Raw genomic sequence first — 56,037 nt, forward strand, 5'->3', positions numbered from 1 at the left:
GACGCTGGCCACGTTGGGCGTGGTCAGCAGTTCACTGGTCAAAAACTGCTGAAAGCTGCTCAGATCGGGTGCGACGCATTTCAGGATAAAGTCGACCTCGCCATTCAGCATGTGGCATTCCCGGACCAGCGGCCATTCGCGGCAGCGGTCCTCGAACGCGCGCAGTTCGGTTTCGGCCTGACTGTCCAGCCCGACCATGGCAAATACCTGCACTTCAAAGCCCAACTCACGCGAATTGACCTCGGCGTGGTAGCCGGTGATGTAGCCGGAGTCCTCAAGCGTGCGCACCCGGCGCAAGCAAGGCGGAGCTGAGATACCCACTCGTTTAGCCAGTTCAACATTGGTCATGCGACCGTCTGCCTGCAATTCCGCCAGAATCTTGCGATCGATTTCATCCAGCCGAGTCGTGACCATAAAATGCTCCTGATTTTTGCGGTTCTTATATCAGCCCCCTAGGCGCGCGCAATAATGTTTCGCACATGCGCAATTTTCTTTGTTTTCAAATCGCTCAATTCCTTCCGATGCAGTGCCGGGGGTCACAATCAGGATGGGGGTTTAAGCCGGGCCGGTCGGTCGCTATATCGGGGCGACGGGCCAAAGGCCCACTTCAGGCAATTCGAGCGGGGATAGCATGGCCGACACACGACACACCAAGGTTCTGATCATCGGGTCAGGGCCCGCGGGATACACCGCGGGCGTTTACGCAAGCCGCGCCATGCTGGAGCCCATTCTGGTGCAGGGTATTGAGCCCGGTGGCCAGCTGACGACAACGACCGAGGTCGAGAACTGGCCCGGTGACACCGAGGTACAGGGCCCGGACCTGATGGTGCGGATGCAGGATCATGCCAAAGCCATGGGTTGTGAAGTGATCGGCGACATCATCAGCGATCTGGACCTCAGTCAGCGGCCCTTTACGGCCAAAGGCGACAGCGGCACCACCTATACTGCGGATGCGGTCATTCTGGCGACCGGCGCGCGCGCGAAATGGCTGGGCCTGCCGTCGGAAGAGAAATTCAAAGGCTTTGGCGTTTCTGCCTGTGCCACCTGCGACGGGTTCTTCTATCGCGGCCAGGAAATCGTGGTCATCGGTGGCGGCAATACCGCTGTGGAAGAGGCCCTGTTCCTGACCAATTTCGCCAGCAAGGTGACTCTGATCCACCGCCGGGATGAGTTGCGGGCAGAAAAGATCCTGCAGGATCGGTTGATGAAGAACGAAAAGATCGAACCCCTGTGGTTCCACCAGTTGGAAGAAGTGATCGGCACCGACGCGCCTTTGGGCGTGGAGGGCGTTCGGGTCAAGCATGTCAAATCCGGCGAGATCACTGAAATCCCGTGCAAGGGCGTCTTTGTCGCCATCGGCCATGCCCCCGCGAACGAGCTGGTCAAGGACACGCTGGAAACGCATATGGGCGGCTATGTCATCACCAAGCCGGGAACAACCGAAACTTCGGTTCCGGGCGTATTTGCGGCTGGTGATCTGACGGACCACGTTTATCGTCAGGCTGTCACAAGCGCCGGAATGGGCTGCATGGCGGCGCTGGATGCCGAGCGGTTCCTCGCAGAAAACGAATAGAGCGAACCCGGAAACTCAACGATAGCGCCCCGAGGTTTCAGGGGGCGCTGTCTTAAATAAACTGCAATGCGATTATGAAGGACATTCAGCAGCAACTGCCATTCCCTTGACCCTCAGGCGGCGGCGTATCAGGATTATCCTGAGCACAGCGAAAGATGGGTGAGCATTTGAACAACGCTCTTTGGCGCGGCGGGTGGTCAACCCGACTGAGGATCGGCAGTGGTCTTGTCCTGTTTGTTTTCGCATTTTTTCATTTCATTAACATAGGCTTGGGCCTGTTTCACACCGATTACCTGCACGGGATGCAGGACGGTCGCAAAGAGGTGACGCGCCACAATGCGATGAGCGTGCTTCTCTATACGGCGCTGTTCGTACATGCCGGTCTGGCCCTCGTGTCTATCGCGCAACGCCGAACCCTGCGTATGCCTTTCAGCACAGGTCTTCAGGTGGTGTTGGGGCTACTGATCCCCTTGCAACTGATCTCGCATATTGTTCATACGCGGGTCGCGCATGAGGTTTATGACGTCAATGACGAGATGGGATACATCATTATCCTGATGTGGCCGAGCATTGCAGTCTGGATGCAAAGCGCACTGCTGCTGATTGTCTGGGTGCATGGCTGCATCGGTCTGCACATGTGGCTGCGGCTGACCAAATGGTGGTCGAATGCCGTACCTTATCTGATCGGCATGGCTGTCTTTGTGCCTCTGTTCGCACTGGCTGGCCTGTTGACCGAAGGCCGCCGCATCTGGGCCGATTTTGCCGACGAGTTTTTGCGCGAACAGTACATCGACCATTACAACTGGCCCTCTCCCGAAGCCTTTCAGACACTGTTCAGCGTCAAGGACAACGCCCTGACGGCCTTTTGGTTGGCACTGGGCGCAACGGGTCTGGTGTTCATCGGGCGCAAATTTTGGCGACGCAGGCATTCCGTGCGCGTCACCTATGCCAGAGGGCCCGATGTGGTCGCGGAAAAGGGCATGACTTTACTTGAGATCTCGCAAGCAAACGGCGTGCCTCATGCGGCTTTGTGCGGTGGCAAAGGGCGCTGCACCACATGCCGCGTCATTGTCGAGAACGGAGGCGATGCCCTGCCCCCGCCCAACGACGTAGAGGCACGCAGTCTGGCTGCTGTCGGCGCGTCTCCTCAGACGCGGCTGGCCTGCCAGATACGTCCGTCCGAGCCGACCACCGTATTTCGCGTTTTCCGACCGGATGGCGGGCGATTTCGCGGGCACGCTAGCCAGGGACAGGAGCGCCAACTGGCTGTTCTGTTTCTGGACATGCGCGGCTTTACCGCACGAACCACGGGACAACTGCCCTATGACATCGTTTTTCTGCTGAACCGGTTCTTTGATGCGGTGGTGCCTGCCATTACCGATGAAGGTGGCATCGTGGACAAATATATGGGTGATGGGCTGCTGGCGGTGTTTGAAAAACCTGATGCTGCGGCATCAGCCCGTGCCGGACTGAACGCAGCGGTGGATATCAGCCATGCGTTGGACATGTTCAACGAACAGCTCGAAGCTGAAGGCAGCCCCGGCATTCGCATCGGCATGGGCCTGCACTTGGGGGATCTGGTCGTGGGTGAAATCGGCGCGCAGGGCCATGCCGCAAAGACGATCATTGGTGACGCGGTCAATGTGGCCAGCCGACTGGAGAGCGAAACCAAGGCGCTGGGGGTGGAACTTTTGGTTTCGGAAGAATTATTGCGCGCAGCGGGTGTAGATGTACCGCACGCTGAGATCCGGCCATTCGAATTGCGCGGAGTTTCCCAGCCGATTCCCGCGCTTCCGATAGCCCGGGCCTCACAGATTGGGTTTCAGCACCAAAGAAAGGAACAGTCATACTCTGCATGACCAAATTCGTTCCATTTCGAGGAACCGGATCATCTGTGGAGTCGCCGCGATAGAAATTTCTTCCAATTCTGAAAAAATCAGCGCATATCCTCCTTTGTTTCATTGACGCCAGTGGACTTCGTCCATCAGTCGGTGCAAATGCCCTGACAACGCCCAATATCCACTGGCAATTCAACACTGCGATAAGAGTATTCAAATGACGATGTTAAGCAATCTGGCCCCAATTCCTGAACTTTTCGTGTCGTATGACTCGGCGCAAAAGCTCAAGGTCGAAGCGACGGATCTGACCAGCTGGGACCTGAGCCCGCGCCAAATCTGCGACCTTGAACTTCTGATGAATGGCGGTTTCAACCCGCTGAAAGGGTTCCTGAGCGAAGCCGACTACGACAACGTGGTCGAGATTATGCGTTTGGCCGATGGAACGCTGTGGCCGATGCCGATCACACTGGATGTCAGCGAGGATTTTGCCCAAGGCATCGAGCTGGGTCAGGACATAGCCCTGCGCGATCAGGAAGGTGTGATCCTGGGCACCATGACTGTCACTGATCGTTGGACACCTGACAAGGCGCGCGAAGCCGAGAAGGTGTTCGGCGCCGATGACGATGCGCACCCCGCCGTAAACTACCTGCACAACGTTGCAGGTAAGGTCTATCTGGGTGGCCCGGTCGTTGGAATCCAACAGCCCATTCACTATGACTTCCGCGGCCGCCGCGATACGCCAAACGAGCTGCGCGCTTATTTCCGCAAGCTGGGCTGGCGTCGGATCGTTGCGTTCCAAACCCGCAACCCCTTGCACCGCGCGCATCAGGAACTGACCTTCCGCGCCGCAAAGGAAGCGCAGGCCAACCTGCTGATCCACCCGGTTGTCGGCATGACCAAGCCGGGCGACGTTGATCACTTCACCCGTGTGCGTTGTTATGAGGCGGTGCTGGACAAATATCCGGCCTCGACCACGTCGATGTCGCTGCTGAACCTGGCGATGCGTATGGCTGGCCCGCGCGAGGCGGTCTGGCACGGACTGATCCGCGCCAATCACGGTTGCACGCACTTTATCGTTGGTCGTGACCATGCAGGCCCCGGCAAGAACTCGGCTGGTGAAGACTTCTATGGCCCCTATGATGCGCAGGAATTGTTCCGCCAGTATCAGGATGAAATCGGCGTCGAGATGGTTGATTTCAAGCACATGGTCTATGTGCAGGAACGCGCGCAGTACGAGCCGAATGACGAGATTCTCGACAAGGATGATGTCACGATCCTGAACATTTCGGGCACCGAACTGCGCCGTCGTCTGGCCGAAGGTCTGGAAATCCCCGAATGGTTCAGCTTCCCTGAGGTTGTGACCGAACTGCGCAAGACCAAGCCACCGCGCAGCCAGCAGGGCTTCACCGTGTTCTTCACTGGTTTCTCGGGTTCGGGCAAGTCGACCATCGCCAACGCGTTGATGGTCAAGCTGATGGAGATGGGCGGCCGCCCCGTGACGTTGTTGGATGGCGATATCGTGCGCAAGAACCTCTCGTCGGAACTGGGCTTCTCGAAAGAGCACCGCGATCTGAACATCCGTCGGATCGGCTATGTGGCCTCGGAAATCACCAAAAACGGCGGCATTGCAATCTGTGCGCCCATCGCGCCCTACGCCACCACCCGCCGGGCGGTTCGCGAAGAGATCGAACAGTTCGGTGCCTTCTGCGAGATCCACGTCGCGACCACCATCGAGGAATGCGAACGCCGCGACCGCAAGGGCCTGTACAAGCTGGCACGCGAGGGCAAGATCAAGGAGTTCACCGGCATCTCGGATCCATATGACGTGCCGCAAAACCCGGAGCTGCGCGTCGAGACCGAGAATGTCGAGGTCGACAACTGCGCCCACCAGGTTCTGCTGAAACTGGAAAGCATGGGCCTGATCGCTGCAAGCTGACGTCAGCGAACCAAGACTTTTCGGCCTCCGGTTTCCGGGGGCCGTTTTTGTTTGTCCTGATTGACAAGCGCTGCCTGAATTGGTGCTGTGCGACAAGAAACAGGGTGAAATTTTGCCGTGACACACAGATTGCCCACCATTGCCAGTTTCTGGTTCGGATCCGATCTGAGCTGGCTGGAGCAGCTGTGTATTCAGTCTTTTCTGGATCAGGGGCACGCGTTCGATCTGTATCTTTCTCACGAGGTTCAGGGCATCCCCGCGGGTGTTCACACACGCCCGGCAAGCGCAATTTTCTGGCCCCCACCCTATCCTCTACAACCGGGCGACCGGCAGGGTGTGGCTGTGTTCTCTGATATTTTCCGACTGCATCTGATGCGTCAGAGCGATACCATTTGGGTCGATCTTGATGCCTATTGCGTACGGGCTTTTCGCTCTTTTTCGGACTGGGTGTTTGCGCACTCCAAAACCAATGATTTCCCGACAGGTGTTCTGCGCCTGCCTCAGAACTCACAGACGCTTGCGCTGATGTTGGATTTCGTGATGTCGGCTAACCCAACCCAGCCTTGGCGCGGTCGGCAAGTGAGGCGCCACAATCGCGAGCGGATTGCAAAGGGCGAAAGCTGGGGCATCGAATCTCTGCCCTGGGGCAGTTCGGGGCCCAAAGCCTTTGGACACTTCCTGCGCCAAACTGGTGAAGACAGTCACGCGATGGCGGCCAAATCCCTCTATCCGTTGGCACCAGCCGAGCTTTGGAAACTGCATGATCCGAACGTGGTGCCGGACGAGATCGAAGGAGAGGCTACGCATTCGGTCCATGTCTATGGCCACCAGAAAAAATTGCTGGCTATCCAACTGGCTGGTTTACCGGTTCCGGGATCTTATCTGGACACGCTTTGTACCCGACACGGGATTGACCCTCGAGCCGCTCCGATCAAACCACTGGATTGGATGCGGCCCGCTCCACGGGTCTAGGGGCAGGATACTATTTCGATTCCCGGCCTACGATCGCCTTGCCCGGCCCCTCAACGCACATCCTCTGGCAGATCGACTTGCCCGCGCATCAGGATATGTCCCTCACCAGCGACCCTGATTCCGGTCATGGTGTCCGCCGGGCCAACGCGGGTAACAGTGGCTTGTCCGGGGCGGCCCATGTCGTGCCCCTGTTCCGCGATGAATCCGTCTTTGGTCATCAGGCCATATTTCCAGAGATACGCTGCCATGGCCCCGGTGGCGGACCCGGTGAACGGGTCTTCGGGCGGGCTGGGTGGGGCCAGAAGCAGGCGCGAGAACGTATCACCTGCGTCGGTGGCCCCTTGTAACGTCACGAGAAACGGTTCGGCCATATCCGAACCTGAAAAGCCCGCAGCCTCCGCCACTTTTCTCAAAGGACCTTCAACCAGTTGAGCCGCGCGCAAAGCGGCATGGTCGCGCAGGACGGTGATGCAGAACGGTAATCCGGTCGATACAAGCTGCGGCTGTGAGATAATGGCGTCAGGCGGCAGATTTACGGCTGCGGCCACCAGATCGGCAGGCACATGCGGGCCGAATTGCGGGGCAACCTGGGTCATTTCAATCTGCGCGCCTTTCAGTCGAATCGACACTATCCCCGCACCGGTTTCCAGCGTCAGGCTCTCGCCCTCAATCATCCCGCGAGACCGCATGGCAGCCACGGTGGCAATTGTTGGATGCCCGGCAAAGGGAATTTCCCGGCTGGCCAGAAAATACCGCACGCGGATATCAGCAATGTCGGATGGTCCGGTAAAGGTGCATTCGACCAGGGAGGTTTCGCGCACATAGGCCATGCAGACCTGTTCGGACAGAAGCGCGCCGTTATGAACCACGGCGCATCCGTTTCCGCCAAAGGCGCGGTCGCTAAAGGCGTCTACCCAATCGAATTCGAACCAGCTCATGCGATAAAATCCTGACTGAACATTCCGGCAGATTTCGCCGATGCTCATGTGTCGCGCGTGTCACTGGGAATGTCACGCCCCAAAAGGCGTTGGTGGGCCGTTCAGTGAACGGCCACCGGGGACAGGTCATGCTGACGCGCCAGCACAAAGGCCAGCTTGCGGTCGGCCACAAGCGCCAGTTGCTGCCCATCGGAATCATGTACAGCATAAAGCTGATCCAGATCCCCTGCCTGATCGCGCAGATCACGCGGCAGATCGGCGACCTCGACTGTTTTTACATAAACAATACGGTCGCCTTCGGTGTTGATTTCAATCGGTGTATTCATTGCTCTTACCCCTTCCGTATGTTGATGGTCTGCACCACGGTTTCCGGCACGGCGCGGGTCAGATCCACATGAAGCAGACCGTTTTCCATGATCGCCTCGCCCACTTCGACACCGTCAGCCAGCACAAACATGCGCTGAAATTGACGCGCCGCAATGCCGCGATGCAGGAATATGCGCCCCTCGCTGTCGTCGCGTTGACGGCCCCGGATCACCAGTTGGCGATCCTCGATGGTGATCGACATGTCCTCTTCGGCGAACCCCGCCACCGCAAGGGTGATGCGGTAGGAAAAGTCCGAAGTCTGTTCGATGTTATAGGGCGGATACCCTTCGTTGCCAGCCTTTGCAGACCGTTCCAGAAGGCGTTCCAACTGCTCGAACCCCAAAAGATGCGGGTATGAGCCCAAGGTAAGTTTCGACACGTATTTTCGTCCTTTATTGTCAAAGCGACGTGGTGTGCGGCCCCGTTCTGGCAACCGCCTGTAATAGAATATGGGAAGAAACCAGGATGTCCACAAGGTCTGGCGCGATAACGTCTTACACACTATCCTGTTGGGTAAGCACCACAACAAACCCGAGTCACCAATGAACGCGCCCACCGATCTTTCGATGAAAACAGATGAAGTTCTGCGGGTCGAGCTGGAGGTTTTCCGCCGCCAGCACCGCGATCTGGATGAAGCGATTGAAGCGCTGCATGACCGGGGCACTGCTGATCAGCTGACGTTACGGCGGCTGAAAAAAGAGAAACTGCGCCTGAAAGACATCATCCGCATCATCGAAGACCGCCTGACCCCCGATATCATCGCCTGAACACCCTGCAGCGCATTGCCAGAGAACCGGATTTGGCTATAGTGCGCGCTCTTTCTGAGCGCAGGGACAAAAGCGGATGAGCGATGTGAAAGTGGGGATCATCATGGGCAGCCAGTCGGACTGGCCCACGATGAAGGAAGCGGCAGATATTCTGGATGAATTGGGCGTCGCTTATGAAAAACGTATCGTGTCGGCCCACCGCACGCCAGATCGGCTGTGGGACTATGGCAAGACCGCAGTATCGCGCGGTTTGCAAGTGATTGTCGCGGGCGCTGGCGGTGCCGCGCATCTGCCGGGCATGATGGCATCGAAAACGCGGGTACCGGTTATTGGTGTGCCGGTGCAGACGCGCGCCCTGTTGGGCGTGGACTCGCTTTATTCCATTGTGCAGATGCCCAAAGGTTTTCCTGTGGCAACCATGGCGATCGGGTCTGCTGGGGGTGCCAATGCCGGCCTGATGGCGGCGGGTATTCTGGCACTGCAGGATACGGCATTGGCCAATCGGTTGGATGCATGGCGCGAGGCTCTGTCAGCTTCGATCCCCGAGGAGCCTGTCAATGACTGAAGCACTGCAAACCGGCGCGGTAATCGGGATCTTGGGGGGCGGTCAGCTGGGTCGGATGCTGTCTGTGGCGGCCTCCAGACTGGGCTTTGTCAGCCATATATATGAGCCGGGCGCAAACCCACCCGCTGGGCAGGTTGCAGATCGGGTTACAACGGCGTCTTATGACGATGTCAACGCCTTGAAAGACTTTGCCGATGCAGTGGATGTCATCACCTATGAGTTCGAAAACATCCCGACAGAAGCTCTGGACATTCTGGAAGCCCACCGCCCGATCCGCCCCGGGCGCGAGGCACTGCGGGTCAGTCAGGATCGTTTGACAGAGAAGAATTTTCTGCAAAACCTGGGTCTGAAAACGGCCGCTTTCGCCGATGTAACCGATCAGGACAGCTTGAACGCAGCGATTGGACAAATCGGGACGCCTGCCATCCTCAAGACCCGCCGCTTTGGCTATGACGGTAAGGGCCAAGCCCGGCTGCGTAACACTGAAGGTGCAGGGGCTGCTCTGGCCGACATGGCCGGTGCGCCTGCAATTCTGGAAGGGTTCGTGGATTTCTCGCACGAGGTGTCGATCATCGCAGCACGCGGGTTGGATGGTCAGGTGGCCTGTTTCGATCCGGGCGAGAATGTGCACCGGGACGGTATCCTGCACACCACCACCATCCCCGCCCGCCTGTCCCCTGCCCAGCGCACCGACGCAATCCTTCTGGCGGCCAACATCCTGAACGCATTGGAGTATGTCGGTGTCATGGGGGTTGAACTGTTCGTGACACCCGGCGGTCTGATCGTGAACGAGATCGCACCGCGTGTGCATAATTCGGGCCACTGGACACAGAATGGCTGTGCCGTGGATCAATTCGAACAGCACATCCGTGCGGTTGCGGGCTGGCCCCTGGGGGATGGACAACGTCATTCGGATGTAGTGATGGAAAACCTGATCGGCAACGACATGGACCGCGTGCCCGAACTGGCCCGCGAGCGAGACGTGGCGCTGCATCTTTACGGCAAGGCCGAGATCAAAGCCGGGCGCAAGATGGGGCATTTCAACCGTATCAAACGCTGAGGGTATCGCGCAAATGCGCGACGCCTTCGGCGAGAGTATTTGGGAAAAGATGAAGACTTTTTGTGCCTAGCCCACAAACCGTGCGGCGATGTCACCTGACATATAGCTGACGCGCCCACCGGCCAGGGTTGCCGCGACCCGATGGGTTTCCGCATCCAGTATGACCAGATCTGCGCGTTTGCCCACGGCCAGCGTGCCCCGGTCTTGCAAGTCCAGCACCCGTGCGGGGCCGGATGAGATCAGCGCCCATGCACTGGCCAGATCCAGCAAGCCGGTTTTGGTCAGCATCAGCGCCGCACGGCGCGGGCTGGGATAATGGTAATCCGAGGCCAGCGCATCGCAGAGTCCCATGGCAATCAGCTCGACTGCACTTGCGTTGCCTTTATGCGATCCACCCCGCACCACATTGGGGGAACCAAGGATGATGTGATCCCCGGCGGAACGCGCGGTCTCAGCAGCCTCAAGCGTTTCCGGGAACTCGGAAATGCAGATGCCCCGGTCGCGCCACCATGCCCGTGTCTCGGCGGTAGCGTCATCATGGCTGCCCAGACGCACACCCATTTCGATGAGTTCAGCGCTAAGTGCTTCGATTGCAACCGGCACCTCGCTCCTGCGGGCGTGCATGTTGAGCAACATCTCAAAATGCGCATCCGGATTGCGTCCGGCCTTCAACGCCTGCCCGGTCAGGCGCGGCGGTTTCTTGCCCTGTGCCAAACGATCATGTGGCAGGTGATCATTGAAAACCACGTACGGCACCTGCCAATCGGCGATACGGCGGGCCAGACCGTCGTAGTCCTCGAGCATATTGGTCTCGAACCGCAATTGCGGGATCAGATCGGTGACCGTGCTTTCCTTAACGGCAGCAATGGCCTGAAACACCTGCGCGGCAAATTCCGGACCCCGCACACCGCCTTCCCAGCTGTAGAATTGGGCGAGCACCGCGGTGGTAATGCCGTTTGCAGCAAGCTCGGTTTCGACCGACAGAATACCTTCATTCATCTGCTTCATCGCACCCCGGCGCGGTGCGATATGGCGTTCGAACCCATCCCCATGCAGATCGATGATGCCGGGCAGGACAAGATATCCGGTCAGATCAACCCTACGCCCCGCAGACTCTGCCTGTATTGCGCCGTCGGCAATGGTCAGATCAGCGCAGGACAAGCCCTCGCCCGACAACAGTACATCTGCGCCGGTCATAGTCAGCTCTAATGAGGTCATCTTGTGGGCTCCGAGTCCGGCTCCGAGCAATCCTGCCCTATACAAATCTCGTCTATTATTTCCATCACACCGTCCAGCCAAGTGATCTGCGGATCGAACTGGCCAAATTCAATGAAATGCAGCACCTGAGCCATTACGCGCGGGTTGTTCATCATGAAGGTATGGGTCACGGGCAAGACAAGATGATCGGCCATGCCCTCAACCTTGGTGCTTTCGACCGAAACCTTGCCATCATCAGGCCCGTCGATCAGCGAGGAAAACACGAGGTTCAGGGATTCGTCCCCTGCAATGACCCCCAGTTCGAAATCCACCGGAGGTAGCCGTCGGGGGATACCTTCTGGGCCTGTACTCAGTTGCAGGCCTGCTGGACCGTTCAGATATCCGAACACCTCCCACGCGCTGAGTTCGTCGACCAGCTGACTGCCTTGATTAGGTGGGCCCAGCATGACGGCGCGGCCCATGTTGGAAGGGTGATGATCCTTTAACCAATACCGCAGCAGGATGCCGCCCATGGAATGCGCCACAACATTAACTTTATCTTCTCCGCACGCGGCAAAGGCGTCCGGAAGGGTCTGTTCAGCCAATTCCGGAATGCCAATTTCGGTCGAGGGGTATCCGTGGCGCACAACGGTGTAGCCATGTGCCTCGAACAACTCCTCCATCACCGCAAACGAAGCCTCGGTCCGGGCAAGCCCATGCAGCAGCACCACGCATTTCGCGCTGGCGGCAAACGGGAAAAGGCACAAAAGCAAGGCGGTCAGAAGTCTCATAACCGCCAGATAAAGCCTATGAGCCGCTGATGAAAGACCTAGCTCTGTTGACGTCGCAGCACGGCCAGCGCGATACCGCCCAGAACCAGCGACGCTCCGATGATCAGCCGGACACTCGCGCTTTCGCCCAGCAGCGCGACACCCCCCAGGATCGCGATGACAGGCACGCTGAGTTGAACCACAGCCGCAACTGTTGGCGCAAGGTTCGGCAGCACGCGGTACCACAGGGCATATCCCAACCCTGAAGTGATGCCCCCCGACACAGCCGCCAGCAGATATCCAAACCCGGTCATGTGCCACTCTGCTCCAGTGGCCAGTAGGGCCAAAGCTGTAACAGGCAAAGCAATGATGAAATTCGCAGCCGTGCCCTGCAGGGCGTCAGGCTCGGATCGTCCGGCCAAAGAATAAACGGCCCAACCGATACCGGCAGCGACCATCAAAGCGGTACCCACCGGGTCAACCCGCACCGTGCCCGAGGGCCACAGCACATAGGCCAGCCCTCCCAATGCGATAGTCGCCCCTGCCAGTTGCTGTCGGGTGGGCAGAGTGCCTGACACAGCGGTAATACCGAACATTGTGATCTGCACAACGGCAAACAGCACCAGCGCCCCCAACCCCGCATCCAGTGTCATGTAGGCGATGGAAAACCCAATCATATAAACAGAGAGCGACCCCGCCCCAATGACCCGCCGACGGTTGCGCAAGGGTACATGCCTGCGGCGCGCCAGCACCAACGCAGTCAAGACCAGCGCGCCTGCGAGTACCCGCACAATCGCAAACCCGGCCGGATCACTGGCACCACTGTCGATTGCCATCCTGTTAAGGATGGAATTCGCCGCAAATGCGCACATGGTCAGGGCGGTCAGAAAAAACAGTCGCATGGAACCCGCATATCCGGTTGCCAGCGATATGGACACTCACAATCCATGTACATGCTTACCGCTCTTCATCTTTTCCAAAATACTCCCGCCGGAGGCATAGCCGCAAAGCGGCTATCAACAACGAAACGGGGCCACCCGAAGGCGACCCCGTCCTTTAGCACTATGACTTCCCCTGTCGGCAGCCTGGCATTACCGCCAAGCGCCTGTCGGGCCGTCAGAATTTGCCGAAGCAAATTCGACGTACTTACATCATGCCGCCCATGCCGCCCATGTCGGGCATGCCACCGCCAGGTGCCGCGCCTTCTTTGGCGGGCTTGTCGGCAACCATTGCTTCGGTGGTGACCAGCAGGCCAGCAACCGATGCCGCGTCTTCCAGAGCGGTACGGACAACTTTGGCCGGGTCAATCACGCCGAACGAGAACATGTCGCCGTATTCTTCGGTCTGTGCGTTGAAGCCAAAGGCTGCTTCCGAAGATTCGCGAACCTTGCCAGCAACAACCGCGCCGTCGACGCCTGCGTTCTCAGCAATCTGGCGCAGCGGCGCTTCGATTGCCTTGCGAACAATATTGATGCCTGCGTCCTGATCAGCGTTTGCGCCTTTCAGAGAGTCCAGAGCTTTGCCGGCCTGAACCAGCGAAACACCACCGCCCACAACAACGCCTTCCTGAACAGCAGCACGCGTTGCGTTCAGAGCATCGTCAACACGGTCCTTACGCTCTTTCACTTCAACTTCGGTCATGCCGCCGACGCGGATAACAGCAACACCGCCTGCCAGTTTGGCAACGCGCTCTTGCAGCTTCTCACGGTCGTAGTCCGACGAGGTTTCTTCGATCTGAGTGCGGATCTGAGCAACACGTGCTTCGATCTCGGCTTTTTCGCCAGCACCGTCGACGATGGTGGTTTCGTCTTTGGTGATTTCGATTTTCTTGGCGGTGCCCAGCATGTCCATGGTGACGGACTCGAGCTTCATGCCCAGATCTTCGCTGATGACCTGACCGCCGGTCAGGATTGCGATGTCCTGCAGCATGGCTTTGCGGCGATCGCCGAAGCCAGGTGCTTTGACAGCAGCAATTTTCAGGCCGCCGCGCAGTTTGTTGACAACCAGAGTTGCCAGCGCTTCGCCTTCAACATCTTCTGCAATGATCAGTAGCGGCTTTTGCGACTGGATCACCTGCTCGAGCAGCGGAACCATCGGCTGCAGCGAGGACAGTTTCTTTTCGTGCAGCAGGATCATGCAGTCATCAAGCTCTGCAATCATCTTGTCTGCGTTGGTGACGAAGTAAGGCGACAGGTAGCCACGGTCGAACTGCATACCTTCGACAACATCGGTCTCGGTTTCCAGACCTTTGTTTTCTTCGACGGTGATAACGCCTTCGTTGCCAACCTTCTGCATCGCATCAGCGATCTGCTGGCCGATTTCGGCTTCGCCGTTGGCCGAGATGGTGCCAACCTGAGCAACTTCTGCCGAGTCTTTCACTTCACGCGAGGCGTTTTTGATGCCTTCAACAACCTTGGCGGTTGCCAGGTCGATGCCGCGCTTCAGGTCCATCGGGTTCAGGCCCGCTGCAACCTGCTTCAGACCTTCTTTGACGATCGCCTGAGCCAGAACAGTTGCGGTGGTGGTGCCGTCGCCGGCTTCGTCATTGGTGCGGCTGGCGACTTCTTTCACCATCTGCGCGCCCATGTTTTCGAACTTGTCTTCCAGTTCGATTTCCTTGGCAACCGAAACACCGTCTTTGGTGATGCGCGGCGCGCCAAAGGATTTGTCCAGAACCACGTTGCGGCCTTTGGGGCCCAGGGTCACTTTGACAGCATCGGCCAGGATGTTCACACCTGCCAGCATGCGGTTACGGGCATCGGTGTCAAACTTGACGTCCTTAGCAGCCATGTCGTTTCTCCTTGAGAGATTTGTTTGAGATAAAGCGTATAGAAATCAGAGAAAGCGCGGGGCTTACTCGATGATCCCCATGATGTCGCTTTCTTTCATCATCAGCAGCTCTTCGCCTTCGACGTTGACCTCGGTGCCCGACCATTTGCCGAACAGGATCTTGTCGCCAGCTTTTACAGCCATTGCGATCAGCTCGCCGCTGTCCTTGCGCGCGCCTTCACCGGTCGATACGACCTCACCTTCGCTGGGCTTTTCTTTTGCGCTATCGGGAATGATCAGACCACCAGCGGTTTTTTCGTCGCTTTCGGTACGGCGAACCAGCACGCGGTCATGAAGCGGTTTCAATGCCATCTTTGCAGCTCCTTGGGCTCAAAGTTAGTTTATCCTCCCCTCGCCTTCCGACGAGGCGTTAGCACTCGGAGTGTGTGAGTGATAACGACGCATAGCTAGGGCGTCTAAATCTCCGAGTCAACAAGTTGTCAGGGATTTTTTTCGCAAGTCAGATCAGTCAGCCTGTTCCCAGCTGTAGGCCCAGTGCTTTAAGCCTTCGGCCCCGGTCGACGTAAGTCCGTAGATGCCTTTTTCAACCTTCTCAAACCACCCATAGTGGTTTTCGCGCATAAGCCGGGTGGCGACAGGGACACCAACCGAGTTGGCAACCTCGGCCCCCTTTGTTGGACCATTCTCCGCCAGAAACGCCGCGCATTTCAGCGCGTCCTGTCGATAGGCTGTTACAATCCCATGCCGTGTGGCACCCCCCGCGTTCGGGTCCCCTTCCAGCCGGTCGAATTCGCGCAGCAGACGCGCAACCTTGGCTTTGTTTTTGCGCGGCGCATAGGGGCCTGGGTCACATTGCACTTCGACCGTACCGTCAGCGCGCACGGTGATCAGGCCCAGACCCAACCGTCGACACAGTGCCAGATTGTCCTTCAGTGCCCGTCGGGCGGTTCGGCCCGTGGGCTTGCCGACTGCGATATAGACCTGATCGGTCAGTTTCAGTCGTGTGATGGCCTGGTGGAACAGCGACAGCGTAAACTTCAACTTCAGCTCGACAATCACGGGTTCCTCACCCGCGCGCACCGCAACAATATCAGCTGCCCCGACTTCGCCCTTGACCGTATACCCCTGTCGCTCCAGCAGCGCTTTGATCGGGGGGTAGAGGTCCTGTTCACGGGTCATGGCGTTATGCTACGCAAACTGTGGTGGAATGCCAGCCCATACCTCAGCCGGTGCAATCGAACTTGAAACAACCCGCCCGCCGGTACACTGTCCCCGCAACTCTGGTTTCAAAGGGAATTCACCGATGCGTCTGCTGCCATTCATCATAAGCCTTTTGTTGCCCGCAGTAGCACAGGCTGACTGTGAGGGACGCGACCTGAGAGGGGATCTGTCGCCCGAAGTCCAAGCCGAAGTGCAGGACGCTCTGACAGATACTCTATATCCCGAGGGCAATCATTGGATTGCGACCAAGGACACGACTGTGTTGCATCTGGTCGGCACAATGCACCTGAATTACCCGCAGATGGACGGCATCGTCGAACGCTTGACGCCAACACTTACACGGGCCGATGCGTTCTACTTTGAAATTCGCCAGGATGAAATGAAAGCCTGGGAACGGGAACTGGCAGCGGACCCGAGCCCGGTCCTGATCACCTCGGGCCCCACACTTATCGACCTGATTCCCGAAAAAGAATGGGCCACCCTTTCCGCGGCATTGGCTGATCGCGGCATTCCAAGCTGGATGGGGGCCAAGATGCGCCCTTGGTTTTTGAGCATGACGCTGGCTTTGCCGGCCTGCATCATACAGGACCCCGACAAAACCAATGGGTTGGACGCACGTCTGGCGCAGCTGGCCGAAGAACACAGCATCCCGCAATATTCATTGGAAAGTGTCGAGGACCTGATGACCATGTTCGACGCCTATTCGATAGAAGAACAGGCGCAATCACTCGCGCGGATGGCCGGGACCTTCCAGAATGTCGAAGATCAGATGGAAACCATGGCGAACTCGTATTTCGAGGAAAAACACGCCGAGGTCTTTGTGCTTGGACGTATTCTGGGGCAAGAGCTTTCCGGTTTGAGCGATGCCGAGTTTGAAGCCGAGTGGGCGGCGTTTGAACAGCAGTTGCTGGTTGAACGAAATGCCAACTGGATGGAACATATATTGCGGATCAAGGATCAGACAGCCGTCATTGCGGTGGGGGCTGGCCACTTTAGCGGTGACCATGGCCTGCTGAACCTGTTAGAGCAGGAAGGATTCATGCTGAAACGGGCTGCATTCTGAATTGGCGGGCATATAGCAGACTAAGCGTCGCAGACCGGTGGCCGCGACGTGACAACCGCGTTTACCCACACTATAACGCGCGCAAATTTCCAATCCGCAGGACGCTGACATGACAACGCTAGTATTTGGCCACAAATCCCCTGACACCGACTCCACAGGCTCGCCGATCCTGTGGTCGTGGTATTTGAACGAGATCAAGGATGAGCAGACCGAGCCCGTGCTGCTGGGCGAGCCCAACACCGAAGCAGCCTTTATGCTGGATAACTGGGACCTGCCCAAACCGCGCATCATCGAAGATCTGGCCGCAGATACCCCAGTGATCATCGTCGACACCAACAACCCTGCTGAATTGCCCGCCAGCATCAACGATGCGGATATTCGCGCTATCATCGACCACCACAAACTGGTCGGCGGTCTGGAGACCAAAGGTCCGATCGACATCACCGTGCGCCCGCTGGCCTGCACCGCAACCATCATGGTCGACTTGATGGGTGAAGATGCGGCCAAAATGCCCGACGCCATCAAAGGCGCGGCTCTGACCTGCATTCTGTCGGACACGCTGGAATTCCGCTCGCCTACAACAACTGCTCATGACCGTGCGGTGGCAGAACGGCTGGCGGCTGAGCTTGAGCTGGATATCTCGGCCTATGCAGCCGACATGTTCGCGGCGAAATCTGACGTGTCGTCCTTTTCGGACGCCGAGCTGATCCGCATGGATAGCAAGGAATACCAAGTCGACGGCACCAAATTCCGCGTCTCGGTTCTGGAAACGACCGCGCCTGACGTCGTGCTGGACCGCAAGGCCAGCCTGGCAGCATCGATGGTGGACGTGGCGTCAGAGGACGGTGTCGATCAAGTTCTGCTGTTCGTGGTCGATATCCTGAACGAAGAAGCCACGCTGCTGGTTCCCAACGATCTGGTCAAAACCGTCGCCGAGAAAAGCTTTGACGCAACCGTTGATGGTGATGCCGTCGTCCTGCCAGGCGTCATGAGCCGCAAAAAGCAGATCATTCCGAACCTGAAAGTCTGATCGATTGATCATCCATTACGAAAGGCGTCCGTTTTGGGCGCCTTTTTTCTTTCGCCCAAGGCATTTGCCAGAACGGCATCGATTGTTAGGTTGGTATTGGACGCAAAGCTTAAACCGGGTCAGACAAGCAAAATGGTCGTTCGTAGTCTCAGTATAACCAAGGGTATTCTTCGCTTCGAAGGACCAGACAAGTTTGCTTACTGGCGTCGGTTTGCGATGTTGCTGACTTTGTCGGTCGTGATCGCCACCATGGGTATGCTGCGCAACTCCGGAGCCGTCGTGATCGCAGCTATGCTGGTGGCGCCACTTATGACCCCAATTCTTGGCGTGGCGGCAGCCATGGTTATGGGCTGGCTGCAACGTGCAGCGGTTCTGGCCCTTACGGTTTGTCTGGCCGCCGTGGCCTGTGTGCTGATGGCGTGGTTTATGGTTTATGTCGCTGATGTTCCTCGCGGCATTGTAATCCCGGATCAGGTGCTTGCACGCACCGATCCCGGCACCGAAGACCTGATCGTTGCGCTCGCCGCCGGTGTGGCCGGGGCCTATGTTCAGATCAACAAATCCGAACTCAGCCTTTTGCCCGGAGCCGCAATTGGTGTTTCCCTGGTTCCACCGCTCTCTGCTTCGGGCGTTCTGTTATATTTTGGCGAACCCGCCGAAGCCTATGAGGCGGGGTTACTGTTTGCCACCAACCTTGGCGCGATCATCCTTTCCGCCTGTACGGTTTACTTGGTCTATGCCGCGCGGTCGGTCGTTTTCAGCAAGGGCAAACGCAAGCTCAACTTTACGGCCAGCGTTTTTGTTGCGCTTGCGTTCCTGGTGGTTGTCGTTCTGCAACTCGGAAAGTCCACTTATAATCGCTATCTGGAAACACGGACCGAGGCCCAGCTGGTCGAAGCCATTCGAGAGTGGGCTGACCCGGTTTCGGTCGAAATCATTCGTATCGACGTCAATGCGCGGCGAAAAAAGGTGGATGTTTGGTTGATTGTCGATCTTCCCGCAGAAGCTGCATACAAAGTCTCGTCAGTTGCCTCGCAGATCCCAGAACAACTGCGGGAAACACCGTTGGTGAATGTGCTGCAGGATGAGCTTGGGCCCGGTTACCTTGCTATTGTGCGGTATCAAAGCAGGATTGCTGCGCAAGTTATCCTGGGAACGGACAACGTCCAACAGGCCCCGGATGTGACAGACGTTACTGAAGAAGAGTAGCAGATTCATCAATTCCTTTGTGCAAAAAGGAATGCGGGATGGTGTTCAGGCCCAAGCTTTGCCATAGCTGTCGCGACCGCGATATCAGACCCAGAGGCCCCCATGACCCAGATCGTTTCCTCGCTTGCCGAGATCTCAGACCGCTATAAGGCGTTGTTTGTCGACCTTTGGGGCTGTGTTCACAACGGCATCACGGCCTACCCCGAAGCTGTTGCGGCTTTGCAGACCTATCGCGCGAAGGGAGGGGTTGTTGTGCTGGTCACAAACTCTCCGAAACCCCGCGCAGGCGTGGCAGAGCAATTGGGGCAGTTCAACGTCCCTGCGGACGCCTATGACACCATCGCCACAAGCGGGGATTCCGCGCGGTCCGCGATGTTCCGGGGCGCTGTCGGACACAAGGTTTATTTCATGGGTGAATGGGAACGCGATGCGGGCTTCTTCGAACCGCTCAAGCTGTTGCATCACCCCATCCACATTGAGCGTGTACCGCTGAAAGAAGCCGAAGGCATTGTCTGCTGTGGTCCGTTCGACACGATGGCCGACCCTGATGTGAACCGGCCCGATTTCCTGTACGCCAAGCAGATGGGCATGAAACTGCTCTGTGCCAATCCTGATATCGTGGTTGACCGGGGCGAAGTGCGGGAATGGTGCGCTGGTGCTTTGGCCAGACTATATACCGAAATGGGCGGCGAGAGCTTGTATTTCGGAAAACCGCATCCGCCGATCTATGACCTGGCCCGCCGGAGGCTGCAGGAATTGGGTAACGATATTCCTGATGGCGACATTCTTGTGATCGGAGACGGCCCCCATACGGACATTCTGGGCGGCATGGGAGAGGGTATTGATTCTCTGTTCATCTCAGGCGGACTGGCCGCGGCCGAGACAAAAACGTCGCATCATCCGCACCATGAATCCCTAACTACTTATATTGAAAAGGAAAAGATTAATCCGACCTATACAATCGGTCGTTTACGTTAGTCAGAAAAGACTTGATTTTCTGCAGTTGCGAAGTAATAAAGTTGCCAACCTCGGCCATATGATGGTTTTTTCTTTCACGGCCGATTTCGAGTGAGGGCAACATGTTGGATAATCTTCCACGCGGAACGATCTGTATCGAAGACATCGAAATGGGCATGTCCCGCCACCTGCGCAAAGTGGTGACGGATGAGGACATCGAGATGTTCGCTCAGGTTTCCACCGACCGGAACCCGGTGCATCTGGATGACGACTATGCCCGCGATACGATCTTTGAGGGCCGTATTGCACACGGGATGCTGACGGCGGGCCTGATCTCGGCCGTAATTGGCGAGCAACTGCCCGGCCATGGCACGGTTTATATGGGTCAGTCCCTGAAGTTCCTGGCCCCTGTGCGTCCGGGAGACATGGTTTATGCCGAGGTGAAAGTGGTCGACATCGACTTTTCCAGGCGCCGCGTCAAGCTAGACTGCCACTGCTCGGTTGAAGGTAAGAAGGTTCTGATCGGCGAAGCGATGGTGCTTGCCCCGTCGCGCAAGTTCGACTGACCAACGTTTTTCAAAGTTTCACCAAGTCATGGGACTGCAGGGCGCAGTTGATCTGCGTCATTTGAAAAAGATCGGAAACCGATAGACTCAAACGCATTCATTGAGAGTCTGCGTTGGAGTTGATCCATGGCCGCGACAAGCAAAGCAGAACTGCAGAGTATCACCCAAAAAGAATATTCCAAACTGAAAGCACTGATTTCCGCCGTTTCGGTAAAAGATGCCCTGCGCAAAGATGACGAAGACACTTCGATCAAAGATGTGATCGGGCACCGTGCGCATTGGATTGACCTCTTTCTGGGTTGGTATGCTGACGGTCTGGCCGGAAAACAGGTCCACTTCCCGGCCGAAGGTTACAAATGGAACGAGCTTCGGCGCTACAATGCAGAACTCCGTCAGAAACAGGCGCGTTTGTCCTGGGGCGAGGCGGTGACGGCTTTGGACCAAGCGGAGGAGAAGTTGAACGCTTTAATTCAATCCTGTTCCGATACTGAGCTTTACGGCGATCCAATGAAAGGCGCGCACAACAACTGGACAGTAGGTCGATGGGCCGAGGCTGCCGGGCCCAGCCATTTCCGATCCGCGGCAAAGTACGTTCGATCAAGGTTGAAATCGATCTAGGACCCCATTGTGTATGCCTGATGAGAGAGAGACGTGCATCAACCCACACAGGAATTTGTTCAGCACGTGGATGAGGTGCTTGAACATAGGTTGTATGAACAGTACCCACTTCGCATGCAGATCATCCGAGACTTTCAGTTTGTAGAGCCAACAGACCGCGGTGCCAGCGTGGCGATCGGGAATTTTGATGGCGTCCATATGGGGCACCAATCGGTCATAGAACTGGCCCGTAAATCGGCCCCCGACGCGCCGCTGGGTGTTATGACTTTCGAGCCGCATCCGCGTGAATTTTTTGCGCCTACCTCTCCTCCCTTCCGGTTGATGAGGGGAAATGCGCGGGCGCACCGGCTGAAAAAACTGGGCGTACAGAAACTGTATGAATTGCCGTTCAACGCGGCACTGGCAGGGCTTTCCCCGGAAGAGTTTGCGCGCAATGTGATCTGTGACGGGCTGGGCCTTTCTCATGTCGTGGTCGGGTCCGATTTCTGCTTTGGCAAAGGCCGCAGCGGTACCGCCGATGATCTGGTGCGGTTCGGGCAAGCGATGGGATTCGGCGTGACAATTGCCCCCTTGATGGAACGGTCCAAGAATGTCGTTTCGTCAACCGCCATCCGAACCGCGCTGAGCGAGGGCCGCCCAAGGGACGCAGCCGCGATGCTGGGCCATTGGCACAGGATCGAGGGCGAAGTAATTGGTGGTGAGCAGCGCGGGCGGGAGCTGGGCTTTCCCACCGCAAACATGTCCATCGAAGGGCTGCACCAGCCCAAATTCGGAGTCTACGCTGTATTGGTCGACGTGCTGGATGGCCCGCATCAGGGCAGCTATCACGGTGCGGCCTCGGTCGGGGTGCGCCCGATGTTTCACGGCGAAGTGCCCAATATCGAAACCTTCCTTTTCGACTTTTCGGGCGATCTTTATGGAGCAACCCTTTCGGTGGGATTGATCGATTTTCTGCGCCCTGAAATGACATTTGACGGGCTGGATGGTTTGATCGTGCAGATGAATGCCGATTGCGAAGAAGCCCAAGGCATTTTGGCCGCCCTATGAGCGCTGATCCGATTGAACGCGCGGGCTTGCCTGCCCGGTTTTGGGAACGCAAACCGCTGCGTAAGATGAACCAGCGCGAGTGGGAGGCCCTGTGCGACGGCTGCGGTAAATGCTGCCTGAACAAGCTGGAGGATGAGGACTCGGGCGAAGTCGCCCTGACCTGCGTTGCCTGCCGTCTGCTGGACGATGAAAGCTGCCGCTGCACTCAATACGACATCCGGCACCAATTCGTGCCTGAATGCATCGTCATGACGGCCGACAATATCGACGAACACGCCTATTGGTTGCCGCAAACCTGCGCGTATCGTCTGCTGTGGGAAGGCAAGCCGCTTTACGACTGGCATCCATTGATATCGGGTTCGCCAGACAGCGTGCACGCGTCAGGTGTCTCGGTTCAGGGGCGCACGGTGTCCGAGTTCGAAACCCCCATGGAAGAGTGGGAAGACTATATCATCGAGGAGCCAAGCTGATGTATTTCGCGTCTGACAATTCCGGACCGGTTCACCCTCAGGTCATGACCAAACTGGCCGAGGCCAATCAGGGCTATCAGATGGCCTATGGCGCCGACACAATGATGAATGAGGTGCGCGATCGCATCCGCAGCATCTTTGAGGCCCCCGGCGCTGCCGTTTATCTGGTAGCGACAGGGACAGCGGCAAATTCGCTGGCTCTGGCGACCCTGTCCAATCCCTGGGAAACGATCTTCTGCTCTCCGGTCGCTCATATCCATGAAGACGAGTGCAACGCGCCCGAGTTTTACACTGGCGCCAAGCTGACCCTTGTCCCCGGCGGCGACAAGATGACCCCCGATGCGTTGCGCGGGTCGATCCTGGGCGAAGAAACACGCGGGGTGCACGGGCCGCAGCGCGGGCCTGTGTCGATCACACAGGTGACCGAGCGCGGATCGATCTATTCGCTGGAAGAACTGCAGGCGCTGTGTGGGATCGCAAAGGAATATGGCTTGCCCGTCCATATGGATGGTGCACGGTTCACCAACGCTTTGGTCGCGTTGAAGTGTTCCCCGGCGGACATGACGTGGAAAGCGGGCGTTGATGCGGTCAGCTTTGGCGGCACCAAGAACGGTTTGATGGGTGTTGAAGCGGTGGTGTTCTTCGACGAAAGCAAAGCTTGGGAATTCGAATTGCGGCGCAAACGCGGGGCGCATCTGTTTTCCAAACATCGCTATCTGTCCGCTCAGATGGCGGCTTATCTTGAGGATGACCTGTGGCTGCAATCGGCGCGTCAGGCCAATGCAAACTGTGCCCGGCTGGCCGATGGTTTGCGTGCTAAAGGTGCTGAGTTTCTGCACGAGCCGCAGGCCAACATGATCTTTGCCTCTTTCCCGCGCGCGAAACACAAACAGCTGCATGAGGCGGGTGCGATCTATCACCTCTGGGGGGATGAGCTGGGAGGCGAGAATAACGACGAAAGCCTCGCCTGCCGATTGGTCTGCGACTGGTCCATCGGGTCGGTTGAGATCGATCAGTTTCTCAATCTGCTTTAACCGAAGATAAGGCGTTAGATAGCCAGAACTCCTGCAGCAGCGCGCTGATCTCATTTGGGTGTGAGATGGGCAGCATATGCCCCGCCCCTCTTACCACCTCATGACGCGCGCCTGGCAGCCGTTGCTGCAAGCTTTCGCATATCGCTTGCATCACGGGATGCGTTTCCGACCCGCTCAGCAACAGGACCGGCATCGACAAACGATCGAGCTTTCCAGGCGAAAGCAACCCCGCCTGATCGTCATAGAGCGCAGAGTGCACTGCTGGAACGGCACCTATCCCGCGCACCATGTTAGCCTTTGTCCGTTCGGGCAAATCAGGCCATTTGGGGCTGATCTGAGTGCTCCACATCCTGTTGAACAGTCGCGCGGCCAGAACCTTGTCACCTGCTTTGAAGGCCGCGCCTATGGGCTTGAAGTCTTCCTCGTGCTGCTCGAACAGATGTGGCGCATCTTGCTTCGCGATAGCAAAGAACACGGGTTCGATCAGGATCAAGCTGCGTACCCTTTCCGGGTACTCTATCGCCAGCCTCAACGCGATCATCGCCCCAAAGGAATGACCGATCAAATCCATCCGTTCAGACAACTGGGCCGCGGCCGGATTGGTCACTTGGTCAAAGAAGTCACTCTGTCCGTCCCAATCCGGGCTTTTTCCATGCGAAAGCATGTCCGGGGCGATCAAGGTTGCGTCACCGCTCAGCACGTTGGCCAAGCCCGACCACGCACCGGAGTGCGCAATCGTGCAGTGGAGGGCAAGCAGTTTCCGCTCCCCCTTCCCCAGCCTTCGGACAAATACCGATCGCGCCGCGGCCGCGGCTGTCATCCCTTCATCTCGGTCAGATGCCGATCCAAATCATCCAGACTGTCCTGACCCCAGAACCGCTGACCGTCTGGCGTAATATAGAATGGCGCACCGAACGCGCCTTGATCCACGGCTTCTTCCAGATTGGCGGCATAGGTTTCGGCACCGACCAGCAATCCGCTGTTAGCCAGATCTGGATCAAAGCCGGAATTTGCCAAACAGTCGCGGATCACGTCGTCCTGTGCCACGTCTTTCTCTTCGGCCCAGCAAGCGCGCAAGATCAATTGGCACAGCTTGCCTACATCCCCAGACCCGTCCTTGGTCGCAGCGATCACCGCATATGAGGACGGCGCCATATTGGTCGGCCAATGCATGGGTTTCAGGTTGAAATCTAAACCCAGACGTTGGGCTTGGCGCAGCAAGTCCTGTGCGCGGTATTCGATGCGCGAGATATGACGGTCTTTCGGTGGCGTACCTCCGGTGCGCGAGAACAGGGCCATGATGTCCAGCGGTTTGTAATTGATGGTCGCGCCATGTTTCGCCGTGATCTCTTCCAGTCGGTTTCCGGCCAGATAAGTGTAGGGTGAAATTGTCGCAAAATAGTAGTCAATCCGGGTCATGTTCACTTTCTCCGCTGCGTTACCTTTGCGGGACGTTAAGGCCATGCTAAGCGGTGTCAACATCACGAATCTGTCACATTGCCATTGCTGCCCGGGGACCTCAGCCGATGCCGACACTCCACGAACCCAAGCTAATAGCTGGGAACGCCAACCTTCCTCTTGCCAAGACCATCGCACGCCGCATGAGCCTGTATCGCGGCGTTGACCAGGGTCTGGTCGATGCGCGCGTCGAACGCTTCAATGACGGCGAGATCTTCGTCGAGGTGTTCGAGAACGTACGCGGCGAGGATATGTTCATTATCCAGCCGACCTCGAACCCGGCCAATGACAACCTGATGGAGCTGCTGATCATCGCCGATGCGCTGCGTCGCTCTTCTGCCCAGCGGATTACGGCCGTGATCCCCTATTTCGGTTACGCCCGTCAGGACCGCCGCACCAAGGCCCGCACGCCGATCAGCGCCAAGCTGGTGGCCAACATGCTGACCGGCGCAGGAATCGAACGGATTCTGACCATGGACCTGCACGCAGCGCAGATTCAGGGCTTTTTCGATATGCCCGTCGACAACCTCTATGCCTCGCCGATCTTTGCTTTGGACGTAAAGAACCAGTTCAAGGACAGCCTGGATGAGATCATGGTGGTTTCACCCGACGTCGGCGGCGTGGCGCGTGCGCGCGAGCTGGCCAAGCGGATCAACGCGCCCCTGTCGATCGTGGACAAACGCCGCGAGAAAGCAGGCGAAGTGGCCGAGATGACAGTGATCGGCGACGTGAAGGACAAGATCTGCCTGATCGTGGACGACATGTGTGACACCGCCGGAACGCTGTGCAAAGCGGCACAAGTTCTGCTGGATAACGGCGCGAAAGAGGTTCACTCCTACATCACGCATGGCGTCATGAGCGGCCCCGCGGTCGAGCGTGTCACCAACTCGGTGATGAAATCCTTGGTCCTGACCGATACGATCCAGCCGACAAAAGAGATCCTGAAAGCCAAGAATATCCGCATCGTTCCGACCGCGCCGATCTTTACGCAAGCGATCCTGAACATCTGGAACGGCACCAGCGTGTCTTCGCTGTTCGAAGACAAAACGCTGACGCCGATCTACGAATCCCTGTACCAGATGGATTGAGCTCTGAGGGGCGGCCAGACAAGCCGCCCTTTTGCTTTTCGAAATCTGATCCGCCCTGCCCGCTGCTCACCAGCATGTGCGTGGATCCGCGAAAGAGGGGAAAAACCTCCGATGACCGCAAGCAAACGCATTGTCCTGTCCAGTGACCACGCCGCGATCGATCTGCGTCAGGCCGTGGCAAAACACATCGCCCAACAAGGCTGGGACGTGGTCGATATCGGCCCGACGACGCCCGAAAGCACACATTACCCCAGGCACGGCAAAGCGGCAGCTGAAGCTGTCGCGTCAGGCGATTGCAGTTTGGGCATCATCCTGTGCGGTACCGGTCAGGGCATCATGATGGCCGCAAACAAAGTGCCGGGCATTCGCTGCGGCGTATGTTCAGACGCGTTTTCGGCCCGTATGATCCGCCAGCACAACGACGCCAACATGCTGTCGCTCGGTGCGCGCGTCGTCGGCGAAGGTCAAGCGCTGTACATCGTTGACGCGTTTCTGGACGCCGAGTTTGAAGGCGGGCGCCATGCCACACGGGTGGGCATGATCGAAACGCAGGAAGACTGAGTTACAAGCTGCAGTTAGAACGCTTGAAAACACGGCTAACCCGGGTCAGGAAATGTTCCAGTCGTCCAGGTGTGCCACCTCTCCAATCGCTGTCCAGCTTGCGCGGATGCGGGCAATCCGAGTGTCGGACCAAGTTCGAAATACTGCGTCAAAGCCCTCGGTGGTGATGTTTTCGGCCTGAACCTCGGCGCGTAGAGCCGAGGACGTATCGACATCCCAAAGCGAGATTCCGATCTGTACCACGGGCGGAGTGCGAAAGGCTTCTTTGAACTGAATGGGTGTGCGGCGTTCACGAGGCCCCTGCCCCGTCCACATTTCGCCACCTTCGGCAAATTCCGAAAACAGGACGTCTTCACCCTGATCAATTCCAATGGGATGGGTTAGGAACTTTTTCATTATGTCATCATTATTCTTGAATTCCCGCAACTTACCCCGGCAATTCGGCAAAAGCACGACAAAAAAACGGCCCCGCAAATGCGAGGCCGTTCAAATCTTTCACTGATAAGCCGTTTACAGGCTCATATGCGTGCCCAGCGCTTCCATGTCGGCCAGCAGCTTGGCAGCATCGTCGACAATGGTCTGATCATCGCCACCCTTGGCAGCCTCGTGCGAGGCGCGGGCGTCTTCGATCAACTCGTCCAGATGCGCCCGGGTCACTTCCGCTACCGGAATGGCCTTTTCGGCCAGAACCGACAAGCTGTCGCCGTTGATCTGGGCAAACCCGCCGGTGACCAGGTATTCGCTGGACCCTTCGGGTGCCTCAACCTTCAGCAGACCGGGGCGCAGCGTGGTGATGGTGGGGGCATGATCGGGCATCGCCGTCATGTCCCCGTCCGCGCCGGGAATCTGGACCGCGGTCGCGCTGAGCGAAGCTAGGCTCCGCTCGGGGCTGACGAGGTCGAATTGCATCGTGTTTGCCATCAGGTGTGCTCCTTAGGCGGCTTCTGCGGCCATCTTCTCCGCTTTGGCGATCACTTCGTCGATGCCGCCAACCATCAGGAAGGCCGCCTCGGGAAGGTGATCGTATTCGCCGGCCACAACGGCCTTGAACGACGCGATGGTGACATCCAGAGGAACCTGAACACCGGGCGAACCGGTGAAAACCTCGGCCACGTCGAACGGCTGTGACAGGAAGCGTTCGATCTTACGGGCACGTGCCACGGTCAGTTTGTCCTCTTCCGATAGTTCGTCCATGCCAAGGATGGCAATGATGTCCTGCAGCGACTTGTAGCGCTGGAGGATCTGCTGAACGTCAGTCGCAACGGTATAGTGCTCTTCACCAACGATGGCCGGGTCGAGCAGACGCGAAGTCGAGTCGAGCGGGTCAACGGCCGGGTAGATACCCTTTTCCGAGATCGCACGGTTCAAAACGGTGGTCGCGTCCAAGTGCGCAAACGACGTGGCCGGCGCAGGGTCGGTCAAGTCATCCGCAGGAACATAAACGGCCTGCACGGACGTGATCGAGCCCGATTTGGTCGAGGTGATGCGTTCCTGCATCGCGCCCATGTCGGTCGCCAGCGTCGGCTGGTAGCCCACAGCGGAAGGAATACGACCCAGCAGAGCCGAAACCTCGGAACCCGCCTGCGTGAAGCGGAAGATGTTGTCGACAAAGAACAGAACGTCGGCGCCGGTTGCGTCACGGAACTGTTCCGCCAGGGTCAGACCCGACAGAGCGATCCGCATACGCGCACCCGGAGGCTCGTTCATCTGACCATAAACCAGGGCGATTTTCGAATCTTCCAGCTTGTCAGGAACGATAACGCCGGATTCGATCATCTCGTGATACAGGTCGTTGCCTTCACGGGTCCGCTCACCAACACCCGCGAACACGGACACGCCCGAGTGCACTTTGGCGATGTTGTTAATCAGTTCCATGATCAGAACGGTTTTGCCAACACCGGCGCCGCCGAACAGGCCGATCTTACCGCCTTTGGCATAAGGGGCCAGCAGGTCAACAACCTTGATGCCGGTGACCAGAACTTCGGATTCAGTTGCCTGATCCGCGAAATCCGGTGCTTCCTGGTGGATGGCGCGGGTTTCAGTTGTTTCGACGGGACCCTTTTCGTCGATGGGCTCACCCACAACGTTCAGGATACGGCCCAAAGTCGCGTTGCCGACCGGAACCGCGATCGGTGCGCCGGTGTCGGTGACTTCTTCGCCACGAACCAGACCTTCGGTTGCGTCCATTGCAATGGTGCGGACAGTGTTTTCGCCCAGGTGCTGTGCTACTTCCAAAACCAGCTTCTTGCCGTTGTTGGTGGTATCCAGCGCGTTCAGAATTTCAGGCAGCTCATCATCAAAGTGCACGTCGACGACGGCCCCGATAATCTGAGTGACTTTGCCTTTTGCATTCGCCATGTTTCGTCTCCGGTTTGTCTCTACAGCGCTTCGGCGCCGGAAATGATTTCAATCAGCTCGTTGGTGATCACGGCCTGACGCGAGCGGTTGAACTGGATCGTCAGTTTGTCGATCATTTCACCCGCGTTGCGTGTCGCGTTGTCCATCGCAGACATCCGTGCACCCTGTTCCGAGGCCCCGTTTTCAAGCAGACCCGAGAAGATTGCAGTCGCAACCCCTTTGGGCAGCAGATCGGCCAAGATGGCCTCTTCGCTGGGCTCGTAATCGAAGACCGCGCCGCTGTCGTCCCCTTCGATATCCTCGAACGAGGCAGGGATGATCTGTTGCGCCGTTGGTATCTGGCTCACGACGTTGACGAACTTCGAGTAGAAGATCGTGGCTACGTCGAACTCACCCGCGTCGAAACGGGACAGGACGTCTTTGGCGATGTCCTGCGCGTTGGAATATCCCAGACGCTTGACCTCGCTCAGATCGACATGACCGACGAACAGATCGCCATAGTCACGCTTGATCGCATCGCGGCCTTTCTTGCCAACGGTCAAAATCTTAACCGTCTTGCCCTTGGCCTTCAGTTCGTAAGCTTTGGCACGGGCCAGCTTGGCGATGTTCGAGTTGAAGCCGCCACACAGGCCACGTTCTGCTGTCATGACAACCAGCAGATGGACATCATCACTGCCCGTACCACGGAGCAGTTTGGGGGCGCTGTCGCTGCCCCCGACCGATGCCGCCAGCCCCGCCATCACGGCATTGAACCGTGCGGTGTAGGGGCGAGAGGCTTCGGCAGATTCCTGGGCGCGGCGAAGTTTTGCAGCCGCGACCATCTGCATGGCCTTGGTGATCTTGCGGGTCGATTTGACCGACTCGATCCTGTTTTTAAGATCCTTAAGATTTGGCATGTGCCCGCCTCTCCCTTAAGCGAAGGTTGCGGCGTATTCGTCAATCGCAGCCTTGATCTTGTCGGAAGCGTCGCCCTTGATCTTGGGATCTTCGTCGGTGATCCACTGAAGCAGGTCGGCGTGCTTGCCGCGCAGATGCGCCAGCAGGCCAGCTTCGTAGCGGCCAACTTCGGATACATCGATCTTGTCCAGGTAGCCATTGGTGCCAGCGAAGATGACGCAGACGATTTCAGCGTTGGTCAGCGGTGAGTACTGAGGCTGTTTCATCAGCTCGGTCAGACGGGCACCACGGTTCAGCAGCTGCTGGGTCGCGGCGTCAAGGTCGGAACCGAACTGCGCAAACGCAGCCATTTCGCGGTACTGAGCCAGTTCCAACTTAACCGGACCGGCAACCGACTTCATCGAGTTGGTCTGAGCCGAAGAGCCCACACGCGAAACCGACAGACCGGTGTTCACAGCAGGACGGATGCCCTGGTAGAACAGCTCGGTTTCGAGGAAGATCTGGCCGTCGGTGATCGAAATCACGTTGGTCGGAATAAACGCCGAAACGTCACCACCCTGAGTTTCAATAACCGGCAGTGCGGTCAGCGAGCCCGCACCGAAGTCTTCGTTCAGCTTCGCCGAACGCTCCAGCAGGCGGGAGTGGAGGTAGAAAACGTCACCAGGATAGGCTTCACGGCCGGGCGGACGACGCAGCAGCAGCGACATCTGACGATAAGACACAGCCTGTTTCGACAGGTCATCATAGATGATCAGCGCGTGGCGGCCGTTGTCGCGGAAGTATTCGGCCATCGCGGTTGCGGCGTAAGGTGCCAGGAACTGCATCGGCGCCGGGTCGGACGCGGTGGCGGCCACAACGATCGAGTAGTCAATCGCGCCGGATTCTTCCAGCTTCTTCACCAGCTGTGCAACGGTCGAACGCTTCTGGCCGATCGCGACGTAAACGCAGTACAGCTTCTTCGACTCGTCGTCGCCAGCTGCTTCGTTGTAAGTTTTCTGGTTCAGGATCGCGTCCAGAGCAACGGCAGTTTTACCGGTCTGACGGTCACCAATGATCAGTTCCCGCTGGCCACGGCCAATCGGGATCATCGCGTCAACCGATTTCAGGCCGGTTGCCATCGGCTCGTGAACCGATTTACGCGGGATGATGCCCGGCGCTTTTACGTCTGCAACACCACGCTTGGAAGCGTTGATCGGACCTTTGCCGTCCAGCGGGTTGCCCAGACCGTCAACAACACGGCCCAGCAGCTCGTCACCGATCGGAACGTCCACGATCGAATTGGTGCGCTTGACAGTGTCACCTTCTTTGATGTCACGGTCGGAACCGAAGATAACAACACCAACGTTGTCACTTTCCAGGTTCAGCGCCATGCCCATGATGCCGCCGGGGAATTCGACCATCTCACCGGCTTGCACGTTGTCCAGGCCGTATACACGGGCAATCCCGTCACCGACGCTCAGCACGCGACCGATTTCGGCCACTTCGGCTTCCTGACCAAAATTCTTGATCTGGTCCTTCAGGATTGCAGAAATCTCTGCAGCTTGGATTCCCATTTATCCGACCTCTTTCATTGCATTCTGTAGGGAGTTGAGCTTCGAGCGGATCGAGCTATCGATCATCTTCGAGCCCACTTTAACGACAAGACCGCCGATGAGGCTTTCATCAACGGTCGCATTGATTGTCACGGTCTTGCCCACACGCTCGGACAGCGTCTTGGACAGTTTTTCCAGTTGTGTCTTGGTCAGCGCCTTGGCCGAGGCAACATCCGCGGTCACTTCGCCACGCTCGTCCGCCAGCATGTCGCGCAGAACCTGCACCAGTTGCGGCACGACGAACAGACGGCGCTTCTGCGCCATCAGACCCAGCGTGTTGCGCAGGATGGCGTTCAGGGCCATCTTGTCAGCGATTGCGGTGATTGCGCCTTCCTGTTCAGCGCGGGAAATCAGCGGCGAGGCGATCAGGTCGCGCAACTCGGCGCTGTCGCCCAGTGCTGCTGCCAGATCATTGATGCCGGATTCCAGACCTGCAAGGTCATTGTTCTCTTTGGCGATCTCAAAGATCGCGGTGGCATAGCGCTCGGCAATGCCAGTGGAAATCGAAGCTGGTTCGGACACGTCCACCCTTCCGATACTTTGGGCCCCGAATTCGCGTGCAGCAGCTACCCCGGGGGCGTGAAGAAACCCCGTCCTTAAAGGGCGGGGATCAAAATCACCGGGGATGTAGCAGAGGTGTTCCAACCAAGCAATACGCTATAGCGGTAACAGAATTATACACAAATTGTTAATTTTCATGCACTTACGCCAAGTGCGACGGTTTGAACACATTGGCCCAGTTGAAAAATGTTACGAATATGCAGGTTTTTGCGATTCCTGTGACTTTTTTCCCGCAATTTTGTCGCTTCTGAATGTCAGCCATTGTCACGCAGGTTTCAACAAACCGTCCAGCGCCTTGATCGGTTTTTTGACTGCGTCTTTTGTCACGCTGCCGCTGGGCGGACGAATGTGCTTGCTGACCTCGACCATCAGCACACCCCCAGCCATGACGGTAGGGATCCGTTGCCCGGTTTTTTCGATCAAACTGCCGGATTTCAGCCAGAAGCGGCGGAAGGAAGGAGGCCTGTACAGGGCCGAACAATGCGCCTCGGGCAGGAAGTGATGCGCCTTGAGCTGGTTTTCCAGCTGAGTGGCGGTATAGGGGCGCCCGTAGCCAAACGGCGTTTTGTCTGTCCGCGACCAGAGTCCCCCCCGGTTCGGGACAATGAACACAGCTCGACCGCCGGGGCCCAGAACACGCCAACATTCGTCCAGCAGCTGGTTCGGCCTCTCCGACGTTTCCAGCCCATGCATCACGACAAGCTTGTCCACGTGACCGGTTTCAATCGGCCAGAGCGTTTCTTCGGTCAGAACGGAAACATTTGGCATCCCGGCAGGCCAGGGCATCACGCCCTGCGGGCCGGGCATCAGACCGATAACCCGGCGTGCATCCGCCAGATATGGGCGCAGCAACGGCACGGCAAAGCCAAATCCGGCCACCGTCTGGCCTTTTGCTTCGGGCCAAAGCTCGCTCAGGCGTCCGCGAATGGCCGCTTGCGCCGCACGCCCCAGCGTACTGCGGTAGTAGAAGTTCCTCAGATCCTGCACATCAAGATGCATTGCGGACATCCGGTCAATCGGCTTAGCTGGGCGCAGTCTAGCAATGAAAGGGCAAAAGGCCATGCCTCTTGAAATCGTTACAATCCCATGCCTCAGCGACAACTACGCCTATCTGGCCCATGACGGCATCAATGGCCAGACCGCGTTGATCGACGCGCCCGAGGCCGGACCGATCCTGAAAGTGCTGGAAGAACGCGGATGGACGTTATCCCACGTGCTTCTGACCCATCACCACTGGGATCACGTCGATGGGCTGGCTGGGATTCTGGAAAAACACCCGGCACAGGTCATCGGGGCCGCAGCGGATGCCCATCGCCTGCCACCGCTGGACCTGCAAGTGGCCGAGGGCGATAGCTTTGACATCGGAGGTGAGCCGGTTCAGGTTCTTGATGTTTCCGGCCACACAGTCGGGCATATCGCTTTTTATATGCCGCAAAGTGCCGCCGTGTTCACCGCCGACAGCCTTATGGCGCTTGGCTGCGGACGTCTGTTCGAGGGCACACCAGAACAGATGTGGGACTCACTCAGCAAACTGGCCGCCCTACCAGACAGCACTCTGGTCTGTTCGGGGCATGAATATACACAGTCCAACGCCAAATTTGCCATTACGATCGATCCAGACAACGCCGACCTCAAGGCGCGCATCGCCGAGATTGACCAAGCACGTGCCACCGGGAAGGCGACCGTTCCGTCGATTCTGGCGATGGAAAAGGCCACAAATCCTTTCCTGAGGGCAACCGACCCAGCGATTCAGGCACACTTGGGCATGGTTGGCGCAAACCCTGAGGTCGTTTTTGCGGACATCCGGGGTAGAAAAGACCGGTTTTGATGCCTATTTGCCCCTCTTCACGGCCACGGTCACAACAAATGTGACTGTCAAGAGCAAGAAAACCCTTGAAGCCGGGGCACGATCAACCAAACTCTAATAGTATGAGGACATGGTTGGGATGGGGTTCCGGCCGAAAGCTCGCCCCCTTCTGACCCAATACAGAGGAGCACCCGCGTGCCTTCATTCTCGAGCACACTGGAACAAGCCATCCACGCGGCCTTGGCGGCCGCGAATGAACGGCGTCATGAATTTGCAACGCTAGAGCATCTGCTGCTGGCGCTTCTGGAAGAACCCGATGCGGTGCGCGTCATGAAGGCGTGCAGCGTCGATCTGGACGAGCTGCGCAGCACTCTGGTGGAATTCATCGACGAAGATCTGTCGAATCTGGTCACGGATATCGACGGGTCCGAAGCCGTTCCAACGGCAGCCTTCCAGCGCGTCATTCAGCGCGCTGCGATCCACGTACAAAGCTCGGGCCGGACCGAAGTGACCGGCGCCAACGTACTGGTTGCCGTTTTCGCCGAACGCGAAAGCAATGCCGCCTATTTCCTGCAAGAGCAGGACATGACCCGTTACGACGCGGTCAATTTCATCGCCCATGGCGTGGCCAAAGATCCCGCTTATGGCGAAAGCCGCTCGGTATCCGGTGCGGATCAGGTTGAAGAAGACGCTCAGACCACATCTGGCGAAACCGAACAGAAAGAAAGCGCGCTGGGGAAATACTGCGTCGATCTGAACGCGAAATCACGGGCGGGTGATGTTGATCCGTTGATCGGACGCTCGGACGAGGTGGAACGCTGCATCCAGGTGCTGTGCCGTCGCCGCAAGAACAACCCGCTGCTGGTAGGGGATCCCGGCGTGGGTAAAACCGCCATCGCCGAAGGTCTGGCGCATAAGATCATCGGCGGACAGGCCCCCGATGTGCTGGCCAACACCACGATCTATTCACTGGACATGGGCGCGCTGCTGGCCGGAACCCGCTATCGCGGTGACTTTGAAGAACGTCTGAAGGCGGTCGTCACAGAGCTGGAAGACCACCCCGACGCGGTTCTGTTCATTGACGAAATCCATACCGTGATCGGTGCCGGTGCAACCTCGGGCGGGGCGATGGATGCTTCGAACCTGCTGAAGCCTGCGCTTCAGGGCGGCAAGCTGCGCACCATGGGTTCGACCACTTACAAAGAGTTCCGTCAGCATTTCGAAAAAGACCGCGCGCTGAGCCGCCGGTTCCAGAAGATCGATGTGAATGAACCTTCGGTCGAAGACAGCGTGAAAATCCTGCGAGGTCTGAAACCCTATTTTGAAGAGCATCACGACATCAAATACACCGCCGATGCGATCAAGACTGCGGTGGAGCTGTCGGCCCGCTATATCAACGACCGCAAACTGCCCGACAAGGCCATCGACGTAATCGATGAGGCCGGCGCGGCGCAACATCTGGTCGCTGAAAGCAAGCGTCGCAAGACCATTGGGGTAAAGGAGATTGAGGCAGTCGTCGCCAAGATCGCCCGCATCCCGCCCAAGAACGTCACCAAGGACGATGCCGAGGTGCTGAAAGATCTCGAAGCTTCGCTGAAACGCGTGGTGTTTGGTCAAGATCTGGCCATCGAGGCGCTATCCAGCGCGATCAAACTGGCCCGTGCTGGTCTGCGTGAGCCTGAAAAGCCCATCGGCAACTACCTGTTCGCTGGTCCAACCGGTGTGGGTAAGACCGAGGTGGCGAAACAGCTGGCGGATACGCTGGGTGTCGAGCTGCTGCGCTTTGACATGTCCGAATACATGGAGAAACACGCGGTCAGCCGTCTGATCGGCGCACCTCCGGGCTATGTTGGGTTTGATCAGGGTGGTTTGCTCACCGACGGTGTCGACCAGCATCCGCATTGCGTGCTGTTGTTGGACGAAATCGAGAAAGCGCATCCGGACGTGTTCAACATCCTGTTGCAGGTGATGGACCATGGTGAGCTGACGGATCACAACGGCCGTACCGTGAACTTCCGCAATGTGGTTCTGATCATGACCTCAAACGCGGGCGCGCAGGAACAGGCCAAAGCAGCCATCGGCTTCGGTCGCGACCGTCGCGAAGGCGAAGACACCGCTGCGATTGAGCGCATGTTTACGCCGGAATTCCGCAACCGTCTGGATGCTGTGATTTCGTTCGCACCGCTGCCGAAAGAGGTCATCCTGCAAGTGGTTGAGAAGTTCGTCTTGCAGCTAGAAGCGCAACTGCTGGATCGCAGTGTGACCATCGATCTGACACCCAAAGCTGCTGAGTGGCTGGCCGACAAAGGGTATGATGACAAAATGGGTGCGCGTCCTCTGGGTCGTGTGATTCAGGAACACATCAAGAAACCTCTGGCCGAGGAGCTGCTGTTCGGCAAGCTGGCCAAAGGCGGTGTGGTTCGTGTCTCGATCAAGAAGGGCGAGCTGGATCTTGAAATAATGGGTCCGGATCAGCGGCGCATTCCAGGCGACAAGCCTCCGCTGTTAACCGCGGACTGATCTGGAAATAGACCACTTTTTAGAAGCCCGGCGATCCCTGTCGTCGGGTTTTTCTTAGTTCCAGTACGGGTAATTGCGACGGAACCCGGTTTCTGCGGCGTGTAATCTTCAATGATTTACGCAGGACAGGGACTGGAACGTGAGCAAGACTTCTATCATTTGGGGCGCAGCTTTTGCCCTTTCGGCCATCGCAGCTGTTGCAACGGCACAGCACAGGTTTCGCTATCACGACGAAACGACGAAAGAACCTCTAAGATTGGTGCCCGCCACCGTAGATCCCGGGAAAAACAGGGCCTCAGTGAAAGAAAATAACACCACAATCAGAGTGAAGGGCAACGGGATTCCTGATCATCTGGTTGGCCAGTTTCCAAACCGGGGCAATCCACACCAAATCGAACGGCAGAAAGTCAACCTCAAGGTGCCAACAGCCCCCGAAACCAAGGGCACATTCACACCGCTGCGCATGGGCTGGAACTTTGGGGTTTCTCTCAACGGGGTTGTTTTTGACCCGCTTGCGGCCGAGTTCTGGCATGGCAACCCAAGATCCGGCTGGTCCTACAATGCGTTGGGAGGAGCGATTGCTCTGGGGTTGGATGCGAATTATGCCCATGTGCAGCCGAACGGAAAATACCACTATCACGGTGTTCCTACAGGGTTGATCGAGCTTTTGGGATGGTCCCCTGCTGCGCATTCACCGTTGATCGGGTACGCCGCAGATGGCTTTCCGATTTACGCGAGGACAGGTGTAGTAGACGGCAAAGTCATTGATATGACGCCCTCTTATCGTCTGAAATCCGGGACCCGCCCGGGTGGCAACGCGCCGAACGGGCGGTATGATGGCACATTTAATGAGGATTATGTCTATGTTCAGGGGCACGGCAATCTAGACCAATGCAACGGCGCATTCACCGTTTCAACAGAGTACCCCAACGGGACTTATGCCTATTTCCTGACCGAAGATTACCCCGTGGTGCCCCGATGTTTCACGGGTACTCCGGACCAGAGTTTTCGATTTGGCAGGCGCTAAGCTGATTGGACAATGGACGCGATTGCCGGGGGTGCGTAACGAGTTTTTTTTGGTGTTAGAAACGAGGTTGGCCATTCTGCACTTGCACTGGGCATGGCACCGGCAGGGCCTTTGGATTCCTGTCCCAAGCCGCATAGTATGCGGACAGAACATTATAGGCAAAGCGAGGTCCGGTGCTGCCCTGAGACAGGGCGGACAGGATCGCAATGCTCAGATCGCGGGCTTTACGAAGCCGCCCGGCCTTTGTGGCCACAAAATACTCAAAGTCGATGAACCGTATCTGACGCCCATCCCAGCACATATCCCGAAACGCCGGGCGTCCATGAGCCAGACCCATCCCATGAAGCCGTGCCAAAGCCTGGCCAGCAGCGCGACACGCCATGAGTTTTCCCGCCATGGTGACGGACTTGTCTTTGGACAATCTGGTCAGGCTGGCTCCGGCGTGTTCGACGGCGATATACCCTTTGCCTTCAGCTAAAATTCTGGGGACCGGTGCGCCGTATTTCAACAAGAATTGGTGGGATGATCGGTCACGTTCGAATGCTTGTTCAGGCTTTCCCTTCACCAGCCAGAGATGAGGCGCGAAACGTTCGACCCGTTTAAGCCAAAACCTGACCCCTCGCCTGGCCTGGCACAATGTCACACGCTGGTGGGGGCCTTGCAGAGCGATATCGACTGCTATGTGTAAATCTGTTGTCCTGTCTTTCACGCACAGCCCCAATCAACCTATGGTTATGATATAGGGTGCGGCTGCCGCAATTCATCTGGCCCAAAATCAAAATCTGTTAAAATAAACAGTTTAGGTCACGGATCGGCGGGATCACCGTTCGGTCAGTTTCAACTCGATCCGTCGGTTTTGCGCACGGGCCTCCGGCGTGTCAGCCGGATTGACCGGCTGGAACTCACCAAACCCGTTGGCCGCCAGACGGTTGGGCGGGATATCCAGCGCATCAACCATATAGCGCACAACCGACAGCGCTCGGCCCTGGCTGAGTTCCCAGTTGTCGCGATACCGGCCATTTCCTGCCAGCGGAACGTTGTCGGTGTGACCGTCGACCCGGATCACCCAATTGAGGCCGGTCGGTATCTCAGCCGCAACGCTACGCAGGATGTTGGCAACCTTGGCAACTTCCTGGCGTCCTTCTGCAGATAACACCGCTGACCCCGTTGGGAACAGAACTTCGGACGAAAACACGAACCGGTCGCCTTCAATCCGCACACCTTCCTGATCGCCAAGAACATCCCGCAAACGACCAAAGAACTCCGAGCGATAACGTTGCAGGTCTTCCGCCTGCGCCGCCAGTTCCTCATTCTGACCGGCCAACTCTTCAGCCTCGGCCTCAAGGCGCAGACGTTCAGCTTCTTCCAGCAAGCGGCGCCTGCGCTCTTCAGATGCGGCACGGGCCAGCGCCGCGTTCAGATCCTGCCCCAATGTTTGGATCTGCACTTCGGCGACAGCGTTGCGTTCTTCAAAATCATCAAGCAATGCCTGCAACGACCCCAACTGCCCGCGCAGGGCGGCGATTTGTTGGTTCAACAAGGCCGCCTCACGCTGCGCCTCGGCCGAAATTTCTTTCTCATTCGACAGCGTCGACTCAGCCAGGGCCAGAAGGGCCTGGCGCTGATCAGCCAAAGTACGCTGTTCCGCAGCATCCGCCTGCGCTTGCGTCTGTGCCTGCAATGCGGCTTCTAGCTGAGCCCTCAATTCACCCGGATTCACGTCACCGAACCGGCGTTCCAGCTCGGCCTGCGCGGCTTGTGCGGCGGCCAGCAGGGTCAGCGTGTCTTCGGCCTCTTTGCGTTGCGCTTCTAATGCCAATGTCATGGCCGTCAGTTCAGCATCAGCATCTTGCAGACGGTCGCGCAATGCCTCGGCGGCGGCGGCTTCGGCCAATCGGGCGGCTTCCTCGCCGCTTAATTGCTGTTCAAGGGCCGTGATTTCCGCAGCCCGGTCCTCACCACTTTGCTCCAGATCTGCGACCAGTGCTTCCAGAGCTTCGCGGCGCGCGGCAGCCAGTCGGGCAGCTTCGGTCTGCGCATCGATTTCGTCACGACTTTGGGCCAGAGCGAGACTTAGCGCTTCTTGCTCGGTCAGCAGTTGTTCGCGCTGCGTCTCCAACGTCGCGATATCGCCCAGCGCCCGTTCCTGTTCGGCCAGCAAGGCGGCAACCTGCGCCTCGAAGTTTGTGATCTGCGTCTGCGCCTGATCCAGCGCGGCGGCCTGACGGTCGCGCTCGGTGGACAGCGAAGCGATCAACGATTGCGCCTGGGCCAGATCGTCTTCGGCCTGCGACAGGGTCGTGTTCAATGCCCCAAGGCGGGCCTGCAACCGGCTGTTTTCACGCTCTTCCAAACCCAACGCACCAGCAAGCGCCGCAACTTCGTCCGCCAATGTGGTCAGTTCGTCTTCCTGACCCGAAATGGTTTCACGAAGCACGAACTGGATCACCATGAAGATGGTCAGGACAAAGGTCAGCACCATCAAAAGCCCCGTCATCGCATCCACGAATCCGGGCCAGACCGAGCCCTGGAACCGTTGACCGGTGCGGCGGGACAGCGCCATGGGTTACTCTCCTTCCGGCGTGGTGCGCACTGCGCCGCGCGGTAGGGTCAGGGCCTTGACCAGCAGTTCGATATCCTTGCGGAATTCGTTCATGCTTTCTTGTCGACCCGCCGAAATCTCTTCGAGAATGCGCAGCAGTTGCACGTCCATAGAACGCAGGCGCATTCGGCTTTCGGCGTCGATACCCTCACCCGCGCCGTGTTCGCGCATGTGGTCCAACAGCGCGTCCTGCCCAAGGGCCACGCGTTCCAACGCCGAGGTGACACTTTCGGAATTGGCCTGGCGATTGTTCATCTCACCAATCACATCGACCAGTTGCCCAAGTTTGGCCGAAACGTCTGCCCGCTCGCTTTCCTGAGCCGAAAACAGATTCTGCAGGGCATCCATCTGTTCGGACATGGCGTCCAGAACAGGAGTAAGCACTGCGATTTCAGCGCCCCCCTCTTCGCCACCGGCAAATCCCACGCGCGTGATTGAGGACAGCCATTCTTCGAGCTCGCGATAGAAGCGGTTTTGCCCGTGACCCGCAAATACTTCGAGCAGACCAACAATAAGCGATCCGGCCAAACCCAGCAGAGATGATCCGAATGCAACGCCCATCCCCTGTAACTGCGCCTCAAGCCCGGTCATCAAGCGGTTGAAGACGGCCAGACCTTCTTCACCTTCCTGCGGGTTCAGACTACGGATAGTGTCGACAATTGCCGGAACGGTTGTCGCCAGACCGAAGAATGTACCCAAAAGACCCAGATAGATCAGCACATTGGTGATATAGCGGGTGATTTCCCGCTCTTCCTCGACCCGCTCGGCCACGGAATCCAGAATGGAACGGGTAGACGAGGAACTGATTTGCGACCGTGCGCCCCGTTCGCGCAACAGTGAAGCCAAAGGCGCCAACAGTTGAGGCGTGCGGGCATCTTCGCGAACAACGCCGCCGACAAAAGCTTCGATCCAGCGTACAGAACCGATCAGTTGCGTCACCTGATAGAAACAGGCCAAGACGCCGATCACGAACACCATCAGGATGAACCCGTTCAAGTACGGATTAGCGAAGAAAACTGGCATGACATATGGCAGCGCCAGAAACACCCCCAGCCCGGACAGGCCGATCGCCATCAACATCAACAATATCTGTCGAGTTGGATGCGAGAAATGGGGTCTCGCGCCCTGATGTGCCTGCGCCATGCGCGTGGTTCCCGGTATTTGCCTGCTCTGCGTCGAATCTAGCGAAATTCTGCTCGTGACGCCAAGAGTTTATGCGGTGATACTGCGGACCCGTTGCGCCAACCACTCAAGATCAGGGTCGCGCAGGCCGATCTCGGCCAGATGTTCGGCGGTGTTATAAAGGTATTCGTCATTCGGACCGCGCCCGCCGACCGCGAGGGCGATGATCTGGGCCTGGTCCTCCAACGGCATCCCACCGCAATACTGGACGTGGTCTGCATCGATCACATAAGTCACGGCATTTACGATGTCGCCGTTTTCCAGATGCACATCCAGCATCCGTTCGACATACGCCGAAGAAATCAACTCGCGTTCGCGCAGCTCGTGCAGGGTGCGGTCTTCATGACCCGTCTCGACCGCCAGGGCCAGACCGGTGCAATGCGCGTTCACCTGTTTATCCAGGGCCAGCACCAGGCCCGGTTTTTCCTCGGTTCCGCGGTGGTGGATCGAGCTCATGCAGAAGGATCGGGCAAACCCGTGCAACGTTGCGCGTTCGCTGCGCGCCACCGGAAAGCCCGGATTCCACAACAGCGATCCATATCCGAATACCCACATCGTCATTGCACTGGTCCTTGCCTGTTTCGGCCTATAAACATCAATTCCGAGGCAGGAAAAAGGGCCAAAGCTCATGCGCCGTCTATTACGAGTGTTCATCGTTATCACCGCTCTGTGGAGCGCCTATTGGTTCATTGCCGGATATGGACTGCGCAATGCCATCACCGGCTGGTTCGACCAGCAGCAAGACCTTGGCTGGCAAGCGGACTTCTCGGACGTTGCCACGGCAGGCTATCCGACCCACCACATGACGCGGTTGATCAATCCGGCCCTTGCAGACCCGGCAACCGGAACAGCCTGGAGCGCGGACTGGATCGAATTCGAAAGCCCCGCGATCTGGCCGGGGCGTCAGATCTTGCGCTTTGCCGATACACCGCAGCGCCTGTCTTATTTCGACCAGACTGCAACGATCGAGGCGGACGCATTGCAGGCGCACTTGCAATTGCGGCCGGGCGTGGCGCTGGTTCTGGAAAAAATGGCGCTGACCGCAGGCCCCTGGTCCATCACCGAGAACTCGCAGGCGCTGGCCGCAGGCGGAACGCTAGAGCTGTTGATGGAACAAACCGCCACGCCCGAAGCCTATAACATGGCTGTTCGTGTGGATGGTTTTACCCCCGGCGATGACCTGCGAAACCTGATGAAATCCGCCACCTCACTGCCGCAGGCGTTTGACACGCTGGAACTGGACATGGTCGCGACCTTCGATAAACCCTGGGACCGGTCCGCGCTGGAACAGGGTCGACCTCAGCCGGTCAGGATTGACCTTGCACTTGCCGAGGCCAAATGGGGAGAGCTCAGGTTATTCGCGACCGGCGGTTTGGATGTGGATGCGCAGGGTATTCCAACGGGTGAAATCGCGGTTAAAGCGGAAAACTGGCGGGACATGATCGCAATGGCTAATGCGGCAGGCGCCCTGCCGGATCAAGCTGTCGATCCGGTTACACGTGCTCTCAACTTCTTGGCCGGGCTGGGCGGAAACCCGAATGCGCTGGACTTGCAGTTGAACTTCCGCGACGGGTTTGTTGCGCTCGGGCCTTTGCCTTTAGGCCCTGCCCCGCGCTTGATCTTGCGCTAGCGGCAGTAAGTGCCGCTGCGATAGCGGGCCGTGTCCAGATGGAAATGATCCTTGTGATAGCGGTCTGAATTCGGCCCCAATACGGTGCCAAACGGGCCGCACGCCCCGCGCCATATCTTCTTGAGTTGCTTTTGCGAGGGGTTCTTACGCCAGCCTTTCAGTACCGTCACCACCTCACCATCGGCCATCTTGAAGCCCGAGATATCAATTGCCCGGCCCTTGCCGTGCTCGGATATCCGCGCGCCTTTGCGGTTGTTGCGGGTCCGACAGGCGTAATGGGCCGCCACGTTCAACTCAACCACGGGGCCGCGGCGTTTGAAGGTGGGTTTGACCGTCTTGTCGACCCAATTGTTCAACGCGATCGCCGTGCCGCAATCCATGGTCGACGGACGGCTGAGCGCTACACCCGAGACCGAGGTGACCTGCACCGCTTCCTTGACACCGCAGGCTGAATTCTTGCTGCCGACCCGGCCCACTGGTTTACCTTGAATGGCGATGTCACCGCAGACCGAGCTTTTGCGCAGCTTGCGTTTCTTGAACAGCACCTCTTGCTCCAGCCACTCAGGGCGCATCAAAGGTCTGAGCGGCACAGCAGACGGGCGCACCGCCGCGGCTGTGACCTGCGGCAAAACTGGGCGTGGTACGGGGCGCAACGGGAGTAGAGCAGCGGCAGGTTTGGTGGCCTGATCCAGCGCCGGGCGCGTCAGGGGCAGCAAGGACCGGTCCAGAGGCGCAGCTTGTGACGTCATGGCTCCAATGGCCAAAACCCCGATCAGAACATGCCCCCAGCGCAGCTTCATGAACCTGCCTTCCCGCGTCCGAAATCCGGAGCATCCGTATCCTGCCCCGCATCAATGATGCCGCGACGAATAGCACGGGTCCGGGTGAAGTAGTCAAACAAATGCTCTCCGTCGCCGGTTCGGATAGCCCGTTGCAAAGCGAACAGCTCTTCGGTGAAGCGGCCCAAAATTTCCAGCGTCGCGTCTTTGTTGGACAGGAACACATCACGCCACATGGTCGGGTCGGATGCTGCGATGCGGGTGAAATCCCGAAAACCGGCCGCCGAATATTTTATGACCTCACTGTCGGTTACGCGTCGCAGATCATCTGCCACGCCAACCATCGTGTAGGCAATCAGGTGCGGTGCATGAGAGGTCACCGCCAGCACCAGATCATGGTGATCTGCGTCCATCTCATCGACATTTGACCCCATGCCTTCCCACAAAGCGCGTAGGCGGGCAATCGCCTCTGGGTCCGAGTTCTCGACCGGGACCAGCAGGCACCAGCGGTTGTCGAACAGCTCGGCGAAACCCGATTCAGGGCCGGAATGCTCGGTCCCTGCCAGTGGGTGCGCGGGAATAAAGTGCACGCCGTCTGGGATATGCGGCTGAACCGCCTGAATGACATGACGTTTGACCGAGCCAACATCCGACACGGTCGCACCGGGTTTCAAAACGGGCGCAATGTCTTTTGCCACGGCACCCATGGCCCCGACGGGGACACAGAGGACAACCAGATCGGCCCCTTCAACGGCCTCTTGCGCGGTATCGCAAACGCGGTCGCACAGCCCAATCCTACGCGCGGTGTCCCGAGTGGCCTCGGACCGGGCATAGCCTGTCACTTCCCCGGCTAGACCTGCCCGTTTGATCGCCCAGAACATGGACGAAGCAATCAGGCCCAGCCCGATCAGCGCAACACGGTCGTAAATCTGGCTCATGCTGCGCCCTTCTTAAATGCAGTGATCGCCGCAACCACACGGTGGCAGGCTTCTTCGTCACCCACGGTGATCCGCAAGGCGTTGGGCAGGTTGTAGCCTGCAACCCGGCGTACAATCAAACCCTGTGATTTGAGGTAGTCATCGCAGGCTTCGGCCTCGGCCCTGTCTGCGAAACGTGCGAGGATGAAGTTGGTGCAGGACGGGTCCGAGGGCACACCGATCTTGGCCAATTCGTCCGACAGCCACACACGCAGCCGTGCGTTTTCAGATTGGCAAAAAGACAGAAACTCCACATCGTTCACCGCAGCCTCCGCCGCGGCCAGAGCGGTCAGTGACAGGTTGAAGGGTTGGCGCACCCGGTTCAGAACGTCAATGATCGGTTGATGCGCATAGCCCCAGCCAACCCGCATGCCGCCCAGCCCATACACTTTCGAGAAGGTGCGCGTCATGATTACATTCTCATGGGCGTCAACCAGCGATGCCCCACCATCGAACCCGTCAACAAATTCGGCATAAGCGCCATCCAGAACCATCAGGCAGGTTTCGGGCAGGCCCTGCGCCAGACGCTCCAGCTCATCATTCGAGATCATGGTCGAGGTCGGATTGCCGGGATTTGTGACAAACACGATCCGCGTCTGCCCCGTTACAGCGGCCAGAATGGCATCCACATCCACCTTGCGGTCACGCTCGGACACCATGACCGGCGTCGCGCCAGCCATGCGGGCAATGATCGGGTACATCGAAAACCCATGCTCGGTAAAGATCACCTCGTCCGCCGTCCCCGCATAGGCCTGCGCGATGAATTGCAGCACTTCATCACTGCCGACACCACAGATAATCCGCGCTGGGTCCAGCCCGTGACGTGCGCCGATGGCCACGCGCAGGCTTGCGTGATCCGTGCTGGGATAACGATGCAAAGTGGCCGCGCTGTTGCGCACCGCCTCAATTGCCTTGGGGCTTGGCCCGAACGGGTTTTCGTTCGAACTCAGCTTGATCACATGCTCCACACCGGCCACATGCGACTGCCCGCCCTGATAGAGCGCGATGTCCATAATACCTGGTTGTGGGGTGATCTTGGTCATGAGAGGCTCCGTTGAATGGGCCTCTCATACCTGTCTCAACGAGTTGAGAAAAGCAGCAATTCCATCATGCGGCTTTGAAGCGCGCAGTCGCCGGGTCGGCATAGTAATAGGGCACGAACTCTTCGGTTCTGCGGGACAAGTCATTGACGCTGTCGATGATGAACTGAACCGTTTCCTCGCTCATCAGATAGGAGAAGTTCAACCGCACCCAGCCGGGCTTTTTCATTTCTTCCCCGGTAGACAAGGCCGCGTGCAATTCTTCCGACGTCGCCCGATCAATGCCCAGCAAGCGATGCGCGTAGGGCCCCGCGCAGGCGCAACCACCCCGCGCCTGAATGCCGTAGATGTCGCTGAGCATCCGAGTGAACAGTTGCTGATGCACGGGTTGGCCGGAATTGTCGCGGACAAGGAAAGAGAAGATCGGCAATCGATGCGGGTTATCGACCCCAAGCAAGGTCAGGTTCGGGTTGTCCTTCCACCCCTCCAGAGCCATCTGATTGAATTGCGCCTCGCGCCGGGCAATTTCCTCCGTTCCGACGACATCCTTCACGATGAAAGCCAGCGCCGCGCGAATGTCTCCGATCACGTTGGGCGTTCCCGCCTCTTCCCGAGTTGATAGATCGGCGCTGTAGTCGTGGCGCCAGGGCGATACAAAACTGACGGTGCCGCCACCAGGCCAGCTGGGGCAGTCCCGCTGTACGGCAGACTGGTTCACGATCAAAACGCCCGACGCGCCCGGACCACCGGGAAATTTATGTGGGGAAACCACAATGGCATCCTTGCGCGCATCCGCAGTGCCCATATCCATCGGCAGGTACGGCCCACCCCCAGCATAATCCCAAACGGCCAGCGCACCATGCGCCTTGAGCATTCGTGTCACCGGATCAGGATCGGTGATAATGCCGGTCACGTTGGATGCCGCTGAAAAGGATCCGATCAGCAGATCAGCATCTGCATGCGTTTCCAACGCGCCTTTCAGCGCTTGCAGATCGACACCTCCACCCTCGGCTTCGGGGATTTCGATCACCTGCGCCTTGCTCTCGCGCCATGGCAGAATGTTTGAATGATGCTCGTACGGACCGATCAAAACAACCGGCTGGTCAGCCTCTGCCACCCCTAGCAGACTGACCAACCGGTTGAGCCCCGCCGTGGCACCAGACCCGGTGAAGATCACCGCGTCTTCTCCCCTCGCGCCAACAAGGCGGGTTATCTCTTCGCGCGCTTCACGGCGCAAACGTGTCATGTAAGATCCGCAATAGGAGGCCTCGGTGTGGCTGTTGGCGTAAAACGGCAACACCTGTTGCGCGACAAAGTCTTCGACCTGCCGCAGCGCACGGCCCGAGGCGACGTAATCCGCATAAACAAGCGGTACGTCCCCATGCAGACCCGGGATCAGAACATTCTCTCCGATCAGTCCATCGCGCAGATTTGAATTGAGAGTGGTGGAACGGAGTTCCGCACGAAATTTGGACAGGGTCATGTCATTGGCTCCTAACTGCCCTATCAATGTGATTTATTAGCCATGCGGAAACTTCCTCTATCTTTGCTTGGATTTCAAAATTTTTGTGTCATATGATCAGATATGACATCAAAATTAGATCAAATTGACACAAGCATTCTAAAAGAGCTTCAAAAGGATGCCACCTTGTCTCAGCGTGAATTGGCGGATCGTGTTGGCCTGTCACAAAATGCTTGCTGGCGGCGGTTGAAGGCCTTGAACGAAAATGGCGTCCTGATTGGATCCACTGCCCGCATTGCGCGTGAAAAACTGGGGTTGAGTCTTGTGGTCTTTGTCATGTTGCGCACGCGGCATCATTCGGCCGAATGGCTTCAGGCGTTCCGAAGCCATGTTCTGACAATCCCCGAAGTCGTGGATTTTCACCGGATCGGCGGTGATTACGATTATCAGTTGAAAGTCGTCACCGAGGACATGGCCTCCTATGACAAAGTCTACCAACGCCTGATCGAAAAGGTCGAACTGGACAGCGTGACCTCGTATTTCGCGATGGAAGCGATCGCCGAAGGGCGACCGCTGCCGATTTAGACCTTAGTCCAGCCCGAGCATCGATTTCATACCGCCGATAAAGGTGGCGTCGTCCAAGGCTTTGCGGTTGTCGAGATACTCAACCGCATCCGCGCCCGCACGATACCGCAATGTGTCGGTGCCATCCGTCACTGCCCCCCAGATCACCTCGGCTACAACGCTGGGCGGCGAAGCGCGCGACGCCATTTCTTCAGAGCCCCAGGCGCCGAACAGGGCCTGAACCACAGGCTGATATTCGGTCATGTTTTCGTCATTAACAAAATCGAACGAGCGGCCACCGAAGTCTGTGGCGATCATTCCAGGCTCGACAATCTTGACCTTGATGCCAGCCGCAGCGAGTTCGTAGTGCAGCGACTCTGACAGACCTTCGACCGCGAATTTCGTGCCGTGATACAGCGCCCCAAGCGGGAAGGTGATCTGCCCGCCGATGGATGAAATGTTGACTATGCAGCCCGAGCCATTGGCTCGCATATGTGGCAGAACAGCTTTAGTTACCGCCAGCAAGCCGACGACATTGGTATCGAATTGACGGCGAACGCGCTCCATAGGGAAGGCTTCCAAAGGTCCATAAGCCCCGTAGCCTGCATTGTTCAGCAGGACATCGATCTGGCCGAATCGCGCGATCCCTGCCGCTACGGCTGAGCCGATGGACTCTTCGTCGGTGACGTCCAGACGGGTCACCAGGACATTTTTTAACGGTGCAAGCTCTACTTCTTTCTCGGGGCTGCGCATGGTAGCAATGACATTCCAGCCCTGCTTCTGAAACAGCTGAGCCGTGACTTTTCCGATGCCGGACGACGCGCCGGTGATGAGGATGGTCTGTGCCATGGTCTTTCTCCGAAATGATTAGCCTGCCCGAGAGATAAGTTGTCCTCCTATTCCACGCCTGCCGATTTCTCCTCAAATCTTGCCTAATTCTCCGAACATCAGGGATTCCGCTATTCGCCAAGTATTCCGTTCAATATGCTAAACACATGAGAGAGACCAACCTGAACCAATCCGAGCTAATCACGGATATCTGCGGACTTGTGGAAGGAAAAGCGGAAGAAGCACCATTTTATCCGACTGCGCTCGAAGGTTTTGCGCTTCTGCATGATGTCAAAACCAAGTCCATAGAAGCACATGTTTACGAACCTATTGTCTGCCTGGTTCTACAAGGAAAGAAAGAAACACGTATCGGCAACCGGCTGGTCCATTTCGGGGCCGGAGACTCGCTGATCGTCAGCCATTCAGTCCCCGTTTTGGCAGCCGTCACCGAAGCGAGCCGTCGAAAACCCTATGTCGGTCTCGTCCTTTCACTCAATTTGCCCACGTTGCGCAGCCTTTACGATAAGGTTGAATCCGCCCCTGGCCCAATCGAAACGGCGCATAGCCTGGCCGCATCCCAAGCCTCACCCGATCTGATCGATGCTATGACCCGCCTGTTTCGCGTCTGCCAGAACCCGACCGACGCAAAGGTCTTGGCCCCGATGATCAGCCGCGAGATCCATTATAGATTGCTACAGGCCGATCACGGCGGGATGCTGCGGCAAATGTTATGGCGCGACAGTGCAGCCAGCCGGATCGCACGGGTCATTGACGTAATCCAGACGGGTTTTAGAACCTCGTTGCCCGTATCCGAGCTTGCGCAAACTGCGGGCATGAGCGTTTCCGCCTTTCACACGCATTTCAAAGAGGTGACCGCCAAGTCACCACTACAATATCAAAAAGAACTCAGATTGCTGGAGGCGCGCCGACTGCTGTCTCACGGCTCGCTCAGTGTGTCGCAAGCGGCCTTCGACGTGGGATATGAAAGCCCGACCCAGTTCAGCCGCGAGTATTCACGCAAATTTGGCGTATCTCCGCGACAGGATATCGGAACACAAAACGTAGCCTGAACAAGAAAAGGCCGCGCAAATTGCGCGGCCTCGTAAATCTGTATGTCGGCGAAGATTAGTTCTTCGCGTAGAATTCGACGACCAGGTTCGGTTCCATGACGACCGGGTAAGGCACATCGCTCAGGCCCGGGGCGCGAACGAAAGTCGCGGTCATTTTCGAGTGGTCGGCGTCGATGTAGTCAGGAACATCGCGCTCGGCCAATGCAGCGGCTTCCAGAACAACGGCCAGTTGCTTGGACTTGTCGCGTACTTCGATCACGTCGCCTTCTTTGACGCGGTAGCTGGGGATGTTAACCCGCTTGCCGTTCACTTTGACGTGGCCGTGGTTAACGAACTGACGCGCGGCAAATACGGTTGCAACAAACTTGGCGCGGTAAACAACAGCGTCCAGACGGCGCTCCAGCAGACCAACCAGGTTTTCACCAGTGTCACCAGAAACACGTTCGGCTTCGGAATAGATGCGGCGGAACTGCTTTTCGGTCAGGTCGCCATAGTAGCCTTTCAGCTTCTGCTTGGCGCGCAACTGGATACCGAAATCGGACAGTTTGCCCTTGCGGCGCTGGCCATGCTGGCCGGGGCCATATTCGCGGCGGTTGACAGGGGATTTCGGACGACCCCAGATGTTTTCGCCCATACGGCGGTCAATTTTGTGCTTGGCAGACGTGCGTTTGGTCACGGCTGATCTCCTTCGTTTAGGTCGAGGCCTAAAGGGCCACTATGAAGGGCGTTGTCCTCTTGAGGTTTCCCCCATGACAGGCATCCCCTTGCGAGGGCCACCAACACCAATGAAGCCGCGCTTATATCCGCAGAACTGGCAGAGTCAACACAGCATTCCACAGGGTTTTCAGTTTTGATTGGGAAATTGCCAGTTCGGGCAAAACGCCAGGCTCAAACCGGGAAAGAGATAACAGTAGCACTGTTTTCAACAACCGGATTAAGGGTAGAGACCAGATCGGTCACTTCGACGATCCAGAAATCTTCATCTCGCGGCGGGCATGTCGACTCGAACACAAGGGTGGGCGTTCTATCGTCCCCGTCGAGGATCAAACTGGCGGAAAACGTTTGCGCTCCGTTGGTCAGGGTCATAGCACCGGTCACAGGACCTGATATTTCACGCACCACCGGGAAATGACTATCGACCCGGCTAACGACATTGCGACCGCCGCCCATCTGCCCAACACTTTGTTCGACTGCTGCATTCAGGACAATAGCCTGACCGCGCCATGACCATGCGGCCCCAACAGCCAAACAGGCCAAAGGTGCATCCTCAAGCCCGTCAATCTCCGTTTGACACCATGTAATGGCTATATGACCGTTTGCTCCGGCTCTCATCTGCCCACTCGCACTATTTACCACCCCAACACTTTATCCCACGCTTATCAGCACAAATTTCGACGGAAAAGAGACGGAAATGAAGCATTCACGAGAATGTTGCACATCTGAATCACAAACCCGTGAGTGAATCCTGAAGTTTCCCGGAAACACCAGAGACTTCGGTCCAATCGCGTCCTTTGCTTTTGGAACTCAAAAATCCATCAAAAATACAATTGGCACTCATTAGCACCGCGGTCAGTGCAGACTGCCCTCATACGAGTCATCACAATTTTCCAAGTGATCTACGCTTGGGTTGCCCCTCGCGGCACCAGCCTGATTCAGACCGGCCTTCCCGGTGAGATGACTTTACGCGCTGTTCAGGTGTCTCATCAAATTCTGCACATATGCGACAGGTGAACTGCGCATAGGCGCGTCAGTCTGGCGGCATGAACAAGATTTCATCCATCCCACTATCGTGGCTCGCACTGGCTGGGTCCTCGGTCATTCTTGCCGCGCATCCAGTGATGTGGCTGGTTCAAAGCTGGATCAGCCCGGCCTATGGGTCGTATGGTTATCTCTATGTCCTGTTGATCATGGGTCTTGCCTGGGTCAGCTTGCGCAGTGGTAGACCGACGGTGGGGACTGGCAGAACCCCGGTTCTAGCCTTGTTGTTTCTTGCGGCATTGATCCGACTTCTGGGTCAGATGATGGCCGTCAATATTCTCAGCGCCCTTGCTCTGACCGTTGACGTGTTTGCCCTGACTTTATTGTTGCGACTGAACCTCAGACCTTTTGCCCTGTCGCCGGTCTGGATGGCCGCGCTGTTTCTATTTGCCCTGCCCACTGAGGTGGTTTTGCAACGCACTTTGGGATTTCCACTGCAGATGATCTCGGCGAGCCTGTCTTGCATGATGCTGAAGGGTGTGTTCCCGGACGTGCTGTGCGAAGGCGTTCGCATCACTCTGGATCAACGAGACATTCTGGTGGATTTGCCCTGCTCTGGTGCGTCAGGGTTGTTGCTGGCACTGGCCTTTGTGGTGACGCAGAACGCGATCATGCGCCCGCGATGGCAGACAGCCTGTTTGGCCCTGCTGGCCGTGGCCGGATTTGCAGCGCTGGGAAACAGCCTGCGCATCTCATTGCTGGCTATAGGTCTGGTCAATGATCTGAATGTGATGGCCGAGCCCCTGCATTCGCTGATCGGCCTGACGACCCTGTGCCTCACGATCCTGCCCTTTGCCCTTTTCTACCGCCCCCGCAGCCGGAATGTGCAAAGGGCGCCAATCAATAGTGGCATAGTGCCCAAATATGCCAGTTGGCCGGTCGGCTTCGCCTGCCTGGGTGCGAGTCTTGCCATTGTTTCGCTCAGCCCTGATCCCGTTGATGTGTCAGGAACGGTCGAAAGCCCGGCTCTGCCTTCTCAGATTCACGGGTTTCTTGCCCGCGAAGTACCGTTGGAACCGCTGGAGGTCGCCTATTTCGAAACCTATGGCGGCGCAGCAAAAAAAGCCCGGTTCGGTCCACTGGGGGTCAACGTGGTCAGCACACGGGCACCACTGCGCCACCTTCACGCGCCTGAAATCTGCCTGCGGGGGCTGGGATACAAAGTGCGATTTCTGGGCACCCGGCATGAGGGCACGCCCAGCGCTTATTACCAAGCGATCGGGCCGGACGGGGACATATGGCGAGTGGCTGTCAGCTATGTTTCGCAATCCGGGCAAGTCACGCCCAGCGTTGGCGAGGCCATCTGGCTCTGGCTGATCGGAACAGGCGGCACCTGGAGCAGCGTGCAACGCATTACCCCCTGGACGCTGGATCCCGGCCTTACCGCCGAACTGAACGCAGCGGCGCTGGTCGCCATGGACATTCAAAAAAATGAGGGAACAGACATATGAATCGACTGACATTCTGTACGGTACTATTGATCCTGCCCGGCCTTTGGGGAACCGCACTTTGTGCACAGACGCCTGAGGACTTCGCAGGACGCGTTATCGGTGCAACCGAGTCCGGTGAGGTTGATCTGCCGTTGCTGAAATCGGACATGGATGTCGACATTCAGGGCGACATGGCAACGGTTCATGTCCGGCAGGTCTTTGCCAACCCTACGGATTTGCCCATGTCGGCTGAATACCTGTTTCCTCTCAACCAGAACGCCGCTGTTTACGGCATGCAGATGCAAGTGGGTGAGGAAGTGGTCGAGGCGCAGATCAAACAGAAAGACGATGCCGAGGCTACCTTCGAAGCAGCCAAGCAGGAAGGCAAGGCCACAGCCCTGCTGACCCAGCATCGCCCAAACATGTTCACACAGAACATCGCCAATCTGATGCCTGGCCAGCCCATCACGGTGACGCTGAGCTATGTACAACCTGTGCCCAAGATCGACGGAGCGTATGAACTGGTGCTGCCTCTGATTGTCGGCCCCCGCTATCTAGGAGTGCCTCAAGGGGATGAGGTTATGCTGAATGCCGCCATGGCAGACGCGGAGGCTGAGGTGCCCAGCACCCGGACCACCACACAGGTTGATGGTTGGACCGTCGCAGAGTTGCCCGATTATCCGCCGGTGTTTGGCCTGACAATCCCGGACACCATCGACCCGGCGCGCGTCTCGCTGGATCTGATGTTGAAGGCCGCTGTGCCTGTCTCGGACCTGCAAAGCGCAACACATGATCTGACTATCGCGCAGAATGGCGCAACTTGGACGGCACGGTTTGCCAAAGGGCGTGGGATCGACAATCGCGATGTGGTTCTGCGCTATGTTCTGGGCGGCGCGGACACGACCGCCGGTGTGCTGTCGCATCACGATGCAAGGGGCGGGTTTGTCTCGCTGCTGATCGAACCCCCGTCTATGCCCGAACCGGACCAGATTGCAGCCCGCGAGTTGATCTTTGTGCTCGACACGTCGGGGTCGATGAGTGGTGAACCGCTGAACGCGAGCAAACGGTTCATGAAGGCCGCGCTAAACGGTTTGCGCCCGCAGGACTATTTCAGGGTCATTCGGTTTGCCTCGGCCCCGTCTGACTTCGCTGGGGATGCCGTGCCCGCAACGCAGCGCAATATTGCGGCTGGGCAGCGCTATGTTCGCAATCTGAAGGCAGGGGGCGGCACCGAAATCGACAACGCTATACGTCACGCCTTCGCCGCGAGCCAACCGAACAATACCCTGCGCATCGTGGTATTTCTGAGCGATGGCTACATCGGCAATGAAGCACGCGTGCTGCATAGGATTCGCAGCCAGATCGGAGAAGCGCGCATTTATGCCTTTGGAGTCGGCACCGCGGTGAACCGTTATCTGCTGGATGCCATGGCCGAGGAAGGGCGCGGCTATGCGCGCTATGTTGATCCGACCGAAGAAGCATCAGATGTCGCAGAGACACTGGCGCGGAAACTGAAATCTCCGGTGCTGACCGATATTTCGGTCGATTGGGGTGATCTGGAAGTTTCGGATGTTGTGCCTCAGCGCATTCCCGACCTGTTTGACGGTGGTTCGGTTCGGGTGATGGCGCGGTATACCGGCGGCGGGCCTGCGGAAGTCTTGGTTGACGGGCGGGTACAGGGGCGCAAAGCCAGTATGCCATTGGCTGTTACGCTGCCGAGTGAAAACGACACAACGGGCAACGACAGCGCTGCAATTCCGCTGACCTGGGCCCGCACCAAAATTGCCGATCTGGACAGAGCGATGGCCGTACAGGACGGAGATTCAACAGACATGGAAGAGCGGATCACGGATCTGGGCCTGAGGTTCAGCCTGCAAACCCGGTACACTTCGTTTGTGGCCGTCTCAAAGGTCATTGTAAATGATAGCGGGATGCAGGCCAGGCCGACCTCTGTTGCCCTGCCGCAGGTGGCGGGTGTAACCGCGCACGCTCATCCGCAAACAAGCTTCAGCGGATCTTCAACCCCAGAACCGCAAACCCTGTTCGGAATGCTGATCCTGCTGGCTCTGGGCGTGCTGCGCCTGTCGCGCAGTCGGAGGGTGTCGGTTTGAGCGCTCTACCCTATAAGCTGAGGACGGATTGCTGGTGGCTGGACGATGAAATCAGATGGTACAGGCCGCAGGGCTGCAACCGAACCAACGCCTTACTTGACCATCCCGAGGACAGTGTGATCTGTGAACTGGAACCCTTTGCAAAGCCCGCGACAAACCACCATGACCCATCATATCCTGATTGCAGATGACGACGCCCGTATCCGCGACGTGGTGCGGTTTGCGCTGGAGGATTCAGGCTTTACAACCGCCGAAGCCGCGACCGGGCTGGAAGCGCTGAACCGGTTGCAGGGCAGCAAGGCCGATCTGGTGGTTCTGGATATCGGGATGCCGGATATGGACGGGTTGGAGACCTGCAAGGAACTGCGGCGCACATCGGATGTCCCGGTTCTTTTTCTGACCGCCCGCGATGACGAGATTGACCGTATCCTCGGATTTCAGCTTGGCGGGGATGATTATGTCACCAAGCCTTTCAGCCCGCGAGAGCTGGTTCTGCGCATCAAGGCGATCCTCGCCCGATCTGCCGCATCAGTACAGGCCCCGACATCGATCCGGTTTCAAGATGTCGCGCTGGACGAAAACGCCCATCGCTGCACATTGGCAGAGGTTGAAGTGCAACTGACCGGGATCGAGTTTTCCGTGCTGTCCGTCTTGGTGAAATCACCCGATCGGGTCTATTCGCGGTCGCACTTGATCGAGCTGGTCTATGGGCAAAACACCTATCTGTCCGGGCGCACGGTCGACAGTC

At 57.7% G+C, this 56,037-nt stretch carries 57 protein-coding genes (2 of these 57 only partly in view); 27 read left to right on the plus strand and 30 right to left on the minus strand.

The window, feature by feature from the left end; translation table 11 throughout:
• Positions 1-414, minus strand: the 5' portion of a protein-coding gene (locus ALB80_RS14505; RefSeq protein WP_050604801.1) for an Lrp/AsnC family transcriptional regulator. 87 nt of this gene lie to the left of the window's left edge; 414 of the gene's 501 nt are visible here — the first part of the coding sequence; it begins with the start codon at positions 412-414; its stop codon lies beyond the left edge, outside the window.
• 217 nt (positions 415-631) lie between these two features.
• Here ALB80_RS14505 and trxB point away from each other — a divergent pair, with 217 nt between their 5' ends.
• From trxB to ALB80_RS14525, 4 genes are all read left to right on the plus strand, one after another.
• Positions 632-1,573, plus strand: coding sequence for a thioredoxin-disulfide reductase (trxB, locus tag ALB80_RS14510; RefSeq protein ID WP_050604802.1), 942 nt, complete (start codon positions 632-634; stop codon positions 1,571-1,573).
• A gap of 155 nt (positions 1,574-1,728) precedes the next feature.
• Complete coding sequence (locus ALB80_RS14515) at positions 1,729-3,432, plus strand: adenylate/guanylate cyclase domain-containing protein (protein ID WP_050604803.1); 1,704 nt, start codon at positions 1,729-1,731, stop codon at positions 3,430-3,432.
• A 196-nt stretch (positions 3,433-3,628) separates the two neighbouring features.
• The gene (locus ALB80_RS14520; protein WP_050604804.1) at positions 3,629-5,347 is read left to right on the plus strand and encodes a bifunctional sulfate adenylyltransferase/adenylylsulfate kinase; all 1,719 of its coding nucleotides are present in this window, start codon (positions 3,629-3,631) and stop codon (positions 5,345-5,347) included.
• A gap of 117 nt (positions 5,348-5,464) precedes the next feature.
• Positions 5,465-6,319 (plus strand): hypothetical protein, encoded by an 855-nt coding sequence (locus tag ALB80_RS14525; RefSeq protein ID WP_050604805.1) that lies wholly within the window; start codon positions 5,465-5,467, stop codon positions 6,317-6,319.
• A gap of 50 nt (positions 6,320-6,369) precedes the next feature.
• On the opposite strand, the gene ALB80_RS14530 is transcribed toward ALB80_RS14525, so the two are convergent.
• The 3 genes from ALB80_RS14530 to ALB80_RS14540 form a co-directional block, all read right to left on the minus strand.
• Positions 6,370-7,257 carry a PhzF family phenazine biosynthesis protein gene (locus ALB80_RS14530; protein ID WP_050604879.1) on the minus strand — a complete coding sequence of 296 codons (888 nt, stop codon included), beginning with the start codon at positions 7,255-7,257 and terminating at the stop codon, positions 6,370-6,372.
• A gap of 101 nt (positions 7,258-7,358) precedes the next feature.
• Complete coding sequence (locus tag ALB80_RS14535; RefSeq protein WP_050604806.1) at positions 7,359-7,583, minus strand: DUF1150 family protein; 225 nt, start codon at positions 7,581-7,583, stop codon at positions 7,359-7,361.
• 5 nt (positions 7,584-7,588) lie between these two features.
• Complete coding sequence (locus ALB80_RS14540) at positions 7,589-8,002, minus strand: Hsp20 family protein (RefSeq protein WP_050604807.1); 414 nt, start codon at positions 8,000-8,002, stop codon at positions 7,589-7,591.
• A 163-nt stretch (positions 8,003-8,165) separates the two neighbouring features.
• On the opposite strand from ALB80_RS14540, the gene ALB80_RS14545 reads away from it, so the two are divergent.
• The 3 genes from ALB80_RS14545 (at position 8,166) to ALB80_RS14555 (ending at position 10,015) form a co-directional block, all read left to right on the plus strand.
• A complete protein-coding gene (locus ALB80_RS14545; RefSeq protein WP_050604880.1) occupies positions 8,166-8,390 on the plus strand; it encodes a YdcH family protein in 225 nt (74 codons plus the stop codon).
• 76 nt (positions 8,391-8,466) lie between these two features.
• Positions 8,467-8,955, plus strand: coding sequence for a 5-(carboxyamino)imidazole ribonucleotide mutase (gene purE / locus ALB80_RS14550; RefSeq protein ID WP_050604808.1), 489 nt, complete (start codon positions 8,467-8,469; stop codon positions 8,953-8,955).
• Entirely contained in the window at positions 8,948-10,015 is a 1,068-nt protein-coding gene (locus ALB80_RS14555) for a 5-(carboxyamino)imidazole ribonucleotide synthase (protein ID WP_050604809.1), read from the plus strand. The genes purE and ALB80_RS14555 overlap by 8 nt, the downstream gene beginning before the upstream one ends.
• Positions 10,016-10,081: 66 nt before the next feature.
• On the opposite strand, the gene ALB80_RS14560 is transcribed toward ALB80_RS14555, so the two are convergent.
• The 6 genes from ALB80_RS14560 to ALB80_RS14585 form a co-directional block, all read right to left on the minus strand.
• On the minus strand, positions 10,082-11,233 hold the full coding sequence (locus tag ALB80_RS14560; protein WP_050604810.1) for an alpha-D-ribose 1-methylphosphonate 5-triphosphate diphosphatase: 1,152 nt from the start codon (positions 11,231-11,233) through the stop codon (positions 10,082-10,084).
• Positions 11,230-12,003 (minus strand): alpha/beta fold hydrolase, encoded by a 774-nt coding sequence (locus ALB80_RS14565; RefSeq protein WP_050604811.1) that lies wholly within the window; start codon positions 12,001-12,003, stop codon positions 11,230-11,232. The genes ALB80_RS14560 and ALB80_RS14565 overlap by 4 nt, the downstream gene beginning before the upstream one ends.
• Positions 12,004-12,041: 38 nt before the next feature.
• Entirely contained in the window at positions 12,042-12,884 is an 843-nt protein-coding gene (locus tag ALB80_RS14570) for a DMT family transporter (RefSeq protein WP_050604881.1), read from the minus strand.
• A gap of 244 nt (positions 12,885-13,128) precedes the next feature.
• Entirely contained in the window at positions 13,129-14,772 is a 1,644-nt protein-coding gene (gene groL / locus ALB80_RS14575) for a chaperonin GroEL (protein WP_050604812.1), read from the minus strand.
• Positions 14,773-14,835: 63 nt separating this feature from the next.
• Positions 14,836-15,123 (minus strand): co-chaperone GroES, encoded by a 288-nt coding sequence (locus tag ALB80_RS14580; protein ID WP_050604813.1) that lies wholly within the window; start codon positions 15,121-15,123, stop codon positions 14,836-14,838.
• Between the two features lie 153 nt (positions 15,124-15,276).
• Positions 15,277-15,951 carry a DUF2161 domain-containing phosphodiesterase gene (locus ALB80_RS14585; protein WP_050604814.1) on the minus strand — a complete coding sequence of 225 codons (675 nt, stop codon included), beginning with the start codon at positions 15,949-15,951 and terminating at the stop codon, positions 15,277-15,279.
• A 124-nt stretch (positions 15,952-16,075) separates the two neighbouring features.
• On the opposite strand from ALB80_RS14585, the gene ALB80_RS14590 reads away from it, so the two are divergent.
• The 9 genes from ALB80_RS14590 to ALB80_RS14630 all read left to right on the plus strand — a co-directional run bounded on the left by ALB80_RS14590 (position 16,076) and on the right by ALB80_RS14630 (position 23,987).
• Positions 16,076-17,056 carry a TraB/GumN family protein gene (locus tag ALB80_RS14590; protein ID WP_050604882.1) on the plus strand — a complete coding sequence of 327 codons (981 nt, stop codon included), beginning with the start codon at positions 16,076-16,078 and terminating at the stop codon, positions 17,054-17,056.
• A 109-nt stretch (positions 17,057-17,165) separates the two neighbouring features.
• Positions 17,166-18,086 (plus strand): manganese-dependent inorganic pyrophosphatase, encoded by a 921-nt coding sequence (locus ALB80_RS14595; protein ID WP_050604815.1) that lies wholly within the window; start codon positions 17,166-17,168, stop codon positions 18,084-18,086.
• Positions 18,087-18,218: 132 nt separating this feature from the next.
• Positions 18,219-19,295, plus strand: coding sequence for a DUF389 domain-containing protein (locus ALB80_RS14600; RefSeq protein WP_050604816.1), 1,077 nt, complete (start codon positions 18,219-18,221; stop codon positions 19,293-19,295).
• Between the two features lie 102 nt (positions 19,296-19,397).
• Complete coding sequence (locus ALB80_RS14605; RefSeq protein ID WP_050604817.1) at positions 19,398-20,273, plus strand: TIGR01459 family HAD-type hydrolase; 876 nt, start codon at positions 19,398-19,400, stop codon at positions 20,271-20,273.
• Between the two features lie 101 nt (positions 20,274-20,374).
• The gene (locus tag ALB80_RS14610) at positions 20,375-20,818 is read left to right on the plus strand and encodes a MaoC family dehydratase (protein ID WP_050604818.1); all 444 of its coding nucleotides are present in this window, start codon (positions 20,375-20,377) and stop codon (positions 20,816-20,818) included.
• A 126-nt stretch (positions 20,819-20,944) separates the two neighbouring features.
• Complete coding sequence (locus tag ALB80_RS14615; protein ID WP_050604819.1) at positions 20,945-21,436, plus strand: ClbS/DfsB family four-helix bundle protein; 492 nt, start codon at positions 20,945-20,947, stop codon at positions 21,434-21,436.
• Positions 21,437-21,550: 114 nt separating this feature from the next.
• Entirely contained in the window at positions 21,551-22,483 is a 933-nt protein-coding gene (locus ALB80_RS14620) for a bifunctional riboflavin kinase/FAD synthetase (RefSeq protein WP_050604883.1), read from the plus strand.
• Positions 22,480-22,953, plus strand: a complete 474-nt coding sequence (locus ALB80_RS14625) for a YcgN family cysteine cluster protein (protein WP_050604820.1) — start codon at positions 22,480-22,482, stop codon at positions 22,951-22,953. Before ALB80_RS14620 ends, ALB80_RS14625 begins: the two co-directional genes overlap by 4 nt.
• Positions 22,953-23,987, plus strand: a complete 1,035-nt coding sequence (locus ALB80_RS14630) for a low specificity L-threonine aldolase (RefSeq protein ID WP_050604821.1) — start codon at positions 22,953-22,955, stop codon at positions 23,985-23,987. The genes ALB80_RS14625 and ALB80_RS14630 overlap by 1 nt, the downstream gene beginning before the upstream one ends.
• Here ALB80_RS14630 and ALB80_RS14635 read toward each other — a convergent pair.
• Both ALB80_RS14635 and ALB80_RS14640 read right to left on the minus strand, forming a co-directional pair.
• Positions 23,974-24,807, minus strand: coding sequence for an alpha/beta fold hydrolase (locus ALB80_RS14635; RefSeq protein ID WP_050604822.1), 834 nt, complete (start codon positions 24,805-24,807; stop codon positions 23,974-23,976). The genes ALB80_RS14630 and ALB80_RS14635 overlap by 14 nt on opposite strands.
• Entirely contained in the window at positions 24,804-25,406 is a 603-nt protein-coding gene (locus tag ALB80_RS14640; RefSeq protein ID WP_050604823.1) for a 2-hydroxychromene-2-carboxylate isomerase, read from the minus strand. The genes ALB80_RS14635 and ALB80_RS14640 overlap by 4 nt, the downstream gene beginning before the upstream one ends.
• 107 nt (positions 25,407-25,513) lie before the next feature.
• On the opposite strand from ALB80_RS14640, the gene ALB80_RS14645 reads away from it, so the two are divergent.
• A complete protein-coding gene (locus ALB80_RS14645; RefSeq protein WP_050604824.1) occupies positions 25,514-26,533 on the plus strand; it encodes a ribose-phosphate pyrophosphokinase in 1,020 nt (339 codons plus the stop codon).
• 111 nt (positions 26,534-26,644) lie between these two features.
• On the plus strand, positions 26,645-27,094 hold the full coding sequence (rpiB, locus tag ALB80_RS14650) for a ribose 5-phosphate isomerase B (RefSeq protein ID WP_050604825.1): 450 nt from the start codon (positions 26,645-26,647) through the stop codon (positions 27,092-27,094).
• A 45-nt stretch (positions 27,095-27,139) separates the two neighbouring features.
• Here rpiB and ALB80_RS14655 read toward each other — a convergent pair whose 3' ends face one another.
• The 7 genes from ALB80_RS14655 to ALB80_RS14685 form a co-directional block, all read right to left on the minus strand.
• On the minus strand, positions 27,140-27,490 hold the full coding sequence (locus ALB80_RS14655) for an H-type lectin domain-containing protein (RefSeq protein WP_050604826.1): 351 nt from the start codon (positions 27,488-27,490) through the stop codon (positions 27,140-27,142).
• Positions 27,491-27,604: 114 nt separating this feature from the next.
• The gene (locus ALB80_RS14660) at positions 27,605-28,015 is read right to left on the minus strand and encodes a F0F1 ATP synthase subunit epsilon (protein ID WP_050604827.1); all 411 of its coding nucleotides are present in this window, start codon (positions 28,013-28,015) and stop codon (positions 27,605-27,607) included.
• 12 nt (positions 28,016-28,027) lie between these two features.
• Positions 28,028-29,452: a F0F1 ATP synthase subunit beta gene (gene atpD, locus ALB80_RS14665; RefSeq protein ID WP_050604828.1), complete on the minus strand. Its 1,425-nt coding sequence runs from the start codon at positions 29,450-29,452 to the stop codon at positions 28,028-28,030.
• Positions 29,453-29,472: 20 nt separating this feature from the next.
• Positions 29,473-30,348, minus strand: coding sequence for a F0F1 ATP synthase subunit gamma (locus ALB80_RS14670; RefSeq protein ID WP_050604829.1), 876 nt, complete (start codon positions 30,346-30,348; stop codon positions 29,473-29,475).
• Positions 30,349-30,363: 15 nt separating this feature from the next.
• On the minus strand, positions 30,364-31,902 hold the full coding sequence (atpA, locus tag ALB80_RS14675) for a F0F1 ATP synthase subunit alpha (RefSeq protein WP_050604830.1): 1,539 nt from the start codon (positions 31,900-31,902) through the stop codon (positions 30,364-30,366).
• Positions 31,903-32,463 (minus strand): F0F1 ATP synthase subunit delta, encoded by a 561-nt coding sequence (locus ALB80_RS14680; RefSeq protein WP_050604831.1) that lies wholly within the window; start codon positions 32,461-32,463, stop codon positions 31,903-31,905.
• Positions 32,464-32,766: 303 nt separating this feature from the next.
• On the minus strand, positions 32,767-33,501 hold the full coding sequence (locus ALB80_RS14685; RefSeq protein WP_050604884.1) for a class I SAM-dependent methyltransferase: 735 nt from the start codon (positions 33,499-33,501) through the stop codon (positions 32,767-32,769).
• A 61-nt stretch (positions 33,502-33,562) separates the two neighbouring features.
• Between ALB80_RS14685 and gloB the strand changes: the two genes are divergently transcribed.
• The 3 genes from gloB to ALB80_RS14700 all read left to right on the plus strand — a co-directional run bounded on the left by gloB (position 33,563) and on the right by ALB80_RS14700 (position 37,856).
• Entirely contained in the window at positions 33,563-34,330 is a 768-nt protein-coding gene (gene gloB, locus ALB80_RS14690) for a hydroxyacylglutathione hydrolase (RefSeq protein ID WP_172677899.1), read from the plus strand.
• 174 nt (positions 34,331-34,504) lie between these two features.
• Positions 34,505-36,829 (plus strand): ATP-dependent Clp protease ATP-binding subunit ClpA, encoded by a 2,325-nt coding sequence (gene clpA, locus ALB80_RS14695; RefSeq protein WP_050604833.1) that lies wholly within the window; start codon positions 34,505-34,507, stop codon positions 36,827-36,829.
• 139 nt (positions 36,830-36,968) lie between these two features.
• Complete coding sequence (locus ALB80_RS14700) at positions 36,969-37,856, plus strand: YHYH protein (protein WP_050604834.1); 888 nt, start codon at positions 36,969-36,971, stop codon at positions 37,854-37,856.
• Between the two features lie 55 nt (positions 37,857-37,911).
• Here ALB80_RS14700 and ALB80_RS14705 read toward each other — a convergent pair whose 3' ends face one another.
• From ALB80_RS14705 to ALB80_RS14720, 4 genes are all read right to left on the minus strand, one after another.
• A complete protein-coding gene (locus ALB80_RS14705; protein WP_157054217.1) occupies positions 37,912-38,364 on the minus strand; it encodes a hypothetical protein in 453 nt (150 codons plus the stop codon).
• Positions 38,365-38,676: 312 nt separating this feature from the next.
• Positions 38,677-40,419: a peptidoglycan -binding protein gene (locus ALB80_RS14710; protein WP_050604836.1), complete on the minus strand. Its 1,743-nt coding sequence runs from the start codon at positions 40,417-40,419 to the stop codon at positions 38,677-38,679.
• Positions 40,420-40,422: 3 nt separating this feature from the next.
• Positions 40,423-41,601 (minus strand): hypothetical protein, encoded by a 1,179-nt coding sequence (locus ALB80_RS14715; RefSeq protein WP_050604837.1) that lies wholly within the window; start codon positions 41,599-41,601, stop codon positions 40,423-40,425.
• A 69-nt stretch (positions 41,602-41,670) separates the two neighbouring features.
• Entirely contained in the window at positions 41,671-42,201 is a 531-nt protein-coding gene (locus ALB80_RS14720; RefSeq protein WP_050604838.1) for a gamma-glutamylcyclotransferase, read from the minus strand.
• 67 nt (positions 42,202-42,268) lie between these two features.
• Between ALB80_RS14720 and ALB80_RS14725 the strand changes: the two genes are divergently transcribed.
• Positions 42,269-43,270, plus strand: coding sequence for a DUF2125 domain-containing protein (locus tag ALB80_RS14725; protein WP_050604839.1), 1,002 nt, complete (start codon positions 42,269-42,271; stop codon positions 43,268-43,270).
• Here ALB80_RS14725 and ALB80_RS14730 read toward each other — a convergent pair.
• The 4 genes from ALB80_RS14730 to ALB80_RS14745 all read right to left on the minus strand — a co-directional run bounded on the left by ALB80_RS14730 (position 43,267) and on the right by ALB80_RS14745 (position 47,549).
• Positions 43,267-44,070, minus strand: a complete 804-nt coding sequence (locus ALB80_RS14730) for an extensin family protein (protein WP_050604840.1) — start codon at positions 44,068-44,070, stop codon at positions 43,267-43,269. The genes ALB80_RS14725 and ALB80_RS14730 overlap by 4 nt on opposite strands.
• The gene (locus ALB80_RS14735; RefSeq protein WP_050604841.1) at positions 44,067-44,987 is read right to left on the minus strand and encodes a prephenate/arogenate dehydrogenase family protein; all 921 of its coding nucleotides are present in this window, start codon (positions 44,985-44,987) and stop codon (positions 44,067-44,069) included. Before ALB80_RS14735 ends, ALB80_RS14730 begins: the two co-directional genes overlap by 4 nt.
• Positions 44,984-46,069: a histidinol-phosphate transaminase gene (gene hisC / locus ALB80_RS14740; protein WP_050604842.1), complete on the minus strand. Its 1,086-nt coding sequence runs from the start codon at positions 46,067-46,069 to the stop codon at positions 44,984-44,986. The genes ALB80_RS14735 and hisC overlap by 4 nt, the downstream gene beginning before the upstream one ends.
• 64 nt (positions 46,070-46,133) lie before the next feature.
• Complete coding sequence (locus ALB80_RS14745; protein ID WP_050604843.1) at positions 46,134-47,549, minus strand: aminotransferase class V-fold PLP-dependent enzyme; 1,416 nt, start codon at positions 47,547-47,549, stop codon at positions 46,134-46,136.
• Positions 47,550-47,651: 102 nt separating this feature from the next.
• On the opposite strand from ALB80_RS14745, the gene ALB80_RS14750 reads away from it, so the two are divergent.
• The gene (locus tag ALB80_RS14750) at positions 47,652-48,113 is read left to right on the plus strand and encodes an Lrp/AsnC family transcriptional regulator (RefSeq protein WP_050604844.1); all 462 of its coding nucleotides are present in this window, start codon (positions 47,652-47,654) and stop codon (positions 48,111-48,113) included.
• A 3-nt stretch (positions 48,114-48,116) separates the two neighbouring features.
• Here the strand turns inward: ALB80_RS14750 and ALB80_RS14755 are convergent, their stop codons facing one another.
• Complete coding sequence (locus ALB80_RS14755) at positions 48,117-48,941, minus strand: SDR family oxidoreductase (protein WP_050604845.1); 825 nt, start codon at positions 48,939-48,941, stop codon at positions 48,117-48,119.
• Positions 48,942-49,087: 146 nt separating this feature from the next.
• Between ALB80_RS14755 and ALB80_RS14760 the strand changes: the two genes are divergently transcribed.
• Positions 49,088-49,990: an AraC family transcriptional regulator gene (locus tag ALB80_RS14760; protein WP_050604846.1), complete on the plus strand. Its 903-nt coding sequence runs from the start codon at positions 49,088-49,090 to the stop codon at positions 49,988-49,990.
• A gap of 55 nt (positions 49,991-50,045) precedes the next feature.
• Here the strand turns inward: ALB80_RS14760 and rpsD are convergent, their stop codons facing one another.
• Positions 50,046-50,666: a 30S ribosomal protein S4 gene (gene rpsD / locus ALB80_RS14765; protein ID WP_050604847.1), complete on the minus strand. Its 621-nt coding sequence runs from the start codon at positions 50,664-50,666 to the stop codon at positions 50,046-50,048.
• Between the two features lie 212 nt (positions 50,667-50,878).
• On the minus strand, positions 50,879-51,322 hold the full coding sequence (locus ALB80_RS14770; RefSeq protein ID WP_157054218.1) for a hypothetical protein: 444 nt from the start codon (positions 51,320-51,322) through the stop codon (positions 50,879-50,881).
• 428 nt (positions 51,323-51,750) lie between these two features.
• Between ALB80_RS14770 and xrtT the strand changes: the two genes are divergently transcribed.
• The 3 genes from xrtT to ALB80_RS14785 form a co-directional block, all read left to right on the plus strand.
• On the plus strand, positions 51,751-53,199 hold the full coding sequence (gene xrtT / locus ALB80_RS14775; RefSeq protein WP_050604849.1) for an exosortase T: 1,449 nt from the start codon (positions 51,751-51,753) through the stop codon (positions 53,197-53,199).
• On the plus strand, positions 53,196-55,289 hold the full coding sequence (locus ALB80_RS14780) for a VIT and VWA domain-containing protein (RefSeq protein ID WP_050604850.1): 2,094 nt from the start codon (positions 53,196-53,198) through the stop codon (positions 55,287-55,289). Before xrtT ends, ALB80_RS14780 begins: the two co-directional genes overlap by 4 nt.
• Before the next feature lie 162 nt (positions 55,290-55,451).
• Positions 55,452-56,037, plus strand: partial view of a response regulator transcription factor gene (locus tag ALB80_RS14785; protein WP_050604851.1) — the 5' portion only. It continues 101 nt past the right edge of the window; only the first 586 of its 687 coding nucleotides appear in the window; its start codon is at positions 55,452-55,454; the stop codon falls past the right edge of the window.

The sequence above is a fragment of the Ruegeria sp. 6PALISEP08 genome (assembly GCF_001238295.1).
Classification (GTDB): domain Bacteria; phylum Pseudomonadota; class Alphaproteobacteria; order Rhodobacterales; family Rhodobacteraceae; genus Ruegeria.

What these genes read in the sequence shown, in the direction of transcription:
- trxB (WP_050604802.1), top strand. Translation starts at nt 632, where the DNA reads ATGGCCGACACACGACACACCAAGGTTCTGATCATCGGGTCAGGGCCC.
- ALB80_RS14515 (WP_050604803.1), top strand. Translation starts at nt 1,729, where the DNA reads ATGGGTGAGCATTTGAACAACGCTCTTTGGCGCGGCGGGTGGTCAACC.
- ALB80_RS14520 (WP_050604804.1), top strand. Translation starts at nt 3,629, where the DNA reads ATGACGATGTTAAGCAATCTGGCCCCAATTCCTGAACTTTTCGTGTCG.
- ALB80_RS14530 (WP_050604879.1), bottom strand. Translation starts at nt 7,257, where the DNA reads ATGAGCTGGTTCGAATTCGATTGGGTAGACGCCTTTAGCGACCGCGCC.
- ALB80_RS14535 (WP_050604806.1), bottom strand. Translation starts at nt 7,583, where the DNA reads ATGAATACACCGATTGAAATCAACACCGAAGGCGACCGTATTGTTTAT.
- ALB80_RS14545 (WP_050604880.1), top strand. Translation starts at nt 8,166, where the DNA reads ATGAACGCGCCCACCGATCTTTCGATGAAAACAGATGAAGTTCTGCGG.
- purE (WP_050604808.1), top strand. Translation starts at nt 8,467, where the DNA reads ATGAGCGATGTGAAAGTGGGGATCATCATGGGCAGCCAGTCGGACTGG.
- ALB80_RS14555 (WP_050604809.1), top strand. Translation starts at nt 8,948, where the DNA reads ATGACTGAAGCACTGCAAACCGGCGCGGTAATCGGGATCTTGGGGGGC.
- ALB80_RS14560 (WP_050604810.1), bottom strand. Translation starts at nt 11,233, where the DNA reads ATGACCTCATTAGAGCTGACTATGACCGGCGCAGATGTACTGTTGTCG.
- ALB80_RS14565 (WP_050604811.1), bottom strand. Translation starts at nt 12,003, where the DNA reads ATGAGACTTCTGACCGCCTTGCTTTTGTGCCTTTTCCCGTTTGCCGCC.
- ALB80_RS14570 (WP_050604881.1), bottom strand. Translation starts at nt 12,884, where the DNA reads ATGCGACTGTTTTTTCTGACCGCCCTGACCATGTGCGCATTTGCGGCG.
- groL (WP_050604812.1), bottom strand. Translation starts at nt 14,772, where the DNA reads ATGGCTGCTAAGGACGTCAAGTTTGACACCGATGCCCGTAACCGCATG.
- ALB80_RS14580 (WP_050604813.1), bottom strand. Translation starts at nt 15,123, where the DNA reads ATGGCATTGAAACCGCTTCATGACCGCGTGCTGGTTCGCCGTACCGAA.
- ALB80_RS14585 (WP_050604814.1), bottom strand. Translation starts at nt 15,951, where the DNA reads ATGACCCGTGAACAGGACCTCTACCCCCCGATCAAAGCGCTGCTGGAG.
- ALB80_RS14590 (WP_050604882.1), top strand. Translation starts at nt 16,076, where the DNA reads ATGCGTCTGCTGCCATTCATCATAAGCCTTTTGTTGCCCGCAGTAGCA.
- ALB80_RS14595 (WP_050604815.1), top strand. Translation starts at nt 17,166, where the DNA reads ATGACAACGCTAGTATTTGGCCACAAATCCCCTGACACCGACTCCACA.
- ALB80_RS14600 (WP_050604816.1), top strand. Translation starts at nt 18,219, where the DNA reads ATGGTCGTTCGTAGTCTCAGTATAACCAAGGGTATTCTTCGCTTCGAA.
- ALB80_RS14605 (WP_050604817.1), top strand. Translation starts at nt 19,398, where the DNA reads ATGACCCAGATCGTTTCCTCGCTTGCCGAGATCTCAGACCGCTATAAG.
- ALB80_RS14610 (WP_050604818.1), top strand. Translation starts at nt 20,375, where the DNA reads ATGTTGGATAATCTTCCACGCGGAACGATCTGTATCGAAGACATCGAA.
- ALB80_RS14615 (WP_050604819.1), top strand. Translation starts at nt 20,945, where the DNA reads ATGGCCGCGACAAGCAAAGCAGAACTGCAGAGTATCACCCAAAAAGAA.
- ALB80_RS14620 (WP_050604883.1), top strand. Translation starts at nt 21,551, where the DNA reads ATGCAGATCATCCGAGACTTTCAGTTTGTAGAGCCAACAGACCGCGGT.
- ALB80_RS14625 (WP_050604820.1), top strand. Translation starts at nt 22,480, where the DNA reads ATGAGCGCTGATCCGATTGAACGCGCGGGCTTGCCTGCCCGGTTTTGG.
- ALB80_RS14630 (WP_050604821.1), top strand. Translation starts at nt 22,953, where the DNA reads ATGTATTTCGCGTCTGACAATTCCGGACCGGTTCACCCTCAGGTCATG.
- ALB80_RS14635 (WP_050604822.1), bottom strand. Translation starts at nt 24,807, where the DNA reads ATGACAGCCGCGGCCGCGGCGCGATCGGTATTTGTCCGAAGGCTGGGG.
- ALB80_RS14640 (WP_050604823.1), bottom strand. Translation starts at nt 25,406, where the DNA reads ATGACCCGGATTGACTACTATTTTGCGACAATTTCACCCTACACTTAT.
- ALB80_RS14645 (WP_050604824.1), top strand. Translation starts at nt 25,514, where the DNA reads ATGCCGACACTCCACGAACCCAAGCTAATAGCTGGGAACGCCAACCTT.
- rpiB (WP_050604825.1), top strand. Translation starts at nt 26,645, where the DNA reads ATGACCGCAAGCAAACGCATTGTCCTGTCCAGTGACCACGCCGCGATC.
- ALB80_RS14655 (WP_050604826.1), bottom strand. Translation starts at nt 27,490, where the DNA reads ATGAAAAAGTTCCTAACCCATCCCATTGGAATTGATCAGGGTGAAGAC.
- ALB80_RS14660 (WP_050604827.1), bottom strand. Translation starts at nt 28,015, where the DNA reads ATGGCAAACACGATGCAATTCGACCTCGTCAGCCCCGAGCGGAGCCTA.
- atpD (WP_050604828.1), bottom strand. Translation starts at nt 29,452, where the DNA reads ATGGCGAATGCAAAAGGCAAAGTCACTCAGATTATCGGGGCCGTCGTC.
- ALB80_RS14670 (WP_050604829.1), bottom strand. Translation starts at nt 30,348, where the DNA reads ATGCCAAATCTTAAGGATCTTAAAAACAGGATCGAGTCGGTCAAATCG.
- atpA (WP_050604830.1), bottom strand. Translation starts at nt 31,902, where the DNA reads ATGGGAATCCAAGCTGCAGAGATTTCTGCAATCCTGAAGGACCAGATC.
- ALB80_RS14685 (WP_050604884.1), bottom strand. Translation starts at nt 33,501, where the DNA reads ATGCATCTTGATGTGCAGGATCTGAGGAACTTCTACTACCGCAGTACG.
- gloB (WP_172677899.1), top strand. Translation starts at nt 33,563, where the DNA reads ATGCCTCTTGAAATCGTTACAATCCCATGCCTCAGCGACAACTACGCC.
- ALB80_RS14710 (WP_050604836.1), bottom strand. Translation starts at nt 40,419, where the DNA reads ATGGCGCTGTCCCGCCGCACCGGTCAACGGTTCCAGGGCTCGGTCTGG.
- ALB80_RS14715 (WP_050604837.1), bottom strand. Translation starts at nt 41,601, where the DNA reads ATGGCGCAGGCACATCAGGGCGCGAGACCCCATTTCTCGCATCCAACT.
- ALB80_RS14720 (WP_050604838.1), bottom strand. Translation starts at nt 42,201, where the DNA reads ATGACGATGTGGGTATTCGGATATGGATCGCTGTTGTGGAATCCGGGC.
- ALB80_RS14725 (WP_050604839.1), top strand. Translation starts at nt 42,269, where the DNA reads ATGCGCCGTCTATTACGAGTGTTCATCGTTATCACCGCTCTGTGGAGC.
- ALB80_RS14730 (WP_050604840.1), bottom strand. Translation starts at nt 44,070, where the DNA reads ATGAAGCTGCGCTGGGGGCATGTTCTGATCGGGGTTTTGGCCATTGGA.
- ALB80_RS14735 (WP_050604841.1), bottom strand. Translation starts at nt 44,987, where the DNA reads ATGAGCCAGATTTACGACCGTGTTGCGCTGATCGGGCTGGGCCTGATT.
- hisC (WP_050604842.1), bottom strand. Translation starts at nt 46,069, where the DNA reads ATGACCAAGATCACCCCACAACCAGGTATTATGGACATCGCGCTCTAT.
- ALB80_RS14745 (WP_050604843.1), bottom strand. Translation starts at nt 47,549, where the DNA reads ATGACCCTGTCCAAATTTCGTGCGGAACTCCGTTCCACCACTCTCAAT.
- ALB80_RS14750 (WP_050604844.1), top strand. Translation starts at nt 47,652, where the DNA reads ATGACATCAAAATTAGATCAAATTGACACAAGCATTCTAAAAGAGCTT.
- ALB80_RS14755 (WP_050604845.1), bottom strand. Translation starts at nt 48,941, where the DNA reads ATGGCACAGACCATCCTCATCACCGGCGCGTCGTCCGGCATCGGAAAA.
- ALB80_RS14760 (WP_050604846.1), top strand. Translation starts at nt 49,088, where the DNA reads ATGAGAGAGACCAACCTGAACCAATCCGAGCTAATCACGGATATCTGC.
- ALB80_RS14770 (WP_157054218.1), bottom strand. Translation starts at nt 51,322, where the DNA reads ATGAGAGCCGGAGCAAACGGTCATATAGCCATTACATGGTGTCAAACG.
- xrtT (WP_050604849.1), top strand. Translation starts at nt 51,751, where the DNA reads ATGAACAAGATTTCATCCATCCCACTATCGTGGCTCGCACTGGCTGGG.
- ALB80_RS14780 (WP_050604850.1), top strand. Translation starts at nt 53,196, where the DNA reads ATGAATCGACTGACATTCTGTACGGTACTATTGATCCTGCCCGGCCTT.